This is a genomic window from Pseudomonas sp. NPDC079367 (genome assembly GCF_044542195.1).
In the GTDB taxonomy this organism is placed as follows: Bacteria; Pseudomonadota; Gammaproteobacteria; order Pseudomonadales; family Pseudomonadaceae; genus Aquipseudomonas.
In genome coordinates this window covers 205243-262913 of record NZ_JBITTW010000002.1, presented here as the reverse complement: position 1 = coordinate 262913, position 57671 = coordinate 205243, and the positions used below count along the sequence as shown (strand labels likewise).

General features: G+C 60.3%; 47 protein-coding genes and 2 pseudogenes (1 of these 49 running past the window's edge). 23 read left to right on the top strand and 26 right to left on the bottom strand.

Going from position 1 to position 57671, the window contains the following annotated elements; all coding sequences use genetic code 11:
• The 7 genes from ACIGDJ_RS06125 to ACIGDJ_RS06095 all read right to left on the bottom strand — a co-directional run.
• On the bottom strand, positions 1–214 hold the 5' portion of the coding sequence (locus ACIGDJ_RS06125) for a DHA2 family efflux MFS transporter permease subunit (protein WP_397479662.1). 1316 nt of this gene lie to the left of the window's left edge; 214 of the gene's 1530 nt are visible here — the first part of the coding sequence; the start codon lies at positions 212–214; the stop codon falls past the left edge of the window.
• A 155-nt stretch (positions 215–369) separates the two neighbouring features.
• Entirely contained in the window at positions 370–1572 is a 1203-nt protein-coding gene (locus ACIGDJ_RS06120) for an efflux RND transporter periplasmic adaptor subunit (RefSeq protein ID WP_101159127.1), read from the bottom strand.
• 15 nt (positions 1573–1587) lie between these two features.
• Positions 1588–3057 (bottom strand): efflux transporter outer membrane subunit, encoded by a 1470-nt coding sequence (locus tag ACIGDJ_RS06115; RefSeq protein WP_397479663.1) that lies wholly within the window; start codon positions 3055–3057, stop codon positions 1588–1590.
• Entirely contained in the window at positions 3047–3529 is a 483-nt protein-coding gene (locus ACIGDJ_RS06110) for a MarR family winged helix-turn-helix transcriptional regulator (RefSeq protein ID WP_101159129.1), read from the bottom strand. Before ACIGDJ_RS06110 ends, ACIGDJ_RS06115 begins: the two co-directional genes overlap by 11 nt.
• A gap of 250 nt (positions 3530–3779) precedes the next feature.
• Positions 3780–7454 carry a translocation/assembly module TamB domain-containing protein gene (locus ACIGDJ_RS06105; protein WP_397479664.1) on the bottom strand — a complete coding sequence of 1225 codons (3675 nt, stop codon included), beginning with the start codon at positions 7452–7454 and terminating at the stop codon, positions 3780–3782.
• Positions 7451–9178, bottom strand: a complete 1728-nt coding sequence (locus ACIGDJ_RS06100) for an autotransporter assembly complex family protein (RefSeq protein ID WP_101159131.1) — start codon at positions 9176–9178, stop codon at positions 7451–7453. Before ACIGDJ_RS06100 ends, ACIGDJ_RS06105 begins: the two co-directional genes overlap by 4 nt.
• A 66-nt stretch (positions 9179–9244) precedes the next feature.
• The gene (locus ACIGDJ_RS06095; RefSeq protein ID WP_397479665.1) at positions 9245–9895 is read right to left on the bottom strand and encodes a GNAT family N-acetyltransferase; all 651 of its coding nucleotides are present in this window, start codon (positions 9893–9895) and stop codon (positions 9245–9247) included.
• 297 nt (positions 9896–10192) lie between these two features.
• On the opposite strand from ACIGDJ_RS06095, the gene xthA reads away from it, so the two are divergent.
• Entirely contained in the window at positions 10193–11005 is an 813-nt protein-coding gene (gene xthA, locus ACIGDJ_RS06090) for an exodeoxyribonuclease III (RefSeq protein ID WP_397479666.1), read from the top strand.
• Positions 11006–11159: 154 nt separating this feature from the next.
• Positions 11160–12494, top strand: a complete 1335-nt coding sequence (locus tag ACIGDJ_RS06085; protein ID WP_397479667.1) for a substrate-binding domain-containing protein — start codon at positions 11160–11162, stop codon at positions 12492–12494.
• Positions 12495–12621: 127 nt separating this feature from the next.
• Here ACIGDJ_RS06085 and ACIGDJ_RS06080 read toward each other — a convergent pair whose 3' ends face one another.
• Positions 12622–13851 (bottom strand): acyl-CoA dehydrogenase, encoded by a 1230-nt coding sequence (locus tag ACIGDJ_RS06080; RefSeq protein WP_101159135.1) that lies wholly within the window; start codon positions 13849–13851, stop codon positions 12622–12624.
• Between the two features lie 170 nt (positions 13852–14021).
• Here ACIGDJ_RS06080 and ACIGDJ_RS06075 point away from each other — a divergent pair, with 170 nt between their 5' ends.
• The 3 genes from ACIGDJ_RS06075 (at position 14022) to ACIGDJ_RS06065 (ending at position 16550) form a co-directional block, all read left to right on the top strand.
• On the top strand, positions 14022–14957 hold the full coding sequence (locus ACIGDJ_RS06075) for a LysR family transcriptional regulator (RefSeq protein ID WP_071172922.1): 936 nt from the start codon (positions 14022–14024) through the stop codon (positions 14955–14957).
• A 149-nt stretch (positions 14958–15106) separates the two neighbouring features.
• Positions 15107–15505 (top strand): MerR family DNA-binding transcriptional regulator, encoded by a 399-nt coding sequence (locus ACIGDJ_RS06070; RefSeq protein ID WP_101159136.1) that lies wholly within the window; start codon positions 15107–15109, stop codon positions 15503–15505.
• Between the two features lie 145 nt (positions 15506–15650).
• Positions 15651–16550 (top strand): hydroxymethylglutaryl-CoA lyase, encoded by a 900-nt coding sequence (locus ACIGDJ_RS06065; protein WP_397479668.1) that lies wholly within the window; start codon positions 15651–15653, stop codon positions 16548–16550.
• 591 nt (positions 16551–17141) lie between these two features.
• On the opposite strand, the gene ACIGDJ_RS06060 is transcribed toward ACIGDJ_RS06065, so the two are convergent.
• The gene (locus ACIGDJ_RS06060) at positions 17142–18839 is read right to left on the bottom strand and encodes an AMP-binding protein (RefSeq protein WP_397479669.1); all 1698 of its coding nucleotides are present in this window, start codon (positions 18837–18839) and stop codon (positions 17142–17144) included.
• 296 nt (positions 18840–19135) lie between these two features.
• Between ACIGDJ_RS06060 and ACIGDJ_RS06055 the strand changes: the two genes are divergently transcribed.
• From ACIGDJ_RS06055 to ACIGDJ_RS06040, 4 genes are read left to right on the top strand one after another with little or no spacing between them, the layout of a single operon-like run.
• Positions 19136–20299 carry an isovaleryl-CoA dehydrogenase gene (locus ACIGDJ_RS06055; protein WP_397479670.1) on the top strand — a complete coding sequence of 388 codons (1164 nt, stop codon included), beginning with the start codon at positions 19136–19138 and terminating at the stop codon, positions 20297–20299.
• A 12-nt stretch (positions 20300–20311) separates the two neighbouring features.
• A complete protein-coding gene (locus ACIGDJ_RS06050; protein WP_101159140.1) occupies positions 20312–21919 on the top strand; it encodes a carboxyl transferase domain-containing protein in 1608 nt (535 codons plus the stop codon).
• A 13-nt stretch (positions 21920–21932) separates the two neighbouring features.
• A complete protein-coding gene (locus ACIGDJ_RS06045; RefSeq protein WP_101159141.1) occupies positions 21933–22745 on the top strand; it encodes a gamma-carboxygeranoyl-CoA hydratase in 813 nt (270 codons plus the stop codon).
• A complete protein-coding gene (locus ACIGDJ_RS06040; protein ID WP_397479671.1) occupies positions 22745–24694 on the top strand; it encodes a biotin carboxylase N-terminal domain-containing protein in 1950 nt (649 codons plus the stop codon). The genes ACIGDJ_RS06045 and ACIGDJ_RS06040 overlap by 1 nt, the downstream gene beginning before the upstream one ends.
• A 42-nt stretch (positions 24695–24736) precedes the next feature.
• Here the strand turns inward: ACIGDJ_RS06040 and ACIGDJ_RS06035 are convergent, their stop codons facing one another.
• Complete coding sequence (locus tag ACIGDJ_RS06035; RefSeq protein WP_101159143.1) at positions 24737–25393, bottom strand: LexA family transcriptional regulator; 657 nt, start codon at positions 25391–25393, stop codon at positions 24737–24739.
• Between the two features lie 130 nt (positions 25394–25523).
• Here ACIGDJ_RS06035 and ACIGDJ_RS06030 point away from each other — a divergent pair, with 130 nt between their 5' ends.
• Positions 25524–25877: a DUF6124 family protein gene (locus tag ACIGDJ_RS06030; protein WP_397479687.1), complete on the top strand. Its 354-nt coding sequence runs from the start codon at positions 25524–25526 to the stop codon at positions 25875–25877.
• Positions 25878–26026: 149 nt separating this feature from the next.
• Here ACIGDJ_RS06030 and ACIGDJ_RS06025 read toward each other — a convergent pair whose 3' ends face one another.
• The gene (locus tag ACIGDJ_RS06025; protein WP_157830902.1) at positions 26027–26245 is read right to left on the bottom strand and encodes a hypothetical protein; all 219 of its coding nucleotides are present in this window, start codon (positions 26243–26245) and stop codon (positions 26027–26029) included.
• A 95-nt stretch (positions 26246–26340) separates the two neighbouring features.
• Between ACIGDJ_RS06025 and ACIGDJ_RS06020 the strand changes: the two genes are divergently transcribed.
• Complete coding sequence (locus ACIGDJ_RS06020) at positions 26341–27492, top strand: M14-type cytosolic carboxypeptidase (RefSeq protein WP_101159144.1); 1152 nt, start codon at positions 26341–26343, stop codon at positions 27490–27492.
• 60 nt (positions 27493–27552) lie between these two features.
• On the opposite strand, the gene ACIGDJ_RS06015 is transcribed toward ACIGDJ_RS06020, so the two are convergent.
• Entirely contained in the window at positions 27553–28098 is a 546-nt protein-coding gene (locus ACIGDJ_RS06015; protein WP_397479672.1) for a cytochrome b, read from the bottom strand.
• Positions 28095–29201: a catalase family peroxidase gene (locus ACIGDJ_RS06010; protein WP_397479673.1), complete on the bottom strand. Its 1107-nt coding sequence runs from the start codon at positions 29199–29201 to the stop codon at positions 28095–28097. Before ACIGDJ_RS06010 ends, ACIGDJ_RS06015 begins: the two co-directional genes overlap by 4 nt.
• A 156-nt stretch (positions 29202–29357) precedes the next feature.
• Here ACIGDJ_RS06010 and ACIGDJ_RS06005 point away from each other — a divergent pair, with 156 nt between their 5' ends.
• The 4 genes from ACIGDJ_RS06005 to ACIGDJ_RS05990 all read left to right on the top strand — a co-directional run bounded on the left by ACIGDJ_RS06005 (position 29358) and on the right by ACIGDJ_RS05990 (position 33334).
• Positions 29358–29864, top strand: coding sequence for an RNA polymerase sigma factor (locus tag ACIGDJ_RS06005; protein WP_397479674.1), 507 nt, complete (start codon positions 29358–29360; stop codon positions 29862–29864).
• On the top strand, positions 29861–30616 hold the full coding sequence (locus tag ACIGDJ_RS06000) for an anti-sigma factor family protein (RefSeq protein WP_397479675.1): 756 nt from the start codon (positions 29861–29863) through the stop codon (positions 30614–30616). Before ACIGDJ_RS06005 ends, ACIGDJ_RS06000 begins: the two co-directional genes overlap by 4 nt.
• A gap of 134 nt (positions 30617–30750) precedes the next feature.
• The gene (gene zapE / locus ACIGDJ_RS05995; protein WP_397479676.1) at positions 30751–31881 is read left to right on the top strand and encodes a cell division protein ZapE; all 1131 of its coding nucleotides are present in this window, start codon (positions 30751–30753) and stop codon (positions 31879–31881) included.
• A 139-nt stretch (positions 31882–32020) separates the two neighbouring features.
• Positions 32021–33334, top strand: coding sequence for a leucine-rich repeat-containing protein kinase family protein (locus tag ACIGDJ_RS05990; RefSeq protein WP_397479677.1), 1314 nt, complete (start codon positions 32021–32023; stop codon positions 33332–33334).
• Positions 33335–33436: 102 nt separating this feature from the next.
• Here the strand turns inward: ACIGDJ_RS05990 and ACIGDJ_RS05985 are convergent, their stop codons facing one another.
• Positions 33437–34141: a YebC/PmpR family DNA-binding transcriptional regulator gene (locus ACIGDJ_RS05985; protein WP_073471330.1), complete on the bottom strand. Its 705-nt coding sequence runs from the start codon at positions 34139–34141 to the stop codon at positions 33437–33439.
• Positions 34142–34362: 221 nt separating this feature from the next.
• On the opposite strand from ACIGDJ_RS05985, the gene ACIGDJ_RS05980 reads away from it, so the two are divergent.
• Entirely contained in the window at positions 34363–35751 is a 1389-nt protein-coding gene (locus tag ACIGDJ_RS05980; protein ID WP_397479678.1) for a type VI secretion system Vgr family protein, read from the top strand.
• Between the two features lie 8 nt (positions 35752–35759).
• Here ACIGDJ_RS05980 and ACIGDJ_RS05975 read toward each other — a convergent pair whose 3' ends face one another.
• Together ACIGDJ_RS05975 and ACIGDJ_RS05970 are read right to left on the bottom strand one after the other, a co-directional pair.
• On the bottom strand, positions 35760–37151 hold the full coding sequence (locus ACIGDJ_RS05975) for an FAD-dependent oxidoreductase (protein WP_397479679.1): 1392 nt from the start codon (positions 37149–37151) through the stop codon (positions 35760–35762).
• A 79-nt stretch (positions 37152–37230) separates the two neighbouring features.
• Positions 37231–38556: an MFS transporter gene (locus tag ACIGDJ_RS05970; RefSeq protein ID WP_397479680.1), complete on the bottom strand. Its 1326-nt coding sequence runs from the start codon at positions 38554–38556 to the stop codon at positions 37231–37233.
• Between the two features lie 270 nt (positions 38557–38826).
• On the opposite strand from ACIGDJ_RS05970, the gene ACIGDJ_RS05965 reads away from it, so the two are divergent.
• Positions 38827–39705: a LysR family transcriptional regulator gene (locus ACIGDJ_RS05965; protein WP_101159154.1), complete on the top strand. Its 879-nt coding sequence runs from the start codon at positions 38827–38829 to the stop codon at positions 39703–39705.
• Between the two features lie 107 nt (positions 39706–39812).
• Here the strand turns inward: ACIGDJ_RS05965 and ACIGDJ_RS05960 are convergent, their stop codons facing one another.
• Positions 39813–40679, bottom strand: a complete 867-nt coding sequence (locus ACIGDJ_RS05960; RefSeq protein ID WP_101159155.1) for a LysR substrate-binding domain-containing protein — start codon at positions 40677–40679, stop codon at positions 39813–39815.
• Between the two features lie 113 nt (positions 40680–40792).
• On the opposite strand from ACIGDJ_RS05960, the gene ACIGDJ_RS05955 reads away from it, so the two are divergent.
• Together ACIGDJ_RS05955 and phnX are read left to right on the top strand one after the other, a co-directional pair.
• Complete coding sequence (locus ACIGDJ_RS05955; protein ID WP_313002138.1) at positions 40793–41902, top strand: 2-aminoethylphosphonate--pyruvate transaminase; 1110 nt, start codon at positions 40793–40795, stop codon at positions 41900–41902.
• 61 nt (positions 41903–41963) lie between these two features.
• Positions 41964–42791, top strand: a complete 828-nt coding sequence (phnX, locus tag ACIGDJ_RS05950; RefSeq protein ID WP_397479681.1) for a phosphonoacetaldehyde hydrolase — start codon at positions 41964–41966, stop codon at positions 42789–42791.
• An 83-nt stretch (positions 42792–42874) separates the two neighbouring features.
• Here the strand turns inward: phnX and ACIGDJ_RS05945 are convergent, their stop codons facing one another.
• A complete protein-coding gene (locus ACIGDJ_RS05945) occupies positions 42875–43174 on the bottom strand; it encodes a hypothetical protein (protein ID WP_397479682.1) in 300 nt (99 codons plus the stop codon).
• 16 nt (positions 43175–43190) lie between these two features.
• On the opposite strand from ACIGDJ_RS05945, the gene ACIGDJ_RS05940 reads away from it, so the two are divergent.
• Together ACIGDJ_RS05940 and ACIGDJ_RS05935 are read left to right on the top strand one after the other, a co-directional pair.
• On the top strand, positions 43191–43583 hold the full coding sequence (locus ACIGDJ_RS05940) for a hypothetical protein (RefSeq protein ID WP_397479683.1): 393 nt from the start codon (positions 43191–43193) through the stop codon (positions 43581–43583).
• Between the two features lie 285 nt (positions 43584–43868).
• A pseudogene (locus tag ACIGDJ_RS05935) lies at positions 43869–44416 on the top strand (cytochrome b).
• 3 nt (positions 44417–44419) lie between these two features.
• On the opposite strand, the gene ACIGDJ_RS05930 reads toward ACIGDJ_RS05935, so the two are convergent.
• Both ACIGDJ_RS05930 and ACIGDJ_RS05925 read right to left on the bottom strand, forming a co-directional pair.
• Positions 44420–45346 (bottom strand): 1-aminocyclopropane-1-carboxylate deaminase/D-cysteine desulfhydrase, encoded by a 927-nt coding sequence (locus ACIGDJ_RS05930; RefSeq protein ID WP_101159159.1) that lies wholly within the window; start codon positions 45344–45346, stop codon positions 44420–44422.
• 125 nt (positions 45347–45471) lie between these two features.
• Complete coding sequence (locus ACIGDJ_RS05925) at positions 45472–47511, bottom strand: FAD-dependent oxidoreductase (RefSeq protein ID WP_397479684.1); 2040 nt, start codon at positions 47509–47511, stop codon at positions 45472–45474.
• 207 nt (positions 47512–47718) lie between these two features.
• Between ACIGDJ_RS05925 and ACIGDJ_RS05920 the strand changes: the two genes are divergently transcribed.
• Positions 47719–48849 carry a nitrilase-related carbon-nitrogen hydrolase gene (locus tag ACIGDJ_RS05920; RefSeq protein WP_101159161.1) on the top strand — a complete coding sequence of 377 codons (1131 nt, stop codon included), beginning with the start codon at positions 47719–47721 and terminating at the stop codon, positions 48847–48849.
• Positions 48850–48852: 3 nt separating this feature from the next.
• Entirely contained in the window at positions 48853–49893 is a 1041-nt protein-coding gene (locus tag ACIGDJ_RS05915; protein ID WP_397479685.1) for an AraC family transcriptional regulator, read from the top strand.
• A gap of 3 nt (positions 49894–49896) precedes the next feature.
• Here the strand turns inward: ACIGDJ_RS05915 and ACIGDJ_RS05910 are convergent, their stop codons facing one another.
• The 6 genes and pseudogenes from ACIGDJ_RS05910 to clpX form a co-directional block, all read right to left on the bottom strand.
• The gene (locus ACIGDJ_RS05910) at positions 49897–50088 is read right to left on the bottom strand and encodes a hypothetical protein (protein WP_157830904.1); all 192 of its coding nucleotides are present in this window, start codon (positions 50086–50088) and stop codon (positions 49897–49899) included.
• A gap of 128 nt (positions 50089–50216) precedes the next feature.
• Entirely contained in the window at positions 50217–51083 is an 867-nt protein-coding gene (locus ACIGDJ_RS05905) for a DUF2242 domain-containing protein (RefSeq protein WP_101159163.1), read from the bottom strand.
• Between the two features lie 295 nt (positions 51084–51378).
• The gene (locus ACIGDJ_RS05900) at positions 51379–53250 is read right to left on the bottom strand and encodes a SurA N-terminal domain-containing protein (protein WP_101159164.1); all 1872 of its coding nucleotides are present in this window, start codon (positions 53248–53250) and stop codon (positions 51379–51381) included.
• A gap of 227 nt (positions 53251–53477) precedes the next feature.
• On the bottom strand, positions 53478–53750 hold the full coding sequence (locus tag ACIGDJ_RS05895) for an HU family DNA-binding protein (RefSeq protein ID WP_003183171.1): 273 nt from the start codon (positions 53748–53750) through the stop codon (positions 53478–53480).
• A gap of 149 nt (positions 53751–53899) precedes the next feature.
• Positions 53900–56296, bottom strand: coding sequence for an endopeptidase La (gene lon / locus ACIGDJ_RS05890; protein WP_101159165.1), 2397 nt, complete (start codon positions 56294–56296; stop codon positions 53900–53902).
• A gap of 163 nt (positions 56297–56459) precedes the next feature.
• Positions 56460–57671, bottom strand: a pseudogene (gene clpX, locus ACIGDJ_RS05885) (ATP-dependent Clp protease ATP-binding subunit ClpX); the annotation flags it as partial.

The window sequence follows — 57671 nt, the reverse complement described above, 5'->3', positions numbered from 1 at the left end:
GCCAGCCGGTCAGCGGCAGCGCGATCGCGTTGCTCACGGCGAACGAAGTGATCACCCAGGTGCCCTGCTCGGAACTCACCCCCAGGTTGCCGGAAATCGTCGGCAACGCCACGTTGGCGATGGTGGTGTCGAGCACTTGCATGAACGTCGCCAGCGACAGGCCGATGGTGCTGAGCAACAGGCTGGGCGGCGTGAAAGAAGCGTTATTGCTCATTGTGAATCCTATGAAACCAGATTGGCGCTGCGTCAATTGTGTGGGCGGGCTTGCTCGCGAAAGCAGTGTGTCAGTCAACATCCATGTTGAATGTCAGTCAGCATTCGCGAGCAAGCCCGCTCCCACAGGGCCTTGGGTCAGTTCGGGAATCGGATTCAGCGCTGCGCGGTCTTGCCCGCCGCTGCGCTGTTGTCGTGGATCAACTGGGCAATCATCGCGTCCGCCTCGGCCAGTTGGCGCTCGTAGACGTTGGTGCTGAACGAGGCTTTTTGCGGCGGCTGCTGCGCCAATACCGGGCCGCTCTGGTCGTGCAGATTCACTTCAACGTTGGTCGACAGACCGACCCGCAGCGGGTGCCTGGCCAATTCCTCGGCATTGATGTGAATGCGCACCGGCACGCGCTGGACGATCTTGATCCAGTTACCGGTGGCGTTCTGCGCTGGCAGCAAGGCAAACGCGCTGCCGGTGCCGGCGCCGAGACTGTCCACGGTGCCGCTGTATTTCACATCGCTGCCGTAAATATCGGCCTCGATATCCACCGGTTGGCCGATGCGCATGTCACGCAGCTGGGTTTCCTTGAAGTTGGCGTCGATCCACAGTTGATCCAGCGGGATCACCGCCATCAGCGCGGTGCCCGGCTGTACGCGCTGACCGAGCTGCACGGTGCGCTTGGCGACGTAACCGGTCACCGGGGCGATCAAGGTGCTGCGGGCATTGGTCAGGTAGGCCTGACGCAGATCCGCCGCCGCCGACATCACATCCGGGTGCGACGACACCACGGTGTCGTCGACCAGCGCGCTGGTGGTTTTCAGTTGCTGTTTGGCATTGGCCAGGGCGTTCTGCGCCGAGGTCAGGTCGTCACGAGCGTGGGACAGTTCCTCCTGGGAAATCGCCCCGCCCTGCGCCAGATTCTTGCGGCGGTTGTAGTTGTCCTGCGCCTTTTGCACTTCGGCCTGTTGCGCGTTGACCTGGGCTTTCATGCCATCGACGTTGCTGTACAAGCCGCGCACCTGACGCACGGTGCGCGCCAGTTTGGCCTTGGCACTTTGCAGGCCGACTTCGGCGTCGTTGGGGTCGAAGTTGATCAGCACCTGGCCTTCATGGACCAGATCACCGTCGTCGGCGCCGATGCTGACCACGGTACCGGTGACCAGCGGTGTGATTTCCACGACGTTACCGTTGACGTAGGCATCGTCGGTGCTTTCGTTAAAGCGCCCGATGAATTCGTGATAGGCCCAGACGCCGGCAATGGCGAGCAGAACGACCACGGCGAGGGCCAGCAGCATCACCTTGCGCTTGCGCGGGTTGCCGGTGTCCGGGGTGTTGTCTTGAGCTTGGGTGTTTTCGGCAGTGGCCATGACAAATACCTTGAATTAGTAGTGCGACGAGGCTGGGCTGGCGTTGGCTGCATTCAGGTTTTCTGCCTGAAAGCCGCCGCCCAGCGCTTGCATCAGTAGAATCGACAGGTCGATCTGCTCGGCATTGAGCGTCGCCAGCTGACGCTGGGCCTGGAGCAATTGCTGCTCGATGCTGAGCACGTCCAGGTAGTTGCCGATGCCGGAACCGTAACGCTGGACTGCGGTGTTGTAAGAATCCTGAGCGATGTCGGTGGCGTGCTGCTGCGCGCCGATCTGCCGGCCGATATCGCGCAGCTGATTGATGGCGTCACCGACATCGCCGAGGGCTTTCACCAGACTTTTGTTGTACTGCGCCACGGCGAGGTCGTAATCGGCGTCACGCGCATCGAGGTTGGCGCGCAGGCGTCCGCCATCGAAGATCGGCAGCGACACGGTCGGCGCAATGTTGAAGAAACGGCTGGCCGAACCGAACATCGCGTCGCCCAAGAGAGACTCGGCACCGGCCGACGCACTCAGGTTGAGATTCGGATAAAACCGCGTCTTGGCGGCGTCGATATCCTTGCTCGCCGCCTCGACACGCCAGCGCGCCGCGACCAGATCCGGGCGGCGACCGAGCAGCTCGGCAGGCAACACCGATGGCACCGCGACGGCGCTGGCTTGCAGGACTTTTGGTCGAGCGATTTCGTTGCCGCGATCCGGGCCTTTGCCGAGCAATACCGCCAGCGCGACCTTTGCGCTGTGCAGGCGTTTTTCCGCGTCGATCAGGCTGGCCTGGGAACTGGCTTCCAGACTCTGGGTTTGCTGGAACTGGTACTGGCTGTCGATCCCGGAACTCAGGCGGCGCTGGCTCAGGTCGAGCATCTGCCGGGTGCGTTTGAGGTCTTCATTGGCCAGGTCATAAACGATATGCGCTTGCCCCAAATCGCTGTAAGCGCGGGCGACGTCAGCGGCGAGGGTCAACTGCGCAGCCTGACGATCGACTTCGGCGGCGCGCGCTTCACCGAGCGCAGCTTCCCAGGCATCGCGCTGGCCGCCCCACAAATCGAAGTTGTAATTGAAGCCGGCGCTGACATTGCGCACCGTCGAATAGGCACCGCCCTGCCCCAGCGGATCCTGATCACGGGCCAGCCGCGAACGGCTGATGCCGGCGCTGGCGTCGAGGGTCGGATAGCGTTCGGCATCAGCGGCATACGCTGCCGCACTGGCCTGATGGGCGCGGGCTTCGGCGATCTGCATGTCCGGGCTGTCGCGCAGGGCCTCACGGATCAAGCCATCGAGCTGCGGATCGCCGAGGCTGATCCACCAATCGCTCTTCGGCCATGCCGCCGGCGACAGGCTGACGCCGTCCAGAGACTGCGCTGTCTTCAGGTTCGCGGCGTCGAGGCGCTGACCTTCGGTATCGAGACCGCTGTAGTTGGCGCAACCGGCGAGGATCATTGCCGACAGCAGCAGAGTCAGGCTGCTGCGCAAGGTTTTACCGCTCATTGTGATCACCTAAACGCTGGAGGGTGATCGGGTCACCGGCCGCCAGCAGAATTTTCTTGAGGATGTATTCGAGGGTTTTCAGCTCTTCGCGGGAGATGGCACCGGCCAGTTCATTCATCGCATCGGCACCGATCTGCGGCAGGCGATCGGTCAGTTGCTGGCCCTGTACGGTCAGCTTCAACTGCACCTGCCGGCGGTCGTCTTCGCTGCGTTGGCGCAGCAGAAAACCTTTCTGCTCCAGCCGATCGAGCATGCGCGTCATCGACCCGCTGTCCAGCGACAGATGCCGGCACAGCTCGGCCGGGGTGTCGACGCCGAACTGGGCCATGATGATCAACACCTTGAACTGCGCGGCGGTAATGCCGTGGGGTTCCATGTGCGTATCGATGATCCGGTCCTTGAGCAGCGCGGCACGGCCGAGCAACAGGCCGAGATGGCAATGCTTGAATTCGTCGGGGGTGAAATGCTTCATCGATCCACCTGATAACTGCCTAGGCAGTGAATGTATGTCGAGATGTTACTGCCTAGGCAGCGAATGTCAACGCAATAGTTAGCAGGCTTGGTAATTAGTTGACAAGTGGGCTGGGTTTGAATCGTTCCCACGCTCCGCGTGGGAATGCAGCCGGGGACGCTCTGCGTCCATTTTTGAGAGCGGGGACGCAGAGCGTCCCTTGAGGCATTCCCACGCAGAGCGTGGGAACGATCATTGAAGGGAGCGAGAGCTAGAAATCCCGCTTGTAGAAAATATCCAGCGAACTCGCCACGCCGCTCGCCGCTTCGACGTAGACCTTCTTGCTCAGTTTGTAGCGCAGGGCAATCGTGCTGGCCGGTTCGAAGACGCCGACGCCGTAACGCAGGCTGAGTTTTTCGGAGATGTTGCCGCTGGCGACGACGCTGGTGTCATTGCCGCTGCCTTGGGTGTCGAGCTGGAAATCCTCGATGCCCAGATCCTTGGCCAAACCACTGGTGACCCCGGCACTGCCCATCAGACCCAGGCCCAACGCGGCTTGCGCGAGCATGTTGTTGTCTTCGCCGTTGGTGCTCAGCGGACGACCCAGCACCAGATACGAAAGTGCCTGTTCCTGACTCATCGCCGGTTCGGAGAAGATCTGCGTGGTCGGCTGTTCGGCGCTGCCGCTCAGGCGAATGCCGGCGATCACGTCGTCGGTCTGGCGGATCGCTTCGATGTCCAGATACGGCTGGTCGATGGGGCCGGCGAACAGCAGACGCGCACGCCGCACCGTCAGGCGCTGGCCGTAGGCGCGATAGCGGCCGTCGTTGAGCCAGAGTTCGCCGCGGGTGTCCATGTTGTCACCGATGTGCACCTGACCCTGCAGATTGGCAGTCAGGCCGAAACCGGCGAAGCTCAGCTTGTCCTGGCCGACAATCACGTCGATGTCCATTTTCATCGCGATCGGCGGTTTGCCCTCTTCGGTCTGCGCGCCAACGATGATGGTGTCCTCGGAGACCTTCACGGTCGATGGCGGCAGCTCACGCACGGTGATTTCGCCTTTGGGCACAAGCACCTTGCCGGCAACCTTCAGCTCGTCGCCGGCCATGGAAATTTTCAGATCCGGGGCCATTTCGAGTTTGGCGTAAGGTTCGACGCTGACGGGCAATTGCGTGCCCTTGAGCGCAAGATCGACCACCAGCGCCTGCCCCCAGGCGACATTGCCATCGAGGCTGCCCTGGCCGGTCTTGCCGCTTTTCCAGCCGCCGTCCAGACGTACCGATTCGCCGGCGATCGCCGCGGTCAGTTGCAGGTTTTGCAGCTCCATCGGCAGTTCCGCGCCGGAAACTTCGCCATCGCTAAGCTGCACCGTCCCGTTGACCAGCGGTGCGAGCAGGCCACCGGAAAGCGTGCCGCTACCATTGAGCCGGCCGGTGAGTTTTTCCACCATCGGCACAAACGGCCGCGCTACCGACAGGTCGAGACCGGAGAGGCGGAACGAGCCGCTCAGCGGTTTGTTTTTCGGCAGCGGATCAAGCTGCGCCCGCACCATCAATTCGCCGAGTTTGCCGCCGACGAAATCGAGTTCGGTGTCGACGCGCTTGGGTGTGAGTTTGCTGCTGAGTTTGAGCGTCTGGTAGGGGAAATCCAGCCAGCGATCCTTGTCGCGCACGCGCAAAGTGCCGCCGCTGGCATCGACACTGACCACGCCGTTCGGGCCGCTCGCTGGCAGGTCCAGTTGCAGATCAGCGTTGAGCCGGCCTTGCCAGGCGAAGTCTTTCGGCAGCCACTGCGCGAGGCTTTCGATCGGGAATTGCTTGAGGTGATAACGCAGTTTCGGCTCCGGCATCAGGCGCTGATCTTCACCACACAGGCTGGCGTTACCCGATAGCCAGCAATGCGCGCCGAAATTGATCTGGCCGTCCGACAGGCGCTCCAGTCTGGCCGGGCGTTGCAGCTTCCAGTCCTGACCACCGGCCTGAATGTCGCCACTGGCCAGGCGTCCGCGCCAGTTGCCCTTGTCCAGATTGCCGTCCAGACCCAGCGTCAGTTTCAGCTTCGGCCCGATCAAATCAAGGTTGAGTTTCTGGCTTTTGATATCGCCCTGAGCACTGGCAGTCAGGGTGTCCAGCGCGGTGTCGCCGGTCTGAATGCCGCTGCCTTTGAGATTGATCTTCGCCCGCTGCGCGCTGTCGAGCGTGGCGTCGAGGTTGAGGCTTTGCAGGCGGTTGTCCTGAAAGGCCAGTTGCGAGCCTTGCAGATCGAGCTTGCCCTGCGGCGCTTTCAGCGTACCGGCAACGTTGACCTGACCGTTGACCTGCCCGCGCAATTGCGGCCAGAGCTGGGCCAGACGCGGCAACTTGATGTCGATCTGGCCGCCGAGTTTGTCCTGCAGGCTGCCCTTGCCGTTGATGCTGTTGTCGCCGAGGCGGATTTGCAGGGCGTTGAGGTTCCACCGCTCGCCGGCGCCGTCAGCCTTGGCCTGCAGAATCGCCGGTTGCCCGCGCAATTTGCCTTTGAGGTCGAGGTCGGCGCTGAGGCTGAGCTGATCATTCTTCATCTCGCCTTTGCTCCTCAACGGCCCGGCCAGCGTGCCCGGCAGTTCCGCGACCCAGTACGCCGGGTTGAGCGCCGACAGATCCAGCGCGGTATCCCAGGCGATGCCGTCGGCGAAGCGCACATTGACGTGCCCTTCGGCCTTGCCCTGCCCGGCTTGCATGATCAGTTGCGGCAAGGCGATCTGTTCAAGGTTGCCGCTGAACGGACTGCTGAGGGTGAACGCCCCGGCCGGGCCATCCAGCGCGGCGTCGAAGTTGCCGAGGTATTGACCGTCGGTGTAGGACACTTCGCCAGTGAGAGTACGCAACGTGACTTGCGGCTCGTCGATCTCCGGATAGAGCCGGTGCCACGGAAAGTCTTGCCAGTTGACATTGGCCTGAGCGCTGAGGCCTTTGCTCCAATCGAGATTGCCGGTGAGCTTGAGGCTTTGCGTGTCGTTGGCGTTGAGGTCGAGCCCGGCGATCTGCGCACCATTGGCGTCGACCTTGCCTTTTAGCAGCAGCGCCACCGGGGATTTGTCGGCGGGCAGCGTGGCATTGCCGAGCAGTTGGTAACCGTTTTTCAGGTCGCCTTCGCCCGTGAGCACAAGCTGATTGAATTGCAGGGTGTCCGGCAGATCGGCGCTCGGCTTGAACGCGTCGCTGGTGATACGCAGCCTGGCCGGAAGGTTTTCGGCCAACGCTTGCAGTTCTCCGTTCAACTGGCCGTCGAGGTAGCCTCGGCTGTCGGCGTGCAGGTTGAGCGTTTTCAGCAGGTCGCCGTCGACCTTCAGCGCCAGCGTCCACGGCTCGCTGCCCGGAGCGGGCAAAGTCAAATCGCCGTGAATATTCAGCGGCCAGTTGCCGCTCGGTTGCAGCAGGCCGGAGAGGTTCAGGCTGAGTTCGTCGCGCTGCAATTTCACGCTGTCGATCTGCAGGCCCTGTGCGGTCCAGTGCGCCGCCAGTTGCAGGCCCCTGAGCTGTTCGCTGCCGTTGAACAACAGGCTGCCGACCTCGACATCGCCCAGTTCGACAGCCAGCGGCAATTGCAGGTCCGGCAGTTTGACCGGGCCGCTCTCGGTGGTTTCTTCGCTCGGCGGGAATTGCAGGATCACCTGATTGGCCTTGAGCTGATCGATGCACAAAGTCATGCGCGTCAGGCACAGCGGCGACCAGGCGAAGATTGCCTTGTCCAGCTCGACACGGCTGGTGTCCTGCTGCCAGACCAAGTGATCGGCGCTCCATTGCCCAGCGAGGCGACCGTGGAAATTTTCCACGCTCAGGCCCGGCACCAGACCCAGCACCCAGCGGCTGCCCGCCTGCGTGCCAAGCAACGAGGCGAGGCTCAAGACGATCAACAAGACCAGCGCCAACAGCGTCAGCGCCGTTATTTTCACACCACGCTTCACAGCTCAGGCCCCATGGAAAAGTGCAGCCGGATGCCGCCGTCGTCGTCCAGCGCATGGGCCAGGTCAAGGCGGATCGGCCCGACCGGTGAGACCCAGCGCACACCCACACCGACCCCGGTCTTGAGGTCGGGCAGTTCGAGTTTATTGAAAGAGTTGCCTTGGTCGACGAAGGTCGCGACGCGCCATTTCTCGGCAATCGAATACTGATACTCGACGCTGCCGGCAATCATGTAACGGCCACCGATGCGGTCGCCGTCAGAGTTTTTCGGCGACAGGCTCTGGTAGTCATAACCGCGTACGCTCTGATCGCCACCGGCGAAGAAGCGCAGCGACGGCGGAATCGAGTTGTAGCCATTGGTGGCGCTGCCGCCGACCTGCACGCGACCGAGCAAGCGATGCTTGTCAAACACCGTCGTCAGGCCCTTGACCAGCGCGGTGCCATATAAAAGGTTGTTGTCCGATCCCAGTCCTTCCTTGGCCACTTTGCTTTCGAAGCTCAGGCGATAGCCATTTCGCGGGTCGATGCGGTTATCGCTCTTAAGGTACGAATAGCTGATACCGGGCATCAACAAGGTGCTCAGGCCCGAGTCGTCGCCGAGTTCGTATTCTTCGCGCTGCCATTTCAACGAGATCACCCGCTGCCAGCCGCTGGGGAGCTTGCTGTGCCATTCGGGGCCGAAGGTCAGCAGCTTGCTGAGGGTGTCGGAGCCTTCGATGTCTTCGAACTGATAGCCGCCGGCCCAGCGCAGTTTGTCAGTCAATGGCGGGTCGAGCGGAATGTCGTAGAACAGCCCGACGTTTTGCCGTGGCGCTGAAAGCTCGGCTTCCCAACCATAACTGTCGCCCTGCGGATTGACCCAGTGGCGCGTCCAGTTGGCTTTGATGCGCGGGCCGACGTCGGTCGAGTAACCGAGGCCCAGGCCCATGGTGCGCGGTTTGCGCGTGTCGAGTTTGACGTCGACCGGGATCACCTGGCCTTCGGCCGCCGTCGGTGCCGCGTCGACGCGCACGCCTTCGAAATAGCCGCTCGATTGCAGGTCGCGGTTGAGTTCGGCGATCAGTTCGGAATCATAAGGCTCGCCGGCCTTGAACGGCACCATGCGTTGCAACAGGTCTTCGTCGAACGGCGTATCGCCCTCGAAACTGACTTTGCCCAGCGCATAACGCGGGCCGCTGTCGTAGATCAATTCGATATCGGCCACGCCCGCGCGGGGATCGACCATGAGTTTCTGGCTGGTGAAATGGCCGCTGAAGTAACCGAAGCGCGAGGCCTGGTTCTGGATCAGCCGTTTGGCGTCTTCGTAACGACCATGATTGAGCACGGCGCCGGATTTGAGCAGGTCGCCTTTCGGTACGCGGAAGGATTTCAGCGAGGCCGCCGGGCCGTCGACGCGCACGGTGACGTTGCGCAGGCGAATCGGCTCGCCGGGATCAATGTTCAGCACCAGACGCGGTTTTTCTCCGCCCTTGACGTCACTGTCGATCTGCGGCTGATAGTAGCCCAGCGCCTGCGCTGCTTTGCGCGCCTGCTCTTCGGCGCCGCGACTGAAGCGCAGCAAGGCTTCTTCGTCGCGATCGCCGAGGCTGCCGATATAGCCTTCTATATTGGCTTTGAGTTCATCGTTGGACGGCTTGATCCGTACATCCAATTCACTTTGCGCCAGCGCCGCGCAGCTGGATAACAGCATCAGCACGCCGCTGGTAAATCTTCGTGGAAACTTCATAGGCGCGGATGCTATCACGGGCTCGGGAGCCTGATAGAACAGGAAATTTCCCAAGGAGTTCTACGGTTAACCCGTTGCTGTTTGTAACACCTGCGGATTGGCGTGAAAAAATACGTGTTCGCGCACCGGCCCGACGGCAACCTCGCCGATCTCCTGATAACCCTGCCTTTTATAGAAATCCAGGTAGCGCGGGTTGCCAGTGTCGAGCACCACGCCTTGTGAGGTTTCATCAACCGCGCACCAATTGTGCACGGCAGTGAGCAGTTGTTCGCCGTAGTGTTGGCCTTGAAACTGCGGATGCACGCCAAGCAACGGCAGCATGTGCACCGAGTCACCGGGCACGCACGCGGCAACGGCATCGTGGTATTCCAGATAACGCCGGGTGCAGCGAAACCCGGTGCTGAGCACCATGCGCAGGCGCCACGCCCAGCTTTCGGTAACACCCAGGCGCCGTTGCGGCGGTGCGATCAGGGCGATGCCGATCAGGCGGTCGTTGACCAACAGGCCGATCGCTGGCAAATCCTGGAGAAAATGCTGTTTGACCAGCTCGCGGACTGTGGCGCGCACGCGTTGTTCGTAGCCGGGGCGTTCAGCTTCGAACAGATAGCCGAAGGTCGGCTCGTGGCGATAGGCCTGATACAGCAACGAGCGGGCTTCGCGCGAATAGCCGCGGTCGAGCATGTGGATGTCGGCAACGGCGGACTGTGTTTCAAGCATTGCAGTGATTCTCCCCGGGGTGCGCTCGGAGGCTGGCGCGCTTGATGGTACGAACCTTGGGCGGGTGTGGTGGTTCCCCTGACAGGGTAGACCAGCCCTGGATCTTCATCGACCGGCCGGACGCCTTCGCGAGCAGGCTCGCTCCCGAATTTCGATCGCATTTCCCTGTGGGAGCGAGCTTGCTCGCGAAGAGGCCCTTACAGGCAGCACAAATCCCACAGGCCAAAATGATTTGTCCCACACTGGCCCATCTCCCCCATGTCAGCTAGCATCGCCCTTTTGCCAGGACTGCCGACCATGAAGATTGTTTCCTTCAACATCAACGGACTGCGTGCCCGTCCGCATCAGCTGGCAGCGCTGATCGAAAAACATCAGCCCGACGTGATCGGCCTGCAGGAAACCAAGGTTCACGACGACCAGTTCCCCCTCGAAGACATCCGCGCCCTTGGCTATCACGTGCACTTCCATGGCCAGAAGGGCCATTACGGTGTCGCCCTGCTCTCGCGCAACGAACCGATCGCGATTCACAAAGGTTTCATCACCGACGAAGAAGACGCGCAGCGTCGTTTCATCTGGGGCACTTTCGCTGACGCCAATGGCGTGCCGGTGACGATCATGAACGGCTATTTCCCACAAGGTGAAAGCCGCGATCACCCGACCAAATTCCCCGCCAAACAGCGCTTCTACAGCGACCTGCAAGCGCTGCTGGAAAGCCAGTTCCACAATGAACAGCCACTGGTGGTGATGGGCGATGTGAACATTTCCCCGGAAGACTGCGACATCGGCATCGGCCCGGACAACATGAAGCGCTGGCTGAAAACCGGCAAATGCAGCTTCCTGCCCGAGGAACGCGAATGGATGGCGCGCCTGAAGAATTGGGGCCTGACCGACAGTTATCGTCATCTCAACCCTGACGTGACCGATATGTTCAGTTGGTTCGACTACCGCAGCCGTGGCTTTGAGGACGAGCCTAAGCGTGGGCTGCGGATTGACGTGATTCTGGCTTCCCATGGTCTGCTGCCACGGGTCAAGGATGCCGGCGTGGACTACGAACTGCGCGGCATGGAGAAGCCCTCGGACCATGCGCCGATCTGGCTTGAATTGAGCTAAAAGCAAAAGATCGCAGCCTTCGGCAGCTCCTACATTTGGAATGCATTTTCCCTGTAGGAGCTGCCGAAGGCTGCGATCTTTTGATTTGTCATATTTCGGTCACGCGCCTGACTTAATCTCCCCGGCAATCCCCTTGGCTTGATTCGGTGCCGGCATGACCCTGCGTGTTCTCTGCGTTTTTCTGTTGAGTGGCTGGCTGTCCGTCTATGCGGCCGCCCTGCCGATCCCCGAAAACGGCTTGGCATTACGCATTCAGGGTTCCAATACCATCGGCGCCGAACTCGGCCCGGCGCTGATCGAAGGCCTTTTGCACGAACAAGGCCTGCTGAAAATCCACCGCGAAACCCCGGACACCGCCAACGAACAACGCATCATCGGCCAGACCGCACAAGGCCAACGCGTTGTCATCGAAGTTGCCGCCCACGGCTCCAGCACCGGTTTTGCTGCGTTGAAAAACGCCAGCGCCGATCTGGCCGCCTCCTCCCGCGAGATCAAGGACAGCGAACTGCTCGCCCTGCAACCCCTCGGCGACCTGAAAAGCCCGGCGGCCGAGCAAGTCATTGCGATCGACGGCCTGGCGATCATCCTCAACCCGGCCAATCCGCTACAGCAGTTGAGCACCGAGCAATTGGCGCGAGTCTTTGCCGGCGAAGTGAAAACCTGGGAAGACATCGGTGGCCGTGGCGGCGCCATACATTTGTATGCGCGGGATGACCAGTCGGGGACGTACGACACGTTCAAGGAACTGGTGCTGAGCCACCGTGGGAAAAGTCTGAGCGGCGCAGCGAAACGTTTCGAATCCAGCGAGCAATTGTCCGATGCGGTCAGCGCCGATCCGCAAGGTATCGGCTTCATTGGTCTGCCTTACGTGCGTCAGGCCAAAGCCGTGGCGATTGCCGATGGCGCCTCGCAAGCAATGCTGCCGCTGAACAGTCTGATCGCCACTGAAGACTATCCGCTGTCGCGGCGTTTGTTCTTTTATCTACCGCCGGACAGCCGCAATCAATGGGCTCAGGCGTTAGCCAAATTTGCACAGAGCCCACGGGGTCAGGCGATCGTTGCGGCTAGCGGGTTCGTCAGTCAGACCGTGCAGGCCATGAGCGTGGCGCCGAATGCGCTGATGCCCGAGGGTTATCAATCCCTCAGCCGGCATGCCCAGCGTCTGACAGTGAATTTCCGTTTTGCCGAGGGTAGCGCCAGTCTGGACAACAAGGCGCGGCAGGATCTGGCGCGGGTGCTCGACTATATAAAGCGTAATGGCAAGACCGATCGGGCGGTAACGCTGGTGGGCTTTGGTGACCTCAAGGACGACCCGGCGCGGGCCGATCTGCTGTCGAAGCTGCGGGCGATGGCGGTGCGTCGCGAGCTGGTCAAAAACGGCGTGGTGCTGCGCGAAGTGCGCGGCTTCGGCGCGCTGATGCCGGTGGCGACCAACAGTGCGGATGAAGGAAGGATCAAGAATCGGCGGGTTGAGGTTTGGGTGTACTGACCAGCACTGATCGTTCCCACGCTCTGCGTGGGAATGCATCCCGTGACGCTCTGCGTCACAGTGGACGCGGAGCGTCCATGGCGGCGTTACCACGCAGAGCGTGGGAACGATCAGGGTAAGATTCGGATCAGCGCTCGCTACGCAGCATTTCCTTCGGCACATACTTGCCGATTTCGAACTTGCCGATCGCCGCGCGGTGCACTTCGTCCGGGCCGTCGGCCAGGCGCAGGGTGCGCTGCATGGCGTACATATAGGCCAGCGGGAAATCGTTCGACACCCCTGCTCCGCCGTGCATTTGAATCGCCCGGTCGATCACGCGCAAGGCGACGTTCGGCGCCACCACCTTGATCTGCGCGATCTCGCTCTTTGCTACTTTATTGCCAACGGTGTCCATCATGTACGCCGCTTTCAACGTGAGCAGGCGGGCCATGTCGATCTCCATCCGCGAGTCGGCGATCTTGTCGATGTTGCCGCCCAGACGCGCCAACGGTTTGCCGAACGCAGTGCGGCTCACCGAGCGTTTGCACATCAATTCCAGTGCCCGTTCAGCCATGCCGATCGAGCGCATGCAGTGGTGAATCCGCCCTGGGCCAAGGCGACCCTGGGCGATTTCGAAGCCGCGTCCTTCACCGAGCAGGACGTTTTCGTACGGCACCCGCACATTGTCGAACAGCACTTCGGCGTGACCGTGCGGCGCGTCATCGTAGCCAAACACCGGCAGCGGCCGGACGATTTTCACCCCCGGAGTGTCGACCGGTACGAGGATCATCGAGTGCTGGGCGTGGCGCGGCGCGTCGGGGTTGCTCAGGCCCATGAAGATCAGAATCTTGCAGCGCGGATCGCAGGCACCGGAGGTCCACCACTTTTTGCCGTTGATCACCCACTGATCGCCATCGCGCACGGCACGGGCGGCCATGTTGGTCGCATCGGAAGACGCCACATCAGGCTCGGTCATGGCGAACGCCGAACGAATCTCGCCGCGCAGCAGCGGTTCGAGCCAGCGCTGTTTCTGTTCTTCGTTGGCGTAACGCACCAGCACTTCCATGTTGCCGGTGTCCGGCGCCGAGCAGTTGAACGGCTCGGGCCCCAGCAGGGAGCGACCCATGATTTCCGCCAGCGGCGCGTATTCTAGATTGCTCAGGCCGGCACCCAGCTCGGACTCAGGCAAAAACAGATTCCACAGACCTTCAGCCTTGGCCTTGGCTTTGAGCTCTTCCATGATCGCGGTCGGCTGCCAGCGATCGCCCTCGGCGACCTGGCGTTCGAACACGGCTTCGGCCGGGTAAACGTAAGTGTCCATGAACGCGGTCACGCGCTCACGCAGTTCTTGCACCTTCGGCGAATAAGCGAAATCCATGGGTATTTACCTTCTCGGGCAGAGGTTGTTCAAGTCATGCAATCGATGCTAGAACAGCGTTGATCATTTACCTAGCCTATTCTCGGCGTGTATAAACATTCATCACCAATATATGATCCGCTGATCGTCAGCCCCAAAACACTTGCACTAATAACAAGAGAAGCCGCGTTATGAATCTGAGCAAGGTCGACCTCAACCTTTTCATCGTCTTCGACGCGATCTACACCGAAGCCAACCTGACCCGCGCCGGGCAGATTGTCGGCATCACCCAGCCAGCGGTATCCAACGCCCTGGCACGGTTGCGCGAGACGTTTAACGACCCGCTCTTCGTGCGCACCGCTCAAGGCATGGTGCCGACGCCGATGGCGCAGAACATCATCGGCCCGGTGCGCAATGCCCTGTCGCTGCTGCGCGTGTCGGTGCAGGAAAGTCGCATCTTCAACCCGGCGCAGGCAGTCAAGACTTATCGGATCAGCATGACCGACCTCACGGAAGCAATCATTCTGCCGCCACTGTTCCAGCGTCTGCGCCGCCTCGCGCCGACGGTGATCATTGAAAGCTTTTTATCGAAACGCCGGGAAACCACCAAGGAACTGGCCGCCGGACGGCTGGATTTCGCCGTCGATGCGCCGCTCAACACCGACCCGCAGGTGCGCCACGTCAAACTGATGGACGACCGTTATGTCTGCGCCATGCGCAAGGGCCATCCGATGGCGGGCAAGGAAAAACTCAGCCTCGATGATTATCTGTCGCTGACCCACATTCATATCTCCAGCCGCCGCAGCGGTCTGGGTTATGTCGATCTGGCACTGGGCAAAATGGGCATTCAGCGCAAGATCGCCCTGCGTTCACAGCACTATCTGATGGCTTCGCAAGTGATGCAGCAGACCGACATGGTCATGACCGTGCCGGAACGATTCGCCCGCCGCCATGACCTGCAATCGTTCAATTTGCCGGTGAATGATGTGCCGTCGGTGGAAACGCATTTGTACTGGCATGAAAGTACGGACCAGGACCCGGCCAATCGCTGGATGCGCGAGCAGATGATCGAGTTGTGCCAACAGGTGACGGCACAGGAGAAGAAGCTGGAGAAGCAGGCGGTCTGAGGAAAATCAAAAGATCGCAGCCTTCGGCAGCTCCTACATTTGGAATGCATTCCCTGTAGGAGCTGCCGAAGGCTGCGATCTTTTTCTTGCTTGACGTAAACGTAAACCACCGATTAGCTTAGCGCCATGCCCCCTTTCCGAGCGCTTTCATGAGCAGTCAGACCTACAGCATTTCCGACCTCGCCCGCGAGCTGGACATCACCACCCGGGCGATCCGCTTTTATGAAGAGCAAGGCCTGCTCAGCCCCGAGCGTCGTGGCCAGGAACGCATTTATTCACCGCGCGACAAGGTTACCCTGAAGCTGATTCTGCGTGGCAAGCGCATCGGTTTTTCCCTGGCCGAATGCCGCGAGCTGATCGAACTCTACGACCCGTCCAGCGGTAACACCCGACAGCTGAACAGCATGCTGGCGAAAATCAGCGAACGCCGCGAACAGCTCGAACAGCAGTTGCTGGATATCGAACAGATGAAGCTCGAACTGGATACAGCCGAAGAGCGCTGCGTGCAGGCGCTGGAGCAGACGCTCAAGAGCCAGCAAGCGATTTAACGAATCACCGCTTCCCCTGTGGGAGCGAGCTTGCTCGCGAATGCATTCTGTCATCCAGCATTGACGGTGACTGACGCTACGCTTTCGCAAGCAGCTCGCTCCCGCAGGGTTCTTCGTGAACCCGAAAAAACAGGCAGGTCCCGCCATGTCCCTCCCCTCCCAAGTACGCCTGATCGAAGTTGGCCCGCGCGATGGCCTGCAGAACGAAGCCCAACCGATCAACGTCGCTGACAAGGTGCAACTGGTCGACGCGTTGAGCAACGCCGGGCTGGGCTATATCGAAGTCGGCAGTTTCGTCTCGCCCAAATGGGTGCCGCAGATGGCCGGGTCCGCCGAGGTGTTTGCGCAGATTCAGCGCAAGCCCGGCGTGACCTACGGTGCACTGGCGCCGAATCTGCGCGGTTTTGAAGATGCGCTCGCGGCCGGGGTCAAGGAGGTCGCGGTGTTTGCCGCCGCGTCCGAAGCGTTCTCGCAGCGCAACATCAACTGCTCGATCAGCGAAAGCCTGGCGCGGTTTGCGCCGATCATGGAAGCGGCGAAACAGCACGGCGTTACCGTGCGCGGTTACGTTTCCTGTGTGCTGGGCTGCCCGTATGAAGGCACCGTTGCGCCGGAGCAAGTGGCGATGGTTGCGCGCGAGTTGTACACGATGGGCTGCTACGAAGTGTCGCTGGGCGACACCATCGGCACCGGCACGGCGGGCGCCACCCGGCGGCTGTTCGAGGTGGTTTCGGCGCACGTGCCACGGGGCAAACTCGCCGGGCATTTCCACGACACCTACGGCCAGGCCATGACCAATATCTATGCCAGCCTGCTCGAAGGCATTGCGGTGTTCGACAGCTCTATCGCCGGGCTCGGCGGCTGCCCTTACGCCAAAGGCGCAAGCGGTAACGTCGCCACAGAAGACGTGGTTTACCTGCTCAATGGCTTGGGCATCGAGACCGGTATCGACCTGGACGCCTTGATTGCTGCGGGCCTGCAGATCAGTGCAGTCCTCGGTCGCCCCACCGGTTCGCGGGTGGCCAAGGCGCGCAGCGCCCAGTGAGGTGTTACCGCTGCATCAGTGATGTGGGCAAAAACGAGTAACACGGAAACAAATTGTCTGGCTTTGCTCAGAACTGAAAATCCTGAAAATAGTAACCAACTGATTTTTAACGATTTTTAAAAGTTGGCACGACACCTGCTATCTCTATCGCATAACAAGAATAAAAAGCCGCAAACCAATAAAAACAAGACGAAACGACTCTGACATAACAAGAACAACACGGCAGAGACGCAGCTAACAGATTTTTTTGGAGAAGGTGTGCTTTTCAGGGTGCTCTCAGGAGTGACCCGCAACCGGGCAGAGAACAATAAAACTACCTTCAGGTAGCTCCCGAATCGGTTGGATCTTTAAACGAGAAAGCAGATCAGCGCTCAAAAAAATACGTTTGCTCTTGACCCCGGATGGGGGTCGCCAAAAAGCTGTACAGGGCCACGGTTGCCAAAAACAACAACAGACCGACCCTCAATAATAAAAAGAGCACGCAACGACAAATTAAAGGGGAGCCTCGGCTCCCCTTTGTGCTTTCTGCAATTTCTGAAATATTCCCTAATTTCCTTGTGGGAGCAGGCTTGCTCCCACATTTGATCTACATCAGACCTGCCTTTCACGCAGCTCTTCGATACTGATTTCCCGCATGCGAAATTTCTGGATCTTCCCCGTCACCGTCATCGGAAACGCTTCGACAAACTTGAAGTAACGCGGCGTCTTGAAGTGGGCGATACGTTCCTTGCACCAGGCTTGCAGCTCCAGCTCCGAGGCGCTGTGGCCGGGGTGGAATTTGATCCAGGCGACGATTTCTTCACCGTAGCGCGAGCACGGAATGCCGATCACCTGCACATCCGCTACCGCCGGGTGGGTGAAGAAGAATTCCTCCAGCTCACGCGGATAAACGTTCTCGCCGCCACGAATGATCATGTCCTTGTTCCGCCCGGCGATGTTGACGTAACCCTCCTCGTTCATGCTCGCCAGGTCGCCCGTGTGCATCCATCCCGCCTCATCGATGGCTTCGGCAGTAGCCTGCGGGTTGTTCCAGTAGCCGAGCATCACGCTGTAACCGCGCGTGCACAATTCGCCGATGGTGCCGCGTGGCACCAGGTTGCCAGCGTCGTCGATGATCTTGCTTTCCAGTTGCGGCTGGGTGCGGCCGACGGTGGTGACGCGCAATTCCAGGTCATCCGCCGGCCCGGTCTGCAGCGACACCGGACTGGTTTCGGTCATGCCGTAGGCGATCTGCACTTCGCTCATGTGCATCTCGTTGATCACCCGGCGCATGACCTCGATAGGACAGGTCGCGCCGGCCATGATCCCGGTGCGCAGGCTCGATAAATCAAAGGTCTGCCGCTGCGGCTGATCGAGCATGGCGATGAACATGGTCGGCACACCGTACAGCGCCGTGGCCTGTTCTTCCGCTACTGCTTGCAGCGTCAGCGCCGGATCGAAAGCATCGTTGGGGTAAATCATCGTGCTGCCATGGGTGACGCAACCGAGGTTGCCCATGACCATGCCGAAGCAGTGATACAGCGGCACTGGAATCACCAGTCGATCGTCAGCCGTCAGGCCGAGGCTTTCGCCGACCATGTAACCGTTGTTGAGAATGTTGTAGTGGCTGAGGGTTGCGCCCTTGGGGAAGCCGGTAGTGCCGGAGGTGTACTGGATGTTCACTGGCTGATCGAAATGCAGGCTGGCGCTACGCTCGCGCAGTTGATCGGGCGAGACGCTGGCGGCCAGCTCGCTCAATTGTGACCACGGCAGAAAACCGGCTGGCGGATTTGCATCGAGGCTGATCACGCCGCGCAAGTCCGGCAGGCGTTCGCTGCGCAGGTGACCGATGGCGTGATCGGCCAGTTCCGACGCCAGGCCCTGGAGCATCTCGTGATAGTTCGAGGTTTTGAACGCGCCCGCACAGACGAGCCATTGGCAGCCGGATTGCTTGAGCACGTATTCCAGTTCGGAGCTGCGATAGGCGGGATTGATGTTGACCAGTATCACGCCGATCTTCGCCGTGGCGAACTGGATAATGCACCACTGCGCGCAATTCGGCGCCCAGATGCCGAGGCGATCGCCCGTCTGCAAACCAAGTGCGAGCAAAGCGCTGGCCTGCTCGTCCACCGCTTCGGCAAGTTGCCGCCAGGAGTAACGCAACTGCTGATGGCGCACCACCAACGCCTCACCGTCCGGGTGTTGCGCGACAGTCTGATCGAAGCGCTGGCTGATGGTCATCGCCAGCAAAGCTTTGTCCTGAGTACCACGGCTGTAGCTGCGCTGCGGGTTTGCACTGGGTTGATCCATGACGACCCCCATTATCTTTATTAGTGGGTTGGCCAGATTTAATCCCAGTGGGAGCGAACTCGCTCAAGAAGAGGCCAGCATACTCAGCATAAATGCTGACTGAACAGACGCTTTCGCGAGCAAGCCCGCTCCCACAGGTTTCATTCGGCTTGCAATCCTGAATGGCCCTACTCTCGCCCAAGTTAACGCTTACGTAAAGCCGATTGACAGTAGAAGTCGCGAAGCTTTACGTTAACGTAAAGCTGAACGCCGATTCGTCGTGCGCTCCACCCGATAAAAAAGCCAAAAGGTGACCCATGAGCTATCCATCCCTGAACTTCGCCCTCGGTGAAACCATCGACATGCTGCGCGATCAGGTTCAGTCCTTCGTCGCCGATCAGATCGTCCCGCGTGCAGCCCAGATCGATCACGACAACCTGTTCCCCGCCGACATGTGGCGCAAATTCGGTGACATGGGTCTACTCGGCATCACTGTGCCGGAAGAGTACGGCGGCGCAGGTCTGGGTTACCTGGCGCACGTGGTGGCGATGGAAGAAATCAGCCGTGGCTCGGCGTCGGTGGCGTTGTCCTACGGCGCGCACTCCAACCTTTGCGTCAACCAGATCAACCGCAACGGCAGCCACGAACAGAAAACCAACTACCTGCCGAAGCTGATCAGCGGCGAGCACGTTGGCGCCCTGGCGATGAGTGAGCCGAATGCCGGCTCCGACGTAGTCTCGATGAAACTGCGCGCCGACAAACGCGGCGACCGTTTCGTGCTCAACGGCAGCAAGACCTGGATCACCAACGGCCCTGACGCCAACACCTATGTGATCTATGCCAAGACCGATCTGGAAAAAGGCCCGCACGGCATCACTGCGTTCATCGTCGAGCGTGACTGGAAAGGTTTCGGCCGCAGCAACAAATTCGACAAGCTCGGCATGCGCGGCTCTAACACCTGCGAGCTGTTTTTCGATGACGTCGAAGTACCTGAGGAAAACATTCTCGGCGTGCTCAACGGTGGCGTGAAAGTGTTGATGAGCGGCCTCGATTACGAACGCGTGGTGCTCTCCGGCGGCCCGACCGGGATCATGCAATCGTGCATGGACCTGATCGTGCCGTACATCCACGACCGCAAGCAGTTCGGCCAGAGCATCGGCGAATTCCAGCTGATCCAGGGCAAAGTTGCCGACATGTACACCCAGCTCAACGCCAGCCGCGCCTATCTGTACGCGGTAGCCCAGGCCTGCGAGCGCGGCGAAACCACGCGCAAGGACGCTGCCGGGGTAATCCTCTACACCGCCGAACGCGCCACACAAATGGCCCTCGACGCGATTCAGATTCTCGGCGGCAACGGCTACATCAACGAATTCCCCGCCGGCCGCCTGCTGCGTGACGCCAAGCTCTACGAGATCGGCGCCGGCACCAGCGAGATCCGCCGCATGCTGATCGGCCGCGAACTCTTCAACGAAACCCGCTAAACGGAGCTGACCATGGCCACTCTGCATACTCAGCTCAACCCGCGCTCAGCGGAGTTTGCTGCCAACAGCGCGGCGATGCTCAAACAGGTCGACGCGCTGCACACCCTCCTCGCCCAAGTGGCGCAGGGCGGCGGTGCCAAAGCTCAGGAACGCCACACTTCGCGCGGTAAATTGCTGCCGCGTGAACGCATCAATCGCCTGCTCGATCCGGGCTCACCGTTTCTCGAAATCAGCCAACTCGCTGCTCACGCGGTGTATGGCGAAGACGTGCCGGCCGCCGGTGTGATCGCCGGTATCGGTCGCGTCGAAGGCGTCGAATGCATGATCGTTGCCAACGATGCGACGGTAAAAGGTGGCTCGTATTACCCGCTGACCGTGAAGAAGCACCTGCGCGCGCAGACCATCGCCCAGCAGAATCGCCTGCCGTGCATTTATCTGGTGGATTCGGGCGGCGCCAACCTGCCGCGTCAGGACGAAGTGTTTCCTGACCGCGAGCATTTCGGGCGGATCTTTTTCAACCAGGCCAACATGAGCGCGATGGGCATTGCGCAAATCGCGGTGGTCATGGGCTCGTGCACCGCAGGCGGCGCGTATGTGCCGGCGATGGCAGACGAAGCGATCATGGTGCGCAACCAGGCGACGATTTTCCTCGCCGGCCCGCCGCTGGTAAAAGCCGCGACGGGTGAAGTGGTCAGCGCCGAAGACCTCGGCGGTGCCGATGTGCATTGCAAGACCTCCGGTGTGGCCGACCATTACGCCGAGAACGACGAACACGCTCTCGCCCTGGCCCGCCGCAGCATTGCCAACCTCAACTGGCGCAAGCTCGGCGAGGTGCAGCAACGCACGCCGATTGCGCCGCTGTACGCCAGCGACGAGTTGTACGGCGTGGTTCCGGCTGACGCCAAGCAGCCATTCGATGTGCGCGAAGTGATTGCGCGGCTGGTCGACGGCTCGGTGTTCGATGAATTCAAAGCGCTGTTCGGCACCACGCTGGTCTGCGGTTTCGCCCATCTGCACGGTTACCCGATCGCGATCCTGGCAAACAACGGCATCCTCTTCGCCGAAGCCGCGCAGAAAGGTGCGCATTTCATCGAACTGGCCTGCCAACGCGGCATCCCACTGCTGTTTTTGCAGAACATCACCGGTTTCATGGTCGGCCAGAAATACGAGGCCGGCGGCATCGCCAAGCACGGCGCCAAACTGGTGACCGCGGTAGCGTGCGCCAAGGTGCCGAAATTCACCGTGATCATCGGCGGCAGCTTCGGTGCCGGCAACTACGGCATGTGCGGTCGCGCTTACGACCCGCGCTTTTTGTGGATGTGGCCGAATGCGCGGATCGGCGTGATGGGCGCCGAACAGGCCGCCGGCGTGCTGGTGCAGGTAAAGCGCGAACAGGCCGAACGCAGCGGTCAGGCGTTCACCGTCGAGCAGGAAAGCCAGATCAAGCAGCCGATTCTGGACCAGTACGAAGAACAGGGTCACCCCTATTACTCCAGCGCACGACTGTGGGACGACGGCGTCATTGACCCGGCGCAGACCCGCGATGTGTTGGCCCTGGCCTTGTCTGCGTCGCTGAACGCGCCAATCGAACCGAGCCGCTTCGGCGTGTTCCGGATGTGATGGGGAGAATCTGATGAGCGACTTCAATACCCTCGAGTTGCAAACCGATCCACGCGGTTTCGCGACGCTGTGGCTCAACCGCGCCGAGAAAAACAACGCCTTCAACGCCGAAATGATCCGCGAACTGATCCTCGCCCTCGACAAGGTGGCAAGCGACTCTAGCCTGCGTTTCCTGCTGCTGCGCGGGCGCGGCAAGCATTTCAGTGCCGGCGCCGACCTGGCCTGGATGCAGCAATCGGCCGATCTGGATTACCACACCAACCTCGACGACGCCCGCGAACTGGCCGAACTGATGTACAACCTCGCCAAACTGAAAATCCCTACGCTGGCCGTGGTTCAGGGCGCGGCGTTCGGTGGTGCGCTGGGCCTGATCAGTTGCTGCGACATGGCGATCGGCACTGATGACGCGCAATTCTGCCTGTCGGAAGTGCGCATCGGCCTGGCGCCGGCGGTGATCAGTCCATTCGTGGTGCAGGCCATCGGTGAACGGGCGGCGCGGCGTTATGCGCTGACGGCCGAGCGCTTCGGCGGCCAGCGGGCGCGGGAAATCGGCTTGTTGTCTGATAGCTATCCGGCCGCTGAACTCGAGCAGCAAGTCGAGCAATGGATCGACAATCTTTTGCTCAACAGCCCCGCTGCCATGCGTGCCAGCAAGGACTTGCTGCGCGAAGTCGGAAATGGCTCGCTGACGCCAGCGCTGCGCCGTTACACGGAAAACGCGATCGCACGAATTCGTGTCAGCGCCGAAGGCCAGGAAGGCTTGCGCGCATTTTTGCAAAAACGCCCGCCGAGCTGGCAAGCCGCATCCACCAAGGAGTCGCGTTGATGAGCGCACCTGTGATTACCACCCTGCTGGTGGCCAACCGTGGCGAGATCGCCTGCCGGGTCATGCGCACCGCCAAGGCTTTGGGCCTCACCACCGTCGCCGTGCACAGCGCCACCGACCGCGATGCGCGACACAGTCGTGAAGCCGATATCTGCGTTGATCTGGGCGGCAGCAAGGCTGCTGACAGTTATCTGCAAATCGATAAATTGATCGCCGCCTCCAAGGCGAGCGGCGCTCAGGCGATTCATCCCGGCTACGGTTTTCTCTCGGAAAACGCGGGCTTCGCTCGCGCAATCGAAGCCGCCGGACTGATCTTCCTCGGCCCGCCCGCCTCGGCCATCGATGCGATGGGCAGCAAATCCGCCGCCAAAGCACTAATGGAAAAGGCCGGCGTGCCACTGGTGCCGGGCTATCACGGCGAAGCGCAGGATTTCGACACCTTCCGTGAAGCCTGTGAGCGCATCGGTTATCCGGTGCTGCTCAAGGCCACCGCTGGTGGTGGCGGTAAAGGCATGAAAGTGGTCGACAACGTCAGCCAGTTGGCCGAAGCCCTCGCCTCGGCGCAGCGCGAAGCACAATCGTCGTTCGGCGACTCGCGAATGCTGGTAGAGAAGTATTTGCTCAAGCCGCGTCACGTCGAGATACAGGTGTTCGCCGATCAGCACGGTCACTGCCTGTACCTCAACGAGCGCGATTGCTCGATCCAGCGTCGGCACCAGAAAGTCATCGAAGAAGCCCCGGCGCCGGGCCTGACGCCCGAGTTACGCCGGGCGATGGGCGAAGCGGCCGTGCGGTCGGCGCAGGCGATCGGTTATGTCGGCGCTGGTACGGTCGAGTTTCTGCTGGATGCGCGCGGCGAATTCTTTTTCATGGAAATGAACACGCGACTGCAGGTCGAGCACCCGGTGACCGAAGCGATCACCGGGCTCGATCTGGTCGCCTGGCAGATTCGCGTCGCCCGTGGTGAAGCGCTGCCGATCACCCAGGCGCAGGTGCCGCTCAACGGTCACGCGATTGAAGTGCGTTTGTATGCCGAGGATCCGGCGAATGATTTTCTGCCAGCCACCGGGCGTCTGGACTTGTACCGCGAATCGGCGCAGGGACCGGGGCGGCGGGTGGACAGCGGGGTGGAGGAAGGCGACGAAATTTCGCCGTTCTACGACCCGATGCTCGGCAAACTGATTGCCTGGGGTGAAGATCGCGAACAGGCGCGCTTGCGTCTGTTGAGTATGCTCGATGAGTTTGCGATTGGCGGGCTGAAGACCAATATCAACTTCCTGCGCCGGATCATCGCGCATCCGGCGTTTGCCGCTGCGGAACTTGATACCGGGTTTATACCGCGATATCAGGAGCAATTGTTGCCAGCACCAGGCGCGTTGAGCGATGGGTTCTGGGAGGTGGCGGCGCAGGCGTTTGCGCAGAGTTTGCCGCCCCGTACACGCACAGATGATCGCGCATCACCATGGTCCAGCGGCAGTGGTTTGCGAGCAGGTTTGCCGGCGGAAATCACCTTGCATTTGAGCTGCGAGGGACAGGACCGTGCGCTGACGCTGGGAGCTGTGGCCCCTGCCGAACTGCTGGGCGAGGCGCTGACCGTCGAGCATGACGGCGTGCGTCGTACGTTGCGGGCAATTCGTCAGGGCGGTTCATTGTACTTGGAGTGGCATGGAGAGTTACGGCGCGTCGAGGCGTTCGATCCGATCAGCGCTGTCGATGCCAGCCACAGCCATCAGGGCGGCTTGACCGCACCAATGAACGGCAGCATCGTGCGCGTGCTGGTGGAAGTCGGGCAAACCGTTGAAGCCGGAGCGCAATTGGTGGTGCTGGAAGCCATGAAGATGGAACACAGCATCCGCGCGCCGCAGGCCGGTGTGATCAAAGCGCTGTATTGCCAGGAAGGCGATATGGTCAGCGAAGGCAGCGCTCTGGTTGAACTGGAAGAAGGTTGAAATCAGAGAATCGATCCTGGCCCTTGGCGAGGATCGATTCTTTCAATAACGCGCCGTTGCCTGAACCACCACGCCGATAATCCGGCATTCATCGGTGAGCAAAGTTTTCGGCCAGGTCGGATTGAGCGGCACCAGGTACCGCTGGCCGCCCTGTTCGTCAAGTTTGCGGAAAATCGCTTCGTCGCTGTCCGGCCACTGGGCGATCACCAGTCTGCCCGGCACTGCCTCCAACTGCGGGTCGACCAGAATCAACATGCCCTCGGCAATGCTCTGACCGCTCGGCGCGGTCATTGAATCCCCCGTGACCGTGAGCCAGAACGCGGCACCGCGAGCGTGGTAATCCGTCAGTTCGAAGCGCTGCTTGACCGCGACGCCGCCATAACTGGCCGCAGCGTCGCGCACCTCACACGGCGCTCGCCAGTCGTAGATCGGGTAACGGAAGTACGGGTTGTACTTCTGTGCCAGCGGCATCTCGTCATCCGCTGTGGGCTGCGGTTCGCGGATGACCAGCACGACTTCGAGGAAGTCCATTCCCAGCGCCTGCAGCACGCGATTCATTTCGGTAACACCGGGTTCGCGACGTTTGTTCAGCCAATGACCGATCCCGCCCTGGGACATGCCGACGCGCTCTCCGAGCTCTGTTTGAGTGACTTTGAGTTCACTCATCTTGGCCTTGACCAACTCAATCCATTTATCCATGTGCCGCACCTTACGCGGACGTCTTCGACCGACAAAACACATATTGTAGTATTTAAATCCTCGTCACAAATACAGAGAGTACTATCCTAGGCAAACGGATTTCCAATCGAACATGGAGTGGCTTTTCATGATGAACATCAGCAGCAAAGACCTGCCGGATCTGCAAATCGACACCAGCTTCACCTCGCCCCAAGGCAACGCCGCTGCACAACGCGCGCTGGACTATTACTTGAAACCGGCTGTTACAGAACTGGGGACGGATGAGCGTTTCTTCGATGTTAAAAGTCATCTCAGCGGCGAGGAAGCGCTGGTGCATGCCTCGGATTTGTTGCGATGTGCAGCCGCCACTGCGTTCAAGGCCGCAGAAAACCTGCAAGGCACGAATCGCGACCTGGCGTTTTCGGTGGTGCATATGGTGGATATGGCGCGGGCGATGGTCGACCATTCGATCGACAACGACGAAGTGACGGCAAGCAAGGTGTGAACGGACAGGAAAGAATTTTCCTATCGGACAGATAAAAACATTTGACTTGCAAATGATAATGATTATTATTGCAAGCAGCTGGTCGCAAGATCAGTCGATGGACCAGAGACCTTAGGTCGGTCTTCTGGACTATCTCCTCATCAGGCTAATCACGGTTTTTGACCCGGCTTTTTGCCGGGTCTTTTTTTGCCCGTTTTCCGGGCTTGTGTCTTCAGGCTAATGAAGTCTTTGGGTGCTGCAAATTCGGTTGCGCGGATAATATCAAAAGAACATTGATTGGCAAGCCGAGGCCAGCCACATTGGGCAAAACTAATGGCAATCAGCACTTGAGAATCAATCGCACAGTCTCTAAGCTGCTGACGCGTCACGGAAGACGCCCCCCGCCACACCCGTAATTCCCCTCGGTTTCACCCTAACCTGCGTGTAGAGTACCGGTCATAAAAATCCTGCTCAGGAAGCGACCATGACCGTGGCCAAATCTTCGTTCGACATCAGCGCCAATTTCGACAGCGGCAATATCCAAGTCATCGACATCAGCAATCCGCTCAATCCGGTTCTGGCCATACGCCCGGATACCCGCAGCGCGCATTTTCAGTGGTTTCACTTCAAGGCCAGCGGCCTGCACGTGCATCAGGAACACTGGTTTCGCCTGATCAATGCCAGCCAGTCCTCCTATAACAAAGCCTGGACCGGCTACCAGGCAGTCGCTTCCTACGACCACGTCAACTGGTTCCGCATTCCCACCAGTTTCGAAGGTGACAGCCTGCGCTTCTGCCTCGAAGCCGAACACACCCACGCCTGGTTCGCCTATTTCGAACCTTACAGCCGTGGCCGTCACGACTGGCTGATCGACCAGGCGCTGAGCAAGGCTGGCACACAATTGCTGGCGACCGGCAAAAGCGTCGAAGGCCGGGATATCCAATTGCTGCGCAAAGGCAGCGGTGCCGAAGGCCAGCGCAAGATCTGGATCATTGCCCAGCAGCACCCGGGCGAGCACATGGCTGAATGGTTCATGGAAGGCGTGATCGAGCGTCTGGAACGGCAGGACGATCCGATACTGAACCACCTGCTGGCCAGTGCCGATCTGTATCTGGTGCCGAACATGAACCCGGACGGCGCCTACCACGGCCACCTGCGCACCAACGCCATGGGTCAGGACTTGAACCGGGCCTGGCAGAACGCCAGTCAGGAAATCAGCCCCGAGGTGCTTTTCGTCCAGCAGCAGATGGAAAAATACGGCGTCGATGCGTTTATCGACGTACACGGCGACGAGGAAATCCCCCACGTATTCACCGCAGGCTGTGAGGGCAACCCGGGCTTCACACCGCGCATCGAAAAGCTTGAAGAGCATTTCCGCAGCCATCTGAAACACACCACCAAAGACTTCCAGACCACCTACGGCTACACCCGCGACGAACCGGGTCAGGCCAACATGACGCTGGCCTGCAACAGCGTCGGGCAGAAATACGACTGCCTGTCGCTGACGCTTGAGATGCCGTTCAAGGACCACGATGACCACCCGGACAAGATCACCGGCTGGTCAGGCAAACGCTCGAAACAATTGGGCAAGGACGTGCTCACCACACTCGCCGACATGGTCGACACCCTGCGCTGACGCTCCCCGCCCGCCCCGGAAAAAGATCGCAGCCGGCCTGCGATCTTTTGCTTGGAAGGCTCAGCCGCGATCACGCCCGCGCAACATGCTGTCGAGCACTTCATCGCGACGCACCCAGCCGTGAAACAGCGCCGCCGCCAGGTGCAGCAGCACCGTCAGAAACAGCAGATAAGCCAGATAGCCATGCGACTTGCGCAACAGCGCAAACAGTCGCGCATCTGCCGGCACAATGGCTGGCAAATGCAACGACGCCGTGAGCATCACGGGCTCGCCCGAAGCACTGATCATCGCCCAGCCGAGCAGCGGCAACACCAACATCAACGCATACAACAAAACATGGGAAGCCTTGGCAGCCAGCACCTGCCAGCCCGGCAAATCATCCGGCAGCGGCGGTTGGCGTGTGGTGAAGCGCACCAGCAGGCGCACGATCACCAGCGCCAGAATCGCGATGCCCAGCGGTTTGTGCAGATGAATCAGCCACTCATGGCGAGACGACACCGAAGTGACCATGCCCGCGCCGATAAACAGCATGGCGATGATCATCAGCGCCATCAGCCAGTGCAGCAGACGCGCCAGCAAGACGAAATGAGTCGGTTGCTTGTTCATGGGCGAGCCTCCTGTTTGGCGGCGGGCAACTGGCTGACTTCGCTGGTGCGACGCAGGTAGGAATCGGCATAGCCGGCCGAGCGCGCGGCGAGCAATGGATCTCCCGAGCCTTGAATCCCGGCCGGGAGCACCAGCGGGTCGTAGTTGATGTCGCGGCATTCGCCACTCAGCTGCGGCTGGGTTTTCTCCAGCACCAGCGTACCGGCGTTCAACACTTTGCGATCGGCGGGCCAGGATTTGCTGGCATCGTTTACCGGGTCGTCAGTGTTGGCCAAGGTGATGTTCAACTGGAAGCGCAAGGGTGCAGCAGCCAAGCGTTGCACCAGATCCTTCTCGAGAAAGTCCGCGCCTTCAGGGGCGGTGGCACCCGCTGCGTCCTGCGCCAATGGCGTCATACTCCAGCGCACCGCCTGTTTTTTGCCGTTGCCATCGACCAGATAGAACGCATTGATGCTGTTATAGGTTTCAGTGGCGTAGCTGGCCGAAGGTCTGGCGGTCTTCACCCAAGTCAAAAACGGCACGGCTTCGGGATGTGCGGCAAAGAACGCCGGCACCTTCGTCGGGTCGGGCTTGCCGGTGGCCGGATCCGGCGACTGTGCCTGCTGCAGTTGATAGAACGCTTCAGGCGTGCCCACCGGAAATACCGGCATGCTGTTCATGCCGGTGCGCCACTGCTGGCCGTCCGCCTGAGTAAAACGTAGCGCCAGGCTGCGGATCGGTACGGCGCTGTCCGGCGCATAGGGATTGCCGGCTGGCAGAGCGAAACGCCCCACCACCGGCGTCTGCGGCAGGTTGAACACTTGCGCAGTGGAGTACGCTCGCGCCTCGCCGCTGCTTTCGAAATGACCGGTCACGCAGACACCTTTGGCGTGATTGCGACGAAAACCGGGATGCACGCCGTTGTTCTTTTCCAGCACATCGACCAGCGCTTTGGGCGTCAGTCGTTGTGGGTCAAGGTTGCCATGCACGTAGGCAAACGCCCCGGCCACGGCGGCGACGACCACGGCAATGGCGCCAAGACGCAAGACCAGACTCGCGGCGCTCAGTGGCTGGCGCGGCGGCCTGCCGGGCGGTGCAGCGTTGGGGGACGAGCGATCAACCATGAATAACTCCAGGCCATCGGCCACAAGTGGAAAGAGTCAGCAAGACGCACGCCGTCCGGGTTTATTCCACGGCGCGGTATTTATTTCTGCACACGGGGAATAACCTGCGCTGACGGGCGTCTTCCTAGTCCACAGCGTAGCGACCAGCAGAAATTCATGAGCGAATTCGACGAACAGTTGAGAGAAATCATTCCCAGATTGCGCCGCTTCGCCGTGTCGTTGACGCGCAACAGCAGCAGCGCTGACGATCTGGTCCAGGCCAGCCTTGAGCGGGCGCTGTCGGCGTGGGGCGAAAAACGCACCGAGGGCGACGTGCGCGCCTGGCTGTTTGCGATCCTCTATCGGCAATTTCTTGATGCCCACCGTCGTTCGCGGCGCTATGCGCGCATGCTCGAATTTTTCACCGGTCGCGACGATGCCGAACCTTCGGTGGAACGCACGGTGATCGCCCAGTCGACCCTGCAAGCCTTCGAACGCCTGCCCACCGAACAACGCGCTTTGCTGCTGATGGTGTCGGTGGAAGGCCTGTCCTATAAAGAGGTCGCCGAGATTCTCGACGCCCCGATCGGCACCGTGATGTCGCGCCTGTCCCGCGCCCGCCAGGCTTTGCGCCAGCTCAGCGACGGCGAAATCAGCAGCCCTTCCTTGCGGATACTCAAATGATCAGCCTGCCTCCCAGTGAACGAGACATGCACGCCTACGTCGACCACCAGCTCAGCGACGCCAACCGGCGCCTGCTCGAGGCCTGGCTGGCCAGCCACCCTGAAGAAGCGGCGCAGGTTCGCGCCTGGCAGCGCGACGCCCAGCAACTGCGCGCGGCCCTCAGCGGCGCGTTGCAGCAGCCGGTCAATCCGGCGCTTGACCCGGCGATGATTCGCCAGCGTCGCCGCCAGCAGTCACGTCGCCATCTGGCCAGCGCGGCGGTGCTGCTGGTGGCTGTCAGCATCGGCGGTTTCAGTGGCTGGCAGGCGCGGGAAATGACCCTGGTGCGCCCCGCGCAATTGCCCATGACTGACGCGTTGCAAGCCTATCGCCTGATCGCCCAGCAAGGCGTGCTGCCCGCCGATTACAAGGTCGACAGTGACGGTGATATGCAGCGTTGGCTCGACCGCTACTTCAGCGGTGCCAAGCGCTTGCCGGATCTCAAGGCGGCCGGTTTTGAACCAGTCAGCGGTCGCTTGCTCAGCACCGATGAAGGCCCTGCGGCGATGGTGATGTATGAGGACGGCAGCGGCCACAAGGTGAGTTTCTACTTGCGTCCGCCGGGGCCGAAAAACACCCTGTTGCCGCGCGGTTCACGCAGCGATGGGGATCTGCAGGCCGATTACTGGTCAGGGCCGGGCTATAACTATGCGGTGGTCAGCCCGACCGACTCGCCGGCAGCAGAGTTGCTCAAGCAATCGCCACCGTTCTGAAATCCGCCGCTTGTAGGCGCTGACGAGTGCAGGGGACCGTGCACATATTTCATGGAGCCAACGCCTGAGGTCTGGTTACACTTGGATCGCCGCGCTCCCGGTGAGCCGGCCCAATCACCAGGAGCCTGTGCCGCGTGCCCGCAAGAACGCCGAAACGATCACGACTGAGCCAACGCTGGCCGTTGCTGCGCCGCCTGTTCGGCAAAGGGTTGCCGGCGAGCGCCGGGCACGATGCCCACGCCGCGACCATCCGCGATTACTTCCGCAATAAGGCCCACAGCCAGGGCTACAGCCTCAGCCGCAGCCAGCAACAAGTCATCGACTGCATGGCGCAGCAAGCCAGCGTGCTGTTGGGCGACAGTGGGCACACACCGCCAAGTCTGTATCTGTACGGCGCAGTCGGGCGTGGCAAGAGCTGGCTGCTCGACGGTTTCTTCCAGGCGCTGCCAATCACGCGCAAACAGCGCCTGCATTTCCATCAGTTTTTCGCTCGGTTGCACGACGGCATGTTCCGTCATCGCCAGCAGGAAGACGCGCTGGAAATCACCCTGGACGAGCTGCTGGAAGATTGTCAGGTGCTGTGTTTCGACGAGTTTCACGTGCATGACATTGGCGACGCGATGCTCATCACGCGGCTGTTCAAGGCGCTTTTCAAACGACGGATCATGCTGCTGGTGACGTCCAACTATGCACCCGAGGGCCTGCTGCCCAATCCGCTGTATCACGCACGCTTCAAACCGGTGATCGAGCTGATCAACACGCGCATGCAGGTGATGGAAGTAGGCGGCGCGCACGACTACCGCACGCTCAACCGCCAGCACACGCACCAGATGTTTACCCGAGGGCATTACGTGTGGCCGGCCACGTCAGCGCAGCGCCAGGCCCTGAACCTGCCACCAGCCGACGCGCCCGCCCTGGCTCTCGAGGTGGGCAAGCGCCAGCTGCAGGCCCGATTGTGTGAGGGCCGGCGGGTCGCGTTCACCTTCAACGATCTGTGCGAACAGCCGACGGCGGTGATGGATTATCTGCAGCTATGCCAGCGCTTCGACCAGTGGATCATCGATGACCTGCCGCAGCTCGGCGAGTGCCCGATCGCCGTGCAACAGCGCTTCATCAACCTGATCGACGTGCTCTACGATCAGGACAAACACCTGACCCTGCTCGGCCAATGGCCGCTGGGCCAGAGCCTGGAAGGCCACGCGATCGACCTGGCGCGCACGCGCAGCCGTCTGGGCCAGTTGCAGGAAATCCACGCATCCAATTGATCCCCTACCCTGTGGGAGCCTGCTCGCTCCCACAAGTACCGGGGCAACTCAAAACCCGTTCAGCATCCGCTTTACCGCTATCATGTCGCCCATTCCAGCGCCCCCGCGTCGCTCCACCGATCAGTAGCGAAACAAAAACATGCACACCCTTGCTCAACTGCGCGCCGGCGAGCTGTCTGGCATTACCCGACTCGACTTGTCTTGCGGGCTGACCGAATTCCCTCGCGAGATTTTCGCATTGGCCGACACGCTGGAGGTGCTCAACCTCAGCGGCAATGCGTTGAACACCCTGCCTGATGACCTGCATCGCCTGACCCGCCTGCGCGTGCTGTTCTGCTCCGACAACCGCTTCACCGAACTGCCGGCCTGCCTCGGCCGATGCACTGCGCTGACGATGGTCGGCTTCAAGGCCAACCGTATCGTCAATGTGCCCGGTGCCGCCCTGCCGCCGTCGCTGCGCTGGCTGATCCTCACCGACAACCGCATCGAAAGTCTGCCCAGCGAACTCGGTGAACGCCCCGCTTTGCAGAAGCTCATGCTCGCCGGCAATTGCCTGCAATCGCTGCCAGACTCCCTGCGTCACTGCCATCGGCTGGAATTGCTCCGCATCGCTGCCAACCAACTCAGCGAACTGCCGCAGTGGTTGCTGACTTTGCCGAGCCTGACCTGGCTGGCCTACGCCGGCAATCCGCTGGAGACCGAAGCCGATGCCGCTGCCCTTGACGCCACGCCGCTGATCGACTGGTCGGCGCTGCGCCTGGAGCAGCAACTGGGCGAAGGCGCTTCCGGAGTGATTTCCCGGGCAGTCTGGCAGCGCGAAGACGGCACGGCGCAGGCGGTTGCGGTGAAGCTGTACAAAGGAGAGATGACCAGCGACGGCTCGCCGCTGCACGAGATGAACGCCTGCATCACCGCAGGTCTGCACCCCAACCTGATCAGCGTCGAGGGCCGCATCAGCGGCCATCCCGATCAGCAACAAGGTTTGGTGATGCAACTGATTGATCCAAGCTTCCGCAATCTCGCCGGTTTGCCAAGCCTGGCCTCATGCTCGCGGGATGTTTATGCCGAAGATTGCCGGTTTAAGGCCGACGTTGCCCTGCGCCTCGCCAAGGGCGTCGCTTCGGCGGCAGAGCATCTGCATCGACAAGGCATTACCCACGGCGATCTCTACGGCCACAACATACTGTTGAATGATCGGGGCGATTGCCTGCTCGGGGATTTCGGCGCGGCGTCGTTTCATGCCACCGGTGATGACGCGTCGACACGCGCCTTGCAGCGTCTTGAAGTACGCGCATTCGGAGTGTTGCTGGGGGAATTGCTGGCCCGTATGAACTCGGGGTTGAGTACTGAACGGCGCTCTCAACTCGAGGCGCTGGAACGGCGTTGCTGCCAGCCCGATGTGCTGGAACGGCCGGGTTTCAGCGAAGTGGTTGAGATTCTGGAAGGCCTGTGACCGCTGCGCGGCCCTTCGCGCACAGGCTCGCTCCGACCTTGGCAATACACCGCCATGTGGGAGCGAGCCTGCTCGCAAAAAGATGTTTACTGGCGCAAACGATCAGCCAGCCAGACCCACAAACATATCCTGCACATCATCATGGTTATCGAGGCCTTCAAGGAACGCTTCGACTTCAGCCATCTGCTCGTCGCTCAAACCGCTGACCGGGTTCTTCGGCTGGTAGCCGAGCTTGGCCGACAGCACGGTGAAGCCTTGTTCGGGCAGTGCTTTCTGCACGGCATCGAGATCGGTCGGATCGGTGAGGAACAGCGTCGCGCCCTCTTCACCCGGCTCGAAATCCTGTGCCCCGGCTTCGATCGCAGCCATTTCGGGGTCGGCGTCCGGGCTGTCCGGCGAGGCTTCGATCATGCCGACATGGTTGAACATCCACGCCACCGAACCGGAAGCACCCAACTGGCCCTTGCGAAACGCCACGCGGATTTCCGCGACGGTGCGGTTGATGTTGTCGGTCACGCATTCGACGATCAGCGGCACCTGATGCGGGGCAAAGCCTTCGTAGGTAACGCGATGGTATTGCACGGTTTCACCCAGCAGACCGGCGCCTTTCTTGATCGCGCGGTCGAGGGTTTCTTTTGGCATCGAGGCTTTCTTCGCCTGTTCGACCACCAGACGCAGGTGTGCGTTGGTGGCGGTATCGGCACCGTTGCGTGCAGCAATGGTGATTTCCTTCACCAGTTTGCCGAAGATCTTCCCTTTGGCGTTGGCTGCCGCTTCTTTGTGTTTAACCTTCCACTGTGCGCCCATTACTCACTCTCTTGATCTGTGGCGCCGAGACATCTATTGGCCGACGCGTGGCGGCAAGTTTATACGGCCTAAAGTCGGCAATCGACCAAAAAAACAGCCCGCAGAATCGACATCTTCACCAAAGCATGTAGGGGGATTCTGAAAAGCGCCTTTGAGATGACCATTCAGCCTGACGGTTTCGTACCCTTGAAACCCCGTATCGCCTGACAGGGCCTGCTCGAATGTTCAATGACAAGGAAAGTCCGTTCACCCTTACCCTGACCGACAGTGGATTGCGCCTGCCGGTGGTGCGTTTTCACGGCGAGGAAGCGCTGAACCAGCCCTACCGTTTCGACATCGAATCGCTCGGCCTCGCCCCGGCCATCGCGCCGGGTTCGTTTTTGCACCGGCCAGCCTTTCTGCGGCTGAGTGGGCAGCAGGGGTTCCACGGCGTGATCTGCAGCGCCAGTTGCGAACATCGCGGCACTCATCGGGTCGGCTATCGCCTGATTCTGGTGCCGCATCTGCAGCAACTGGCGCAAGCGAATAGACGACGCGTGTTTACCCACCTCAGTGCGCCGCAGATCATTGCGCATCTGCTCGAAGAACATGCCCTGCCGGCGCACAGCTACCGCATTGAAATGAGCGTCGGCCACTACCCGGCACGGGCCTTTTGCATTCAGTTTGAAGAAAGTGATCTGGCCCTGCTGCAGCGGCTCTGCGAAGAAGAAGGCATTCACTATCACTTCGAACATGGGCCTGACGGGCATGTCGTGGTGTTCGCCGACGACAGCCTGAGCCTGCCGCAGGAACCGGTCGAAATTCCTTTCAGTGCCGATGAGCAACCGCCATCGCCCTGCGTCAGCGTTCTCTACCAACAACATCGGGCGGCGCCGGTGCCGATGCTGCATGCGGTGCGCAATCGCGGTCAGCCTGCCGGCATGGATGAAGCAGCCAACGAAGCCTCGACCGAGTCGCAAACGCAGGCGCGGTCACTGGCACGCCTGTACGCCGAACAACGCAGCCGGCGCCATCTGCAACGCCAACGCAGCCAGTTACGCTCCATTCACGGGCGCAGCGATTGCTGCGATTTGCTCAGTGGCCGATTGCTGCTGGTGGCGGAGCATCCGATCCATCACTTCAACGAACAATGGTTGATCAGCGCCGTGCGCCACGAAGGGCAGCACCCTTCGATTCTTGATCCGGCGCCAACCGTTCACCGCTATCACAACGATTTTACCGCCCAACCCTGGTCCAGCGACTTTCGCCCGCCGCTCAAACAGCCGCGGCCGAACGTTGCCGGCTATCACCTGGCGCGGGTGGCGGGCGCGCCCGGGCAGCTTGCACAAGTCGATGAAAACGGCTGTCTGGCCGTGCGCTTATGGCCTGAAGAGGACGAATCTGACAGCGACGCCTTGTGGCTACCGATCGCCATGAGTCGAATCAACGGCCCCGTCGCCGCCGACGAGCTGCCACGTGCCGGCTGCAACGTATGGGTGAGTTTCCTCGACAGCGATCCGGACCGACCGATTCTGTGTCTCGGCGACGCGCGGCAGCCGCCGGCACACGAGTCAGAGCCCGTGCGCGACAGCCTGCTGCTGGAATGGCTGATCAACCGCGCCGAGCACTGATCGGCGCCTCAGCCTTTGTCAGCCTTGCCCGCCGCCGCCGCGAACTTCGCCAGGCGCACGTCCAGATGCCTGGGCCGGCGTCCGTGATCTTCGGCGCGCTCTTTGCGGCGAATGGCGTTGCGCACCATCAGCGAGCCGAGGTAGCGGATCGGTTCCGGAGGGAAATAGCCCAACGGCCCGTTGACCAGCGGCGAGCGAGTCCAGGGGTTATCCAGGCCCTGCACCAGTGCGGCGAGAATCTGCCCGCCCATGTGACACGGGCCGACGCCGCTGCCGGAATAACCGAATCCATAAAAGACATTACCCGCCGCGCTCATCTGGCCGAAGAATGGCAAACCGGTGACCGAACGATCCGAGGGGCCGTTCCACGTCGCATCGACTTTCACCTCGGCGAACGCCGGGAAGAAATCCGCAAGACTGCGCTTGAGCAATGCTGCATAAGGCGACGGCTGATCGAATACCGGCAGCATTCGCCCGCCATAAGCGAAGGTGTTGCCGCCCTTGCCGAGCATGATCCGGCCGTCCGGGGTGTTGTGGTAGTAGTGCACGAAAATTCGCGAATCGAGCACGGTAACGCCGCTGGTCAAACCGATTTGCTGCAGCAGGTCAGGGCGCGGCTCGGTGATCAGCATGTCACTGGACACAATCGCCACACTGCGCTCGAACTGAGGAAACGCGCGGGCCATCCACGCGTTCATCGCCAGCACCACACGGTCAGCGATGACCTTGCCGCCGGGTGTGTGAATGCGTGCGGGGCGGCCCTCTTCCAGCCCGGTCATCGCCGTGCCTTCATGGATTTTCACGCCCAATTGCAGCGCCACCCGGCGCAGACCGCGCACCAGTTTGCCCGGTTGCACGCTGGCCGCCGCCGGGGAAAACCAGCCCTCCAGGTGTTTTGCTGAGCCAGCCATACGTTGCAGATCGGCGAGCGGTCGCTGGCTGAACGAGTTGATGCCGTTACGCTCCAGCGCCGCGATCACCGCATCGGTCGCCCCGACCTGGGCACGATTGGTTGCGGTGTACAGCGTGCCGTCGAGGCGGTAATCGGCATCGATACCGTACTGCTCGCAGAACTCGCCGATCGCATGGATGCTGCGCTCCGACTCCTTGACCAGGCGCACCGCCTCTTCGACGCCGAACAAGCGCTCCAGAGTGAAATACTTTGCCGACCACGACAGCGCGCAGCCGCCGTTGCGGCCACTGGCGCCAGCGCCGCAGATGTCCGCTTCGATCAGCAGCACCTCCAGCTCGGGGTTCTGCTGCTTGAGCATGATCGCTGTCCACAATCCGGTGTAGCCGCCGCCGACGATGCACACGTCCGTGCGCACCTCGCCTTGCAGCGGTGGGCAGGGTTGGGATGGGCCGGTCTGCAAGGCTTGCTCGAGCCAGAAGGGTCGCATGGGAGATCTCCAGTCAGAAGGCCACGACGCAGCCTGCCGCGCACCGCGCACCGCGCAGCAGGCCACAGCGCGAAGGGTTTCAGGAACGCAGGGGTTTGACGCTCAACCGCCCATTGGGAATAGCGGCGCGCGGCTCCATGACTCCGACCGGTCGACTGTTCCAGTGCGGAATCAATACCAGCGCGGAGAACAGTGCACAGCCGGCAAAAACGATGAACACCGTCACCGAGTCAAAGTAGCCTGGCAGCAAACCGCCGAGCACCGCGCCGACCGAGCCGCAGCCGTTGACGAAACCGGCGGCAGTGGCACCGGCCTTGGCCTTGCCGAAATCGATGGCGGCGGCGCCGCTGATCATCGAGTCCGGGCCGTACAGAGTCAGCCCCATGACGAACAGCAGCGCGACGACCAACAACACGCTGCCGGTGTTGAGCGCAGCCATGAACAGCGCCAGCGTCACGGTCAGTGCCAGCAGACTCAGCACGCAGGCCGGCATGCGCCGGGCGCCGAAGAGTTTGTCCGAGGCCAGCCCGATCATGATCGGCCCCAGTAAGCCAGCCAACTCAAACGCGGTGGGGATGATTGCAGCGCCGACTTTGCCGACGCTCGGCATCTGTTCGAAAACAATCACCGGCCCCCACAGCAGAATTGCGTAGCGCGCCGGTTTCAGCAGGAAATACGCCAGGCCCAGCACCAGCACCGTGCGATTGCGCAGGATCTCCTTCAACGGCTCCCACATGCTGAGTTTGCTGTTGGATTCGGTTTCTTCGGCGCTGAGTTGCGGCTCTGGTTCCACTACCGGCAGACCAACGTCTTCGGGTTTATTACGCTGAAAAACAAAGAACAGCACGGCCACCACCGCTACGACCGCCGCGCTGGAAATGAATGCCGCGTGCCAGGTGCCGACCAGCGTATAAGCCCACCAGCCGGCGAATGGCGAAGCGACCAGACCGCCAAATGCGTAGCAGGAACTCCACAAACCGAGCACCCGCCCACGTTGTTCGGCCGGGAAGAAGCTGCCGAGGTTTTTACACAGTCCGGACCAGCCAGTCGATTGCGCCAAACCTTGAATCAGCATGCAGGTGGCGAAGATCGGCAACGTCGCGAAACTGCCCATCACCAGCGCCGCAGCGGCGGATATCAGCAAACCGCCGAGCACGACAACCCGCGGACCGAAGCGATCGGCGAGCATGCCCCAAGTGAACTGGCCGAGGGCGTAAGCCGCCAGATAGATCGCGTCGAGGTTGGCCATGGCCATTTTGTCGAGAGTGAAATCAGGGTCTTCGGCGATACCCAGTTTGGCCACCGAAAAGGCTTTGCGGGTGAAATAAAATGCGGCGTACGCGAGCCAGGTAATAGCGAAGATCTGCACGCGCCAACGCGCCAGGGTGCCGATATGCTTGTTCATGGTGGTTCTGACCTCAAGGTGTGAGTGTGCCGGCAGAATCGTTAAGAAAAACGCCTGTGTTTTTTATTGTTGAGCACTGCGATATCGCCCCTTCCCTCAAGCGATACCGGTCAGATGAGTCTGCTGTTGCACGCACAGGCTCATGCGCCAACGCCGCTGCACGACCGAGCAGTCAGCGATGGCGTGAGCGGATCAAAGCAATTACTGTTTAATAAATAAAATCGATTTATCGTATTTCACACATAAGCTCAGCTTGTTACTGGAGCCAACATGTCCGTCTCACACGCACAACTCAAAGCGTTCCACGCCGTGGCCGTCCATGGAAGCTTCACCCGCGCCGCCGAGCGGCTTTATCTGACGCAACCGGCGATTTCCGACCAGGTGCGCAAACTCGAAGAGCGCTTTGGTGTTCTGCTGTTTCACCGCAATAAACGCGCCGTGCGCCTGACCGATCTCGGCGAGCGTTTGCTGGCGATTACTCAACGCCTGTTCGTGATCGAGGCCGAAGCGCAGGAGTTGTTGCAGGAATCCCAGGCACTGCAGACCGGCAGCCTGATTCTGGCGGTGGACGCGCCCATCCACGTGCTGCCGCAGATCGCGCGGTTCTGTGAACGCTATCCGGGCATCAGCGTAAAAATCGAGACCGGTAATACCGATGAATCGCTGTTTCGCCTGTTCAACTATCAGGCCGATCTGGCGCTGCTCGGCCGTGATGTGACCGATGAACGCTTGATGTGCGTACCGTTGCGCAACGATCCGATGGTGGCGTTTGTTTCGCACAATCATCCGTGGGCCGAGCGCGAATCGATCTGTCTGGCCGATCTGGATGACACGCCACTGGTGCTGCGCGAGATCGGTTCGGTGACACGCCAGACCCTGGAAGAAGAAATGGCCCGCGCAGGTTTTCGCATTCGCCCGGCGATTCAGGTTGAAGGCCGGGAAGCGGCGCGCGAGGCGGTGGTGGTGGGGATTGGTGTGGGGGTTGTTTCAGCGGCAGAATTTGGCGCCGACTCACGGGTCTGCGCGCTGCCGATCACCGATTGCACCCGGCGCCTGACCGAGACGCTGGTGTGCTTGCGCGAACAGAGCTCGCGGCGTGTAGTGGCGACGTTCCTGGACATGGTTCGTGAAAGCCTCCCCGGTTCCTGATCGTTCCCACGCTCTGCGTGGGAATGCCGCAACGGACGCTCCGCGTTCGGCTTTGGATGGGACGCAGAGCGTCCCGGGCTGCGTTCCCACGCAGAGCGTGGGTACGATCACGGTGCGGCTGGCGCAAGACCAAAGAAGGCCTGAATCAAACGCAACTCGCGCCGCCGCTCCATGCAGCCAATCATGTGTCGGTTCACCAGCCCTTCGCCGGCAATCGGGATCGCGACCACGCGTGGGTCATGGCTGACCTCCACCGATGACACCACACCAACGCCCAACTCGGCCGCAACCGCTTCGGTCACCGCCTCGCGACTGTCCAGCTCCAGCAACACTCGCGGCTGAATCGAGGCCTGAGAGCATGCCTGGTCAAAGGTGCGGCGGGTGATCGAACTCGGCTCGCGCAGAACCATGATCACGTGGTCCAACGCTTTGAGTTTCACTTCACCCGAGCGCATCGCCCAGGGATGCCCCGCCGGCACCAGCGCGCAGATCCTTGACTCGCTCAGCGCTTGCAGATGCAGCCCCTTGCGCGGCTCGACCTGCGTCAGCACCGCGACATCAGCGTGTTCCGACAACAGCGCCGCCAGGGTTTCCTGGGCATTGCCCAGGCGCAGGTTCACGGTGATCCCCGGATAGCGCGCGCGCAAACTCGCCAGCATCGGCATGACCATGTGCGGTCCATCCGCCGCCACCTCCAGACGTCCGGTCAATAACTGCCGGTTCGCCTCAAGCAGCGTCTGCGCTTCTTCCGCCAGGCCAAACATGGCCCGGGTGATCGCCGCCAGTTTGGTCCCCTCCTCGGTCAGTTCCACCCGTCGCGCGGTGCGCCGCAGCAAGGTGATCTGGTAGTGCTCCTCAAGCGCCTTGATGTGCCCGGTGACCGCTGGCTGGCTGATAAACAACCGCGCCGCAGCACGGGTGAAGCTGCCCTCACGGGCCACAGCATCGAAGGCACGGAGCTGAAACAGATTCATGAATAACCCTCACTGATGGCTGGCATAACAACAAACAATTTGATTGATGCAAGCGCGAATTGCAACGTAGGCCCCGTAGCTTCATCCCACAGCGTTTTCGCGAGGACACACGAATGAGTACCGCCGCACCGATTCTGCTCACTCCCGGCCCGTTGACCACGTCGGCCCGCACCCGCCAGGCCATGATGGTCGACTGGGGTTCGTGGGATGACCGCTTCAACCAGTTGACCGCCAGCCTGTGCGAGCAATTGCTGGCCATCCTCAACGGCGCCGCCAGCCACCACTGTGTGCCATTGCAAGGCAGCGGCACGTTCGCCGTCGAAGCGGCGATCGGCACGCTGGTGCCGCGCGACGGCAAAATCCTGGTATTGATCAATGGCGCCTACGGCAAGCGCCTGGCAAAGATCTGCGAAGTGCTCGGCCGCTCTTTCAGCACGTTCGAAACCGCCGAAGACGAACCGACCACCGCCGCCGACGTCGACCGACTGCTGCGCGCCGACGCTGACATTACTCACGTGGCGCTGATCCACTGCGAAACCAGCACCGGCATTCTTAATCCGTTGGCGGAAATCGCCGAGGTCGTTGCGCAACACGGCAAACGCCTGTTCATCGATGCCATGAGCTCCTTCGGCGCATTGCCGGTGGATGCGCAAAAAGTGCCGTTCGACGCGCTCATCGCCGCCTCCGGCAAGTGCCTGGAAGGCGTGCCGGGGATGGGTTTTGTCTTTGCCCGCAAGGAATCACTGGCCGCCGCCGCCGGCAACTCACACTCGCTGGCGATGGACCTGTACGACCAACACGCCTACATGATGAAAACCGGACAATGGCGCTTCACGCCGCCGACCCACGTCGTCGCGGCGCTTCACGAAGCGTTGCTGCAATACAGCGAAGAAGGTGGCCTGCCGGCGCGGCACGCACGTTATGCAGCCAATTGTCAGGCGTTGATGGAAGAGATGAGCAAAATCGGTTTGCGCAGCTTTTTGCCAGCGCAGATTCAGGCGCCAATTATTGCCACTTTCCATGCGCCGCAGGATCCGCGTTACCAGTTCAAAGACTTCTATGAACGCGTCAAGGCCAAGGGTTACATCCTCTACCCCGGCAAATTGACCCAGGTCGAAACCTTCCGCGTCGGCTGCATCGGCCACGTCACCCCGGACGAAATGCGCCAGGCCGTAGCAGCGGTTGGCGAAGTGCTACGCGAGATGGAAGTGCTCGACATCTGAAGGCCCCACGGTCCTACAGGATCGCCAAATTCGAACAGCTTTTTCACAGGAATTGATTGCCATGAACTACACCAACCCAACCAAGCTGCAAGCCGCGATCCTCGACTGGGCCGGTACTGTAGTCGATTTCGGCTCGTTTGCGCCGACGCAGATTTTCGTCGAAGCCTTCGCCGAGTTCGATGTGCAGGTGTCGATCGAAGAAGCCCGTGGGCCGATGGGCATGGGCAAATGGGATCACATCCGCACCCTCTGTGATCAGCCGCAGGTTGCCGAGCGTTACCGCAAGGTGTTCGGTCGCACGCCGACCGACGATGACGTCACCGCTATCTACAACCGCTTCATGCCGTTGCAGATCGAGAAAATCGCCGAACACTCGGCACTGATCCCCGGTGCGCTGGACACTATCGCTCAACTGCGCGCGCAAGGAATCAAGATCGGTTCCTGCTCCGGCTACCCGAAAGCCGTCATGGACAAAGTCGTCGAACTGGCCGCCAGCAACGGCTACGTCGCCGATCATGTAGTCGCCACCGACGAAGTGCCCAACGGTCGCCCATGGCCAGCGCAAGCGTTGGCCAACGTGATCGCGCTGGGCATCGACGATGTGGCGGCATGCGTGAAGATCGATGACACGGCGCCGGGCATTCTCGAGGGTCGCCGCGCCGGGATGTGGACCGTTGCGCTGATTTGTTCAGGCAACGCGTTGGGGCTGGACTACGAGGGTTTTCGCGCGCTGGATAGCAATGAACTGGCCAGCGAGCGCAAGCGCATCCACGTGCTGTTCGAAAGTTCGCGCCCGCATTACATGATCGACACCATCAGCGATTTGCCGGACGTGATCGCCGACATCAACAAGCGCCTGGCCAATGGTGAAATGCCGCAAAACGCATGACCCCAAAAATAAACACCGCTGATCGATAGTTATCAGCGGTGTTTTTTGTTGTTTATTATTAGCACTAATCACGGCACTGAAACTTATTCGGTAACAAGATTACCTTGCGCATCATAAGCCAGACCATCTGGATATTTAATACTGCCATCAGGCAACTGCTCGGTACCGTCTTCCCAGACAATGCGCCCATCCGGGTATTCGAGCGTGTTATCTGGCCAGACAATCAGCCCACTCGGATGTTCTACCCTGCCATCCGCATGCTGAATAATTCCGTCAGGACGTTTTATCGATGTTTTATCAGCATCGATCAGACTGCCGTCAGGCAGCGTAGTTGAACCGTCAGCATTGGCTGTCGCTGCGGCGGCCTGAATCAATGCGATCAATGCTAACGGGTCTATATTGAAGTTGACGGCCGGCCATGGCATTGGCGGTCTCTTCGATTCGATTGGCGCGGTCGGTTTGACCGGTTTGGGTGGCACTACAGGTTTGATCGGAGCGACTGGTTTGGGCGGCACTACCGGTTTGACCGGCGCCACTGGCTTGGGCGGCACTACCGGTTTGACCGGCGCCACTGGCTTGGGCGGCACTACCGGTTTGACCGGCGCCACTGGCTTGGGCGGCACTACCGGTTTGATCGGCGCCACTGGCTTTGGCGGCACTACCGGTTTGATCGGCGCCACTGGCTTTGGCGGCACTACTGGTTTGGTGGGCGCTACTGGTTTTGTCGTGGTGATTGTCGGGCGAGGCTTCGGGATCGGAGGTTTCATATGCACACTCAAATTAAAAGAATAGGTTTAATCTTTAATAATCAACTAAAGACCCATCCAGACAATAATCAGCCATAACAAACTATTCAAATCAAAACAAAACACAAGATATAAACAACATAAAGTTACCCCAGGCTGAACGACACCTAGCGGTGACTACCGTGTAACTAATTAATTAAACCGCGACTGGGCGCACTTTCCTTCGTAGCAAAAACCCTCTCGCGTAGCAGGCAAAAACATCCCGGCAGGTTTACAGTGAACCTATGCCGTGACCACGGCCTGATTGCAAATCAAACCCAAGAAAAATCTCATGCCATGGACAAGTTCGGAATCGCGTTACAGCACTGTTCGATTCTGCTGCACTGGCTGATGTTGATGCTGCTGGTTCTGGTTTACGCCAGCATGGAATTGCGCGGTTTCTTCCCCAAGGGCAGCGGCGCTCGCGCACTGATTCGCGAAATGCACTACCTGCTGGGCCTGACCGTGTTTGTACTGGTGTGGTTTCGCCTGCTCGCACGCAGCCTCGGCCCTGCGCCGAAAATCTTCCCCGCATCACCCGCCTGGCAGACCGTCGTGGCGCGGCTGATGCACTGGGCGCTGTACCTGTTCATGCTGGGCATGCCGATTCTCGGCTGGCTGATCACCAGTGCCGAGGGCCATCAAGTCATGTTTTACGGTTTCGATTTGCCGTTATTGGTCGGCGAAGACAAGACGCTCGCCAAACAAGTTGAAGGCTGGCATGTACTGATCGCCACGATCGGCTATTGGCTGATCGGCCTGCATGCGCTGGCAGGTATTTATCACCATTACGTGGTGCGCGATAACACCCTGCTGCGGATGATGCCCAAGCGCGGCTGAGCGTCAGGGCATCGTGGCAAACCCGCGTCGCCCTTGCAGGCCGCCCGTGTGAATGAAAATCAGACGAGTGCCGACGGCGAATCCGCCAGACTCGACATGCTGTTTGAGCGCCAGCAAGGCTTTGCCGGTGTAAATCGGCTCGAGAGGGATGCCGCTGGTTTGCTCGGTCAGTTCGATGAAGGTCAGCAACACGTCGTCAACCTTGGCGAAGCCACCACGGCTGGCGTCGATCAGTCGATAGCCCGCCGCAGGCTCGGCGGCGTGCGCAAGGATGGACTCGATGTTCGGCGCTACGCCGTGATCGTCCGGCACCGCCAGTGCGCCATACAGTGAGCGCTGGCCTTTCTCGGCGAGCGCCAGTCCGGCCAGTGTCGTGCCGGTGCCACAAGCCAGCCACCAGGCGTGGAAATCATTCCAGCCCAGCGTGGCCAGTTGTTCATCGACCTGCTGCCTGATCGCTGCGCAACCCAGTGCGCCGGCCACTCCGCCACCGCCCTCGGGCACGGCATGCAGCGTCGGATATTGCGCCTGCCACGGCGTCCAGAATCCAGGTTCGTGCCGCGCGCGATAGGCGGCGTAACCCAGCCAATGCAACTGCATGCCGAATGCTTGCAGGTCCCGCGCCGTGGGCGTGTCCTGGGGATGGCCACGCAGCAATCCCACGGTTTTGAAGCCCAGCCGTTTGCCTGCTGCCGCCAGCGCGTGCAAATGATTGGAATGCGCACCGCCGAGGCTGATGATGCCATCGGCACCAGCGCGCTCAGCGGCTTTGAGGTGTTCAACGAGTTTGAACCATTTGTTGCCGCTGATCAGCGGGTCGATGCGGTCGAGGCGCAGGATCGCGACTTCGATGCCGGCTCTTGCGAGCCAGTCCAGGCGGAGCGGTTCGAGGGGGGCGTGGGGTAGCCAATCAAGAGGAGGCAAAAGCATGGGCACTGCGCAATCAGGAAAAGACCACATACTAGTAGGAGCTGTCGCAGGCTGCGATCTTTTGATCTTGTTTGTAAATTCAGGATCAACAGATCGCAGCCTGCGGCAGCTCCTACAGAATGTGTTTACAACTCAGCCGCGAGGCGCGAACCCTGATTGATCGCGCGCTTGGCATCAAGCTCTGCGGCGACATCCGCGCCGCCGATCAAGTGCACGTTCTGCCCGGCTTCGACCAGGCCGTCGTGCAACTCACGCAGCGGATCCTGCCCGGCGCAGATCACGATATTGTCCACCGCGAGCAGTTGCGGCTCGCCGGTTTCGCCGATGCGTATGTGCAGGCCGTCGTCATCGATGCCGAGGTATTCGACGCTGTTGAGCATCTGCACCTGCTTGTTCTTCAGACCGGTACGGTGAATCCAGCCGGTGGTCTTACCGAGGCCGTCACCAACCTTGGTTTTCTTGCGCTGCAACAGGAACACCTCTCGGGCGGGAGCGTGCGGCGCGGCTTTGACGCCCGCCACACCGCCACGGGCTACCAGCTGCATGTCGATGCCCCACTCCTTCCAGAACGCCGCGCGATCCAGACTGGTGGCCACGCCTTGATGAACAAGAAACTCCGACACATCGAAACCGATACCGCCAGCTCCGATCACCGCGACACGCTTGCCGACTGGCTTGCGCTCGAGAATCACATCCAGATAACTCAGCACCTTGGCATTCTCGACGCCCGGAATCGCCGGCACGCGTGGTGCAATACCGGTGGCGAGAATGATTTCGTCATAACCGCCCTCAACCAGTTTCGCCACGTCGACGCGGGTGTTCAGGCACACCTCGACATTTGTGGTCTGTAACTTGCGGTTGAAGTAGCGCAGGGTTTCGAAAAACTCTTCCTTGCCCGGCACGCGCTTGGCGATGTTGAACTGGCCACCGATCTCGCTGGCGGAATCGAACAGCGTCACCTGATGACCGCGCTCAGCGGCCACGGTGGCGGCAGACAACCCCGCAGGGCCGGCACCGACCACGGCGATTTTCTTGATCTGTTGCACCGGCAGGTAATTGAGCTCGGTTTCGTGGCAGGCGCGCGGGTTGACCAGGCAACTGGTGAGTTTGCCGCCGAAGGTGTGGTCGAGACACGCCTGATTGCAGCCGATGCAGGTATTGATTTCGTCGGCGCGGCCTTCAGCGGCTTTATTGACGAAATCCGGATCGGCAAGAAACGGTCGCGCCATCGAGACCATGTCGGCATCGCCTTCGGCGAGAATCTGCTCGGCGATTTCCGGGGTGTTGATGCGGTTGGTGGTGATCAGCGGAATGCTCACCGAGCCGCGCAGCTTGGCCGTGACCTTGCTGAACGCTGCACGCGGCACCTTGGTGGCGATGGTCGGAATCCGCGCTTCGTGCCAACCGATACCGGTGTTGATAATAGTCGCGCCAGCCTGTTCGATGGCTTTGGCCAACGTGACGATTTCATCCCAGGTGCTGCCACCCTCGACCAGATCGAGCATCGACAGGCGGAAAATGATGATGAAGTTCGGCCCGACCGCTTCGCGCACACGACGGACGATTTCCACCGGCAGGCGCATGCGGTTTTCGTAACTGCCGCCCCAGCGGTCGGTGCGGTGGTTGGTATGGGCGGCGAGGAACTGGTTAATGAAATACCCTTCCGAACCCATGATTTCAACGCCGTCGTATTCGGCGGTTTGCGCCAATACCGAGCAGGTGACGAAATCGCTGATCTGCTTTTCGATGCCCTCTTCGTCCAGCTCTTTGGGCTTGAACGGATTGATCGGCGCCTGAATCGCACTCGGAGCTACCTGTTTCGGGCTGTAGGCATAACGGCCAGCATGGAGAATCTGCATGCAGATCTTGCCGCCCGCCTCATGCACCGAGCGAGTGACGATGCGGTGCTTGAGCGCCTCTTCTTCGGTTGTAAGCTTGGCCGCGCCGGAATACACGCCGCCCTCGTCATTCGGGCCGATACCGCCGGTGACCATCAGGCCGACACCGCCACGGGCACGTTCGGCGAAGTACGCCGCCATGCGTTCAAAGCCACCCGGCTTTTCTTCCAGGCCGGTGTGCATCGAGCCCATCAGGGTGCGGTTGCGCAGCGTGGTGAATCCCAGGTCCAGCGGGGCCAGCAGATGCGGGTAATGAGCGGCGGTCATCGGTAACTCCACAACGAGCGATCACGGAAATTTGCGGGAGCTCTGCGTCCCCCGTCAGTCATGTTCGACAGACTAAGAGTCGCACCGCTGTCACTCAATGACCGTAACTGACAAGTTATTGATCCAAATGCGCAGCGCCCCTTGGCAACCCAAGCCATGGGCCCTACCCTAGTCGCCACATCCTGTATCCGGCTGTTGTTGGTTTTCATGCGCAAACTTCTGTATCTGTTTTTCTCCATGGCCCTCGTTGCCGCCCTGACCACCTACGCCATGTGGGCGGCGGACCGGCCGGCGGGGCATTACCTGTCGGACCTGCGCATCAAGCTCGCCGTCGATCAGGGCACGCCCGCCGACCGTGGCAATCTACTGGGCATCCAGCCCGAGCTGTTCCCGACTGATTACCAAAGCTCCGCACGCCTGCACCGAAAACTCGCGGCGTATCTGCAGCAGGCGCGGGATCAAGGTTTGCTCAACGAAAAAACCGTGGTGGTTATGCCTGAGCACGTCGGCACCTGGCTGATGATCAGCGGCGAAAAAGACGAGCTGTATCAGGCGCCGACGCAGGCAGAGGCGATGAACTGGCTGGCGGCAAGCAATCCGCTGCTGTTCGCCCGCGCCTGGCTGCGGGCCAAGGGCGAGCAGCGTCTGGATGATGCTTATCTGCGGATGAAATCCAAGGTCATGGCCAAGGATTATCAGGCGCTGTTCGGCGGTCTGGCCAAGGAGTTCCAGGTCACTCTGGTCGCCGGCTCCATTGTGCTGCCGGAACCAAGCATTCGCGACGGTCAGCTCAAGCCCGGCAGCGGCGCCCTGTTCAACAGCAGTGTGGTATTCGGCCGCGACGGCGCGCCGCTGGGCCAGCCGCAACGCCAGATGCACCCGATTTTCGATCAGCAGGGTGTGATTCAGGCGGAAGACAAACACGCCATACAGGTCGTCGATACCCCGGCCGGGCGCCTCGGCGTCCTGATTGGCAGTGACAGCTGGTACCCCGGCAACTACCGCACCCTCGATGAACACGGCGCGCAACTGGTAGCCGTGCCCGCGCAAGTGGTCGGCCAAGGCGCCTGGGACAAACCGTGGCGCGGTTACAAGGGTTCAAGCACGCCGGGATCGGTAAGCCTCAAGCCCGGCGACCTCAGCGAAGGTCAGGCCTGGCATCGACTGACTCTCACCGCACAACCGCCGAGCAGCCGCGCGATTGCCGGCGTCAGTGTGTTCATGCGCGGGCAGTTCTGGGATAAACCAAGCACCGGCACAAGCTTCCTCAGCAGCAACGGCCAACAGTTCGCCGATGGTGAGTCCCGTGGTGCGCGTTTGCTGAACGTTTGGCTGTAAACCATGAAGCCGCAGCCGATGCGCCTCGGGGATCTGTCGGTGGGCTTCGTCCACAGTCTGGCCGATGCCGTGCGCAGCCACGACGCCGACCCGCTGCCTTTACTTGAGCAGTACGGCCTCGATGCCGCGCGGCTGGCGGAGGCTGGTGCACGCTTGTCGATCCCGCGTTACATGCGCTTGGGTCATGCGGCGATTCAACTCACCGGCGACCCGGCGCTGGGCCTGCGCATGGGGCGAATGATCCGCTTGAATCAGGCGGGCCTGGCCGGCATCACCGCCGCGCAAGCGCCCACCGTGCGCGAAGCCGCACGCTGCCTGACTCGCTTCGAACCGCTTTACGGCTCCAACTACCGCGGGCAATCCAGTTTCCATGAAGACGCCAACGGCGCCTGGCTGCGCTTCTACTCGATCAGCCCGTACAACGCCTATAACCGCTTCGTGGTCGACTCGATCCTGGCCGGCTGGCTGCACCAGTTGTCGAGCCTGTGCGGCCAATCGTTGCGCGCCGAACGCCTCGAAATCGAATTCGAAGCACCGGATTACCGCGACGCCTACACAGTGCTCGGCGATTGTCCGATCCAGTTCGGCGCCGAGCGCAATCAACTGCGCCTGAGCCTCGCCAGCCTTGCCCTGCGCAACCCCGAACATTGCCCGAGCACCTGGAGACATCTGCTGCAACTGTGTGAGCGCGAACTGGAACAACTGACACGCACGCGCAGCCTGCGCGAGCGCATTACTCAATTGCTCGGCCCGTTACTCAATGGCGGCCGCGAGCCGGATCTCGAAGAAGTCGCGGCACGCCTGAAACTGCCAACCTGGACCTTGCGGCGCAAACTTGCCGAGGAAGGTACGCAGTTCCGCGCGATCCTCAATGACACGCGCCGTGACCTGGCGATGACCTATATGCGCGACACCGAACTGGCATTCGGCGAAATCGCCTACCTGCTGGGGTTCGCCTCCGCCGAAGCGTTCCAGCGCGCGTTCAAGCGCTGGAGCGCCCAGACGCCCGGCGAGTTTCGCCGCAGTCATCGCTCGGGGGCTTGAAGCTCAGAGCTCGGTTGCGTCGTCCGCCGGCTCCGGCTGATCCAGCTCAAAGGCCTGATATTCGAGCAGTTCTTCCTGATACTCATCCATCGTATAAATCCCCCAAACTGCTCGCTGTGAAAATGGCCTGATCAATCGACCTGTGCCCTGAGCATAAAGTGCCCGTGTGAAGGAAAAGTGAAGCGCGACCTTCATGAATAAAACGTAGCAGGCGGTTTGGGATTTATCGCGGGAAGGTTGTTGGGGGAATGTAACCGGATCTTTAAGCGAACCGGCCCCCCTGGGGGAGCGAGCAGATTTGCTCCCGCAGGGTTTCGCTGAAGTTATTGGCCCGACGCGGGCATCGCCGGAATCGGCTCGGACGGTGGCGCAATATCCGGGTTGGTCGGTGGCGTGATGGTTTCGCTGGCCGGCGTTGGCTCTTCGACCGGCGCCGGTGTTGGCGCGATCGGTGCCGACTCCGCTGGTGGCACGACGGGCTCGGAACTCACTGGCGCAGCTTCAACCGGGGCCGGAGCAGGCTCGGCAGCCGGCGCTGGTGTCACCGCCGGTTCCGCTGCAGGTGTCGGTACCAGTGGCGCAGGCACCGGAGCAGGCGTCGCTTTCGGCTCCGGCACACCGAGGTCGGTTTGCGGTTTTTCTTCGATATGTGCCGCTTTCTTCGCATCAGCGGGCAGGAACTGCTCCACCAGCGTGAAGAAGCGTTCATAGAATTTCTGCGCAGTGACCGTCTCGCTGGCGACTTTGACCATCGAATCGTCCGAGGAGCCGATCGGCATCGACACCGAACCCAGCACACCAACGCCGAGGCTCGCAGAATTGTTGGTCTTCTTCAGCGCATAACGGTCCTGCAGGGCGTTGGCGAACACCGTTGCATGATGCCCGGCACTGCCGTCTTCGGCACAGACCACGTTGAAGCTGATCTCCAGGTGCGTCTCGCCGGTTTGCTGGAAACTCTTGTGACCGCTGACCAGTTTCGGATCACTGCTGGTAATAATGTAGCCCTGACTGAGCAACGCGCGCCGGGCCGCTTCGCAGCTGGCGGTATCAGTCACCGGGTAATTGCGCGAAAAGGTGCCGGAGTCATCAAAGTTCTCATGCTCATAGATCGGCTTGTCCTTTGAACAACCGGCTACCGTAGTCAACAAAAGCGCCAGCCCGACAACACGCATGGGATTGGAAATCAACATTGAACACCCTGAGGAAAACAGTCCGGGGCGTATTGTGCAACAGATCGTCGCCCCATGGCGCATGGAATAGTGTCAAGAATCGGTTACAACTTTACCGATCACGGCCATCGGGAAAAAGCTGCGCTGACAAATGATCGATCAACGCGCGCAATTTCGCCGTCCCTTGTCGGCTGAACGGCCACAGTACCCAACTTGGCAGACTCGTTGGAGCATGTCCGACCCAATGGTCGCCAAGCATCCCAAAAAAAAACCCCGACCAATCAGGCCGGGGCTTCTTCAAACGTCAGTCAAAAGATCAAAACCGCTCGATCTTCGCCTCAGCCTCCAACTGCTTGCGATAAGCCGCAAAGTCCTGCTGCCCCTCACGGGAAGCCAGGAAGCGACGATATTGCACCTTCTCTTCTTCCGTCGGCGCAGCCGCTTCATTGACGCCATTCAGACGCACAATCATCAGACTGCCATCCGGCAACGTAACGCTGGAGAACGTCGGCTTGTCCTTGGCAGCCGGCTTCGGCATACGGAACAACGCCTGCAGCACAGCCGGATCAACACCTTCCTGAGCACGCGTGGCCGCTTCGGTGATCTTCCAGTTCTGGCCGTCAATCGCTTTGTCCAGCGGCGCCTTGCCATCGCGCAGATCAGCGATCAGCTTCTCGGCACGGGTCTTGGCCTCGGCACTGGCGTGCTCCTTGGTCAACTGAGCACGGATCGCCGCGCTCACGCTTTCCAGCGGCAGTTGCGCAGGCTTGAGATGCTCCTTGGCGCGCAACACGATCACGGTTTCCGGGTCCAGTTCGATAGCGGTGCTGTTGGCACCTTCATCAATCACTTCCGGGCTGAACGCGGCAGTGACCACCGCACGGTTGGCCGCGACACCTTCGCCACCTTCACGGCCGAACGGCTTGGAGGTGTGCACAGTCAGTTTCAGATCCGCTGCTGGCTGCGCCAGGTCAGAGGCTTCGAACGCCGAGTCTTCCAGTTGCTTGGTCGCCTCAACGAAACGCTGCTCGACCTGAGCCGCCTTCAATTCGCGGGTAAGCTTGTCTTTCAGACTAGCCAGGGTCGGCACCTCAGGCGCTTCCACGCCCAAAAGCTTGATCAGGTGATAACCAAAATCGGTACGAATCGGCTCAGACACCTGGTCTTTCGACAGCGCGTACAGCGCCTTTTCGAAGGCCGGATCGTAAACGCCAGGACCGGCGTAACCAAGGTCACCGCCATTGTTGGCCGAACCCGGATCCTGTGAAAACTCTTTGGCCAACACCTCGAATTTTTCACCCTTGGCCAGACGCGCCTGGACTTCGTCGATCTTCGCCTTGGCCTGCGCTTCGGTAGTCTTGTCGTTCACTTCGATGAGGATGTGCGCGGCACGACGCTGTTCCGACAGGTTGGCGATCTCTTTCTGGTACGCCGCCTCAAGATCTTCATCCTTGACCGCGACCTGATCAAAGAACGACGACTTCTTCAGCTCAACGTAATCGATGATCACCTGATCTGGCGTCATGAATTCCTTGGCATGTTCGTCGTAGTAAGCCTTGACCTCGTCATCGGTCAGCTTGACCGCAGCCGGGTCAGCCTTGACGTTGAGCGTGGCGAAATCGCGGGTCTGTTTTTCCAGACGGGCGAATGCCAGGACTTCGGCGTCGGTGACAAAACCGCTGCCGGCAACACCAGCGCGCAGCTGGCCGATCAGCATTTCCTGAGCCAGCATCTGGCGGAACTGCATACGGCTGTAACCCAGCTGGCGGATCACCTGATCGAAACGCTCGGAGCTGAACTTGCCGTCGACCTGAAATTCAGGCGTCTGCAGGATCACCTGATCCAGCGCGGCTTCGGAGAATGAGAACTTCGCCTGTTCGGCGCCTTGCAGCAGCAACTTGCGGTCGATCAGGCCTTTGAGAGCCGATTCGCGCAGCATTTTTTCGTCGAGCAAGGAAGCATCGAAGTCCTTGCCCAGCTGTTGCATCAGCTGACGGCGTTGCATATCAACGGCCTGGCTCAGCTCGTTCTGGCTGATTTCGTCACCGTTGACCTTGGCCGCCTCGTTCTTGTGAGTCGTGGCCTGGAAAATGGCATCGAAACCGGTCAGAGCCATCAGTGCAACGATGACTCCGATAATGGTCTTGGCAATCCAGCCTTGTGAATTGTCCCTGATATTCTGCAGCATGCGTCCCCCAGAAACGGTTGAACTTCAATTTATGCAACCGTGGAGCGTGGGTAGAATCCGGATAGAAGAAAGGCGCATCCGAGGATGCGCCTTCTCGTAACTGGCGGAGCGGACAGGGCTCGAACCCTCGATCCCGGCGTTACAGGTGCCTGGTCCAGCCACCTGCTCTACCGCTCCGCTGCCAAGTCAGGCTTGACCCCGACCCGGATGGGTAAAAACCTGAAAACTCAGTTAACAGCTTCTTTCAGTGCTTTACCGGCTTTGAAACCTGGCTTCTTGGCAGCCGGGATTTCCAGAGTCTTGCCGGTTTGCGGGTTGCGGCCGGTACGAGCCGGACGGTCAGTCACGGAGAAAGTACCGAAACCAACCAGAACAACGGAGTCGCCAGCCTTCAGAGCGCCAGTGACGGATTCGATAACAGCGTCCAGCGCACGGCCAGCAGCAGCTTTCGGGATATCAGCGGATGCAGCGATAGCATCAATCAGTTCCGACTTGTTCACTCTAAGTCCCCTTATATCTATTTTGAGATGTTTCTAAGTTTTTTGGTGAAAGCAAAAACGAGTGCTGAATGGCCTACAGACACTTAAGAGCCGCTTTATAACAAGGGCTCTAAAATGCTGTCAAGGAAAGCCCCCCAAGCTAAAACGTATTAATGCGTGCTAATTCTTTCCTTGGCATCAGACTCGCGTTTTTCGTCCTTGGCAACTATCTCCGGAGCCACATCCGGCAAGGGCTCCGGCGCGTATTGCAGCGCAATTTGCAGGACCTCGTCAATCCATTTAACCGGTTTGATCTGCAGATCCTGCTTGATATTGTCAGGAATCTCCTTCAGATCGCGGACGTTTTCTTCCGGAATAATCACAATCTTGATTCCACCGCGATGCGCCGCCAGCAGTTTTTCTTTTAAACCGCCGATTGCCAGAACCTGACCACGCAAGGTGATTTCACCCGTCATGGCGACATCGGCACGCACCGGAATGCCGGTCAACGCCGAGACCAACGCTGTACACATGCCCACGCCAGCACTTGGGCCATCTTTCGGTGTGGCACCTTCCGGCATGTGAATGTGGGTGTCGCGCTTCTCGTGGAAGTCCAGCGGGATGCCCAGGCTCTTGGCGCGGCTGCGTACCACAGTTTGTGCAGCAGTGATCGATTCGACCATCACATCACCGAGCGAACCGGTCTTGATCAATTGCCCTTTGCCCGGAATCACCGCGGCTTCAATCGTCAGCAATTCGCCACCGACCTGAGTCCACGCCAGGCCAGTCACCTGCCCCACCTGATCCTGCTGCTCAGCCAGCCCGTAGCGGAACTTGCGCACGCCGAGGAAATGCTCAAGCAGATCAGCTGTCACTTTCACCGAGAAACGTTTTTCCAGTGCATGCTCCTTGACGGCCTTGCGGCAGACCTTGGCAATCTGTCGCTCAAGACCACGCACGCCCGCTTCCCGGGTGTAGTAACGGATGATGTCGCGGATCGCTTCCTCATCAAATTCCAGCTCGCCCTTCTTCAGACCATTGGCAGCGATCTGTTTTGGCGACAGGTACTTCACTGCGATGTTGATCTTCTCGTCTTCGGTATAGCCCGGCAGACGGATGACTTCCATCCGGTCCAGCAGTGCCGGTGGGATGTTCATCGAGTTCGAGGTGCACAGGAACATCACATCGGACAGGTCGTAATCGACTTCCAGGTAGTGATCGTTGAAATTGTGGTTTTGCTCCGGGTCGAGCACTTCCAGCAACGCCGATGCCGGGTCGCCACGCATGTCGCTGCCCATCTTGTCGATTTCATCGAGCAGGAACAGCGGGTTGCGGACACCCACTTTCGTCATCTTTTGAATCAATCTTCCCGGCATCGAACCAATGTAAGTCCGACGGTGACCACGAATTTCTGCTTCATCACGCACGCCGCCCAAGGCCATCCGTACAAATTTGCGGTTGGTGGCGTGAGCAATCGATTCTGCCAGCGAGGTTTTACCTACACCTGGCGGACCGACGAGGCACAACACCGGGCCACGGATCTTCTTCACGCGCTTCTGCACAGCGAGGTATTCAAGGATGCGTTCCTTGACCTCCTCGAGGCCGTAGTGATCAGCGTCGAGAATGTCTTCTGCACGGGCCAGGTCGAGGCGTACTTTGCTCTGCGCCTTCCACGGCACCTGGACCAGCCAGTCGATGTAGGAGCGCACCACGGTGGCTTCAGCCGACATCGGCGACATCTGCTTGAGCTTGTTCAGCTCGGCAGTGGCCTTGGCCATTGCATCTTTAGGCAGGCCGGCAGCATCAATGCGCTTTTTCAGCTCTTCGATTTCGTTGTGGCCTTCGTCGCCATCGCCGAGCTCTTTCTGAATGGCCTTCATCTGCTCATTCAGGTAGTACTCGCGCTGACTGCGCTCCATTTGCTTCTTGACGCGACCGCGGATGCGTTTCTCAACCTGCAACAGGTCGATCTCGGCATCCAGCAGCGCCAGCACGTGCTCGACACGCGCCGACAGATCGATGATTTCGAGGATTTCCTGCTTCTGCTCGATTTTCAGCGCCATGTGCGCAGCCATGGTATCGACCAGACGACCCGGCTCATCGATGCTGTTGAGTGACGACAGGACTTCAGCTGGGACCTTTTTGCCCAGCTGGACGTATTGTTCGAACTGCGACAGCAGAGTGCGCACGAAGACTTCCGACTCGCGCTCAGCGGCGTCGACTTCTTCAATCAGAGCGACTTCGGCGCGGCAGTGGCCATCGACTTCGCTGAAGCGTTCGACGGTGCCACGCTGCTCACCCTCGACCAGAACCTTGACGGTGCCATCAGGCAGTTTCAGCAGCTGCAGAACCGTGGCAATCGTACCTACGCGATAGAGAGCGTCTTCACCAGGATCATCGTCAGCCGGGTTTCTCTGGGCCAGCAGAAGAATCTGCTTGTCACCCGTCATCGCTGCCTCAAGGGCTTCGATGGATTTCTCGCGCCCCACGAACAGCGGGATAACCATGTGCGGATAAACCACAACATCACGCAATGGCAGGAGAGGCAATTCGATGGTTGTCTTCATGATTTCGCCTCTACGGCGGCCGTATGGCCGTAATCAGATGGAATTAAGCTTGAAACCAAGATGGGGGCTGCCTTGAAAAAAAACAAGCGTAAAGCGGATGTAAAAAACGACATAAAAAAAAAGAGGCCCGAAGGCCCCTTCTTTGTTGCGGCGCTGCGAACGCTTACGCGTCCGGAGCTGCCTTGGCCGTCGGCTCACTGTTTTCGTAGATATACAGTGGCTTGGACTTGCCCTCGATCACGCTTTCATCGATCACGACTTTGCTCACCTCGGACTGCGAGGGGATTTCATACATCGTGTCGAGCAGCACACCTTCGAGAATCGAGCGCAGGCCACGGGCACCGGTTTTACGTTCCAGGGCACGCTTGGCGACCGACTTCAGCGCGTCGGAACGGAATTCCAGATCCACGCCTTCCATCTCGAACAGCTTGGCATACTGTTTGGTCAGAGCATTTTTCGGCTCGGTGAGGATTTGCATCAGCGCAGCCTCGTCGAGTTCGTCCAGTGTCGCCAGGACCGGCAGACGACCGACGAATTCCGGGATCAGACCGAACTTGACCAGATCGTCAGGCTCGACTTCACGCAGGGACTCACCGACTTTCTTGCCTTCTTCCTTGCTGCGCACTTCAGCGTTGAAGCCGATGCCGCCTTTGGTGGAACGGTTCTGAATGACCTTTTCCAGGCCGGAGAACGCGCCACCGCAGATGAACAGGATGTTACGGGTGTCGACCTGCAGGAATTCCTGCTGCGGGTGCTTACGGCCACCTTGCGGCGGTACCGAAGCGACCGTGCCTTCGATCAACTTGAGCAAGGCCTGTTGCACGCCTTCACCGGAAACATCGCGGGTGATCGACGGGTTGTCGGACTTGCGGGAGATCTTGTCGATTTCGTCGATGTAGACAATGCCCATCTGAGCTTTCTCTACGTCGTAATCGCACTTCTGCAGCAGCTTCTGAATGATGTTCTCGACGTCTTCACCTACATAACCCGCCTCGGTAAGGGTGGTTGCGTCGGCGATGGTGAACGGAACGTTCAGCAAGCGGGCCAGTGTTTCGGCCAGCAGGGTTTTACCGGAGCCTGTCGGGCCGATCAGCAGAATGTTGCTCTTGCCGAGTTCGACGTCGTCAGCCTTCTTGTCACGCTGGTTCAGGCGCTTGTAGTGGTTGTACACCGCTACGGCCAGAACCTTTTTTGCACGCTCCTGACCAATGACGTACTGGTCAAGGATGCCGCTGATTTCTTTAGGCGAAGGCAATTTATGCGCGCTGCTTTCGGCCTGTGCTTCCTGCACCTCCTCGCGGATGATGTCATTGCACAGGTCGACGCACTCGTCGCAGATAAAGACCGAGGGGCCGGCAATCAATTATCGCACTTC

Bases quoted from the DNA above. Each gene is read 5' to 3' on its own strand.
- ACIGDJ_RS05985 (WP_073471330.1), bottom strand. From the start codon at position 34,141: ATGGGCGCACAGTGGAAGGTTAAACACAAAGAAGCGGCAGCCAACGCC.
- ACIGDJ_RS06095 (WP_397479665.1), bottom strand. From the start codon at position 9,895: ATGCTTGAAACACAGTCCGCCGTTGCCGACATCCACATGCTCGACCGC.
- phnX (WP_397479681.1), top strand. From the start codon at position 41,964: ATGAACTACACCAACCCAACCAAGCTGCAAGCCGCGATCCTCGACTGG.
- ACIGDJ_RS06010 (WP_397479673.1), bottom strand. From the start codon at position 29,201: ATGGTTGATCGCTCGTCCCCCAACGCTGCACCGCCCGGCAGGCCGCCG.
- ACIGDJ_RS05925 (WP_397479684.1), bottom strand. From the start codon at position 47,511: ATGACCGCCGCTCATTACCCGCATCTGCTGGCCCCGCTGGACCTGGGA.
- ACIGDJ_RS05970 (WP_397479680.1), bottom strand. From the start codon at position 38,556: ATGAACAAGCATATCGGCACCCTGGCGCGTTGGCGCGTGCAGATCTTC.
- ACIGDJ_RS06075 (WP_071172922.1), top strand. From the start codon at position 14,022: ATGAATCTGAGCAAGGTCGACCTCAACCTTTTCATCGTCTTCGACGCG.
- ACIGDJ_RS06085 (WP_397479667.1), top strand. From the start codon at position 11,160: ATGACCCTGCGTGTTCTCTGCGTTTTTCTGTTGAGTGGCTGGCTGTCC.
- ACIGDJ_RS05980 (WP_397479678.1), top strand. From the start codon at position 34,363: ATGTTCAATGACAAGGAAAGTCCGTTCACCCTTACCCTGACCGACAGT.
- ACIGDJ_RS05910 (WP_157830904.1), bottom strand. From the start codon at position 50,088: ATGAAGGTCGCGCTTCACTTTTCCTTCACACGGGCACTTTATGCTCAG.
- xthA (WP_397479666.1), top strand. From the start codon at position 10,193: ATGAAGATTGTTTCCTTCAACATCAACGGACTGCGTGCCCGTCCGCAT.
- ACIGDJ_RS06035 (WP_101159143.1), bottom strand. From the start codon at position 25,393: ATGGATAAATGGATTGAGTTGGTCAAGGCCAAGATGAGTGAACTCAAA.
- ACIGDJ_RS06070 (WP_101159136.1), top strand. From the start codon at position 15,107: ATGAGCAGTCAGACCTACAGCATTTCCGACCTCGCCCGCGAGCTGGAC.
- ACIGDJ_RS05975 (WP_397479679.1), bottom strand. From the start codon at position 37,151: ATGCGACCCTTCTGGCTCGAGCAAGCCTTGCAGACCGGCCCATCCCAA.
- ACIGDJ_RS05920 (WP_101159161.1), top strand. From the start codon at position 47,719: ATGCGCAAACTTCTGTATCTGTTTTTCTCCATGGCCCTCGTTGCCGCC.
- ACIGDJ_RS05900 (WP_101159164.1), bottom strand. From the start codon at position 53,250: ATGCTGCAGAATATCAGGGACAATTCACAAGGCTGGATTGCCAAGACC.
- lon (WP_101159165.1), bottom strand. From the start codon at position 56,296: ATGAAGACAACCATCGAATTGCCTCTCCTGCCATTGCGTGATGTTGTG.
- ACIGDJ_RS06060 (WP_397479669.1), bottom strand. From the start codon at position 18,839: ATGGATCAACCCAGTGCAAACCCGCAGCGCAGCTACAGCCGTGGTACT.
- ACIGDJ_RS06100 (WP_101159131.1), bottom strand. From the start codon at position 9,178: ATGAAGTTTCCACGAAGATTTACCAGCGGCGTGCTGATGCTGTTATCC.
- ACIGDJ_RS06110 (WP_101159129.1), bottom strand. From the start codon at position 3,529: ATGAAGCATTTCACCCCCGACGAATTCAAGCATTGCCATCTCGGCCTG.
- ACIGDJ_RS06005 (WP_397479674.1), top strand. From the start codon at position 29,358: ATGAGCGAATTCGACGAACAGTTGAGAGAAATCATTCCCAGATTGCGC.
- ACIGDJ_RS06050 (WP_101159140.1), top strand. From the start codon at position 20,312: ATGGCCACTCTGCATACTCAGCTCAACCCGCGCTCAGCGGAGTTTGCT.
- ACIGDJ_RS05960 (WP_101159155.1), bottom strand. From the start codon at position 40,679: ATGAATCTGTTTCAGCTCCGTGCCTTCGATGCTGTGGCCCGTGAGGGC.
- ACIGDJ_RS06115 (WP_397479663.1), bottom strand. From the start codon at position 3,057: ATGAGCGGTAAAACCTTGCGCAGCAGCCTGACTCTGCTGCTGTCGGCA.
- ACIGDJ_RS05965 (WP_101159154.1), top strand. From the start codon at position 38,827: ATGTCCGTCTCACACGCACAACTCAAAGCGTTCCACGCCGTGGCCGTC.
- ACIGDJ_RS06020 (WP_101159144.1), top strand. From the start codon at position 26,341: ATGACCGTGGCCAAATCTTCGTTCGACATCAGCGCCAATTTCGACAGC.
- ACIGDJ_RS06045 (WP_101159141.1), top strand. From the start codon at position 21,933: ATGAGCGACTTCAATACCCTCGAGTTGCAAACCGATCCACGCGGTTTC.
- ACIGDJ_RS06015 (WP_397479672.1), bottom strand. From the start codon at position 28,098: ATGAACAAGCAACCGACTCATTTCGTCTTGCTGGCGCGTCTGCTGCAC.
- ACIGDJ_RS05990 (WP_397479677.1), top strand. From the start codon at position 32,021: ATGCACACCCTTGCTCAACTGCGCGCCGGCGAGCTGTCTGGCATTACC.
- ACIGDJ_RS05905 (WP_101159163.1), bottom strand. From the start codon at position 51,083: ATGTTGATTTCCAATCCCATGCGTGTTGTCGGGCTGGCGCTTTTGTTG.
- ACIGDJ_RS06030 (WP_397479687.1), top strand. From the start codon at position 25,524: ATGAACATCAGCAGCAAAGACCTGCCGGATCTGCAAATCGACACCAGC.
- ACIGDJ_RS05930 (WP_101159159.1), bottom strand. From the start codon at position 45,346: ATGCTTTTGCCTCCTCTTGATTGGCTACCCCACGCCCCCCTCGAACCG.
- ACIGDJ_RS06065 (WP_397479668.1), top strand. From the start codon at position 15,651: ATGTCCCTCCCCTCCCAAGTACGCCTGATCGAAGTTGGCCCGCGCGAT.
- ACIGDJ_RS06055 (WP_397479670.1), top strand. From the start codon at position 19,136: ATGAGCTATCCATCCCTGAACTTCGCCCTCGGTGAAACCATCGACATG.
- ACIGDJ_RS05915 (WP_397479685.1), top strand. From the start codon at position 48,853: ATGAAGCCGCAGCCGATGCGCCTCGGGGATCTGTCGGTGGGCTTCGTC.
- ACIGDJ_RS05955 (WP_313002138.1), top strand. From the start codon at position 40,793: ATGAGTACCGCCGCACCGATTCTGCTCACTCCCGGCCCGTTGACCACG.
- ACIGDJ_RS06080 (WP_101159135.1), bottom strand. From the start codon at position 13,851: ATGGATTTCGCTTATTCGCCGAAGGTGCAAGAACTGCGTGAGCGCGTG.
- ACIGDJ_RS06000 (WP_397479675.1), top strand. From the start codon at position 29,861: ATGATCAGCCTGCCTCCCAGTGAACGAGACATGCACGCCTACGTCGAC.
- ACIGDJ_RS06040 (WP_397479671.1), top strand. From the start codon at position 22,745: ATGAGCGCACCTGTGATTACCACCCTGCTGGTGGCCAACCGTGGCGAG.
- ACIGDJ_RS06120 (WP_101159127.1), bottom strand. From the start codon at position 1,572: ATGGCCACTGCCGAAAACACCCAAGCTCAAGACAACACCCCGGACACC.